This window comes from Kineosporia sp. NBRC 101731, assembly GCF_030269305.1.
Taxonomy (GTDB): domain Bacteria; phylum Actinomycetota; class Actinomycetes; order Actinomycetales; family Kineosporiaceae; genus Kineosporia.
In genome coordinates, this window is the sequence record NZ_BSTC01000003.1 from 113,760 (window position 1) to 171,430 (window position 57,671).

Below are 57,671 nucleotides of genomic sequence, written 5' to 3' on the forward strand. Positions count from 1 at the left end.
CTTGGCCTGACGCAGCATGGCCCGGGTGTGCTGCAGGTTGGGCCGGGCGTACGGGTCTTTGGTCAGCATCGCCGCGATGGCGGGGGCCAGGGGGCCGGCGTGAACGGCGGGCGGGGCGGTCTCGTTGACGATGGCCGTCAGGGTGAGCAGCTGGGTCTGGCGGCGGAACGGGGGCGCGCCCTCGGTGGCCGCGAACAGCGTGGCGCCGAGCGACCACAGGTCGCACTTCGGGCTGGGACGGTCGCCGCGGGCCCGCTCGGGGGACATGTAGCTCGGCGAGCCGACGGCGATACCAGTGGTGGAGAGCGTGGTCTCGTCGCTCATGCTGGCGATGCCGAAGTCGGTGAGCACGGCGCGGCCGCTGCGCGTCAGCATCACGTTCGCGGGCTTGACGTCGCGGTGCAGTACCCCGGCGCGGTGGGCCGCCCGGAGAGCATCGATGAGGTCGACGGCGATGCCGATGATCGTGGAGAGGGGCAGGGGCTCCTCGTCGGCGAGGACCTCGCTCAGGGACCGGCCGTCGAGCAGTTCCATGACGATCCACGGACGCCCGTCGGCCTGGAAGACGTCGAAGACGGTGACGGCCGAGGGGTGGTTGATACGCCCGGCGGCGCGGGCCTCCCGCAGCATCCACAGCGTCAGTTCCTCACGCTGGGCGTGGGTGACACCGGGAGCGGGCTGCAGCTCCTTGATCGCGACGTCGCGGTTGAGCATCTCGTCGCGACCCCGCCACACCGCACCCATACCGCCGCGGCCGATCAGGTAACCGAGACGGTACCTACCGGCGAGAAGATGGTCGGCGCCGGGAATCTGAGGTGGATAGCCAGACGTGGTCATGACGCGGTCGTCACCCCGCGCTCCTTCCGTCCGCAATAACGCAAAGTAGACTCAAGTCACCGCTCGTGCCAAGACATGCTGAGCCCTGGTGAATCGTACAAACCTGGCATGAACGTGCTCCGGAAGCCAATCGGAGGAGGACTTACCGGCCGGTCAGACCGAAGCTGGGAGTTGCCCACCCGGCCCGCCCGAATCGGGGAGAGTTCGATGACTCAGCTCGAAGCCAGTGAAGCCACATCCCGCAGTGCCGTTCTCCGCATCACGCCCGAGGTCAAAGCCCATGCCCCGCAGGTTTTCAGCGAACTGAGAGCGCTCGGCCCGGTACACCGCGTGCAGCTCGGCTCGGGCATCGACGTCTGGGGCGTGTTCTCCTACGAGGAGGCTCGCGAGGCCCTGACCCACCCGGCCCTGCTGCACGACGTCACCCCGGCCGAGGCCCTGCTGGCCGAGGCCGGGATCACCTCGCACAAGGTCGGGGTCGGGCTGGGCGGCTCGATGCTGCAGCTGGATCCGCCTGACCACACCCGGTTGCGCCGGCTGGTGGCGCCCGCTTTCAGCCCCCGCCGCACCCAGTTGCTGGCCCGGCGGGTTCAGGAGATCACCGACGGGCTGCTGGACGCCATGGCCGGCCGGCGCGAGGTGGACCTGGTGGAGTCGTTCACCGCGCCCCTGCCCATCACCGTGATCTGTGAGCTGCTGGGGGTGCCGGAGGGGGAGCGCGACGATTTCCGCCGGTGGACGAGCGACTTCCTCAGCCCGCCCTCGGAGCAGCAGCGGGCCGGCGGCCTGAGCCTCAACCGGTACGTGTCCGGCCTGGTGGACCGCAAGCGCGCCGCACCCGCCGACGACCTGCTCTCGGACCTGACCGCCCAGTCGAGTGCCCAGGACGGTCGCCTGTCGCAGGACGAGCTGGTCGCCACGGCCTCCCTTCTCGTGATCGCCGGGCACGACACCACGGTGAACCTGATGGGCAACGCCCTGGTGGCGCTCTTCCGGCACCCCGACCAGGCCCGGCTGCTGCGCGAGCGGCCGGAGCTGGTCGAGCCCGCGGTGGAGGAGTTCCTGCGGCTGGACTCGTCCGTGGAGGTCGCGACGATGCGGTACGCGGCGCAGGACCTGGAGCTGGGCGGGGCGCAGATCCGGCGCGGTGACGTGGTCGCCGTCTACCTGGCGCAGGCGAGCCGCGACGCTCCGCAGGGTGCGGGCGACCCGGCCGCGCTGGACGTCACCCGCCCCGGTGCCCGGCACCTCTCGTTCGGGCACGGCATCCACCACTGCCTCGGGGCGCCCCTGGCCCGGATGGAGGCCTCGACGGCGATCGGCGCCCTGCTGCACCGGTTCCCCGATCTGCGTCTGGCGGTCCCGGTGGACGAGGTGCGCTGGATCCCGGCCGGCATGATGCGAGGTCCTCTGAGCCTGCCGGTGCTGTTGATGCCCGAGTGAAGGAGCAAAAGGTTCATCTGGTGCACTAGCTGTCCCTTCTTGATCAAGGAGGGGCCGCTCGTGAACGGAGACCCCGCACCACATGAACAGGCTCGGCCATCAAGCCGCCGCACAAGCAACCTGGCTCAGCGTCTGCACTGCTGAACGATTCCTCGGCGAACAACCACTGAGCTGGCAACACGTCGTGGCCGGCGCCATCGTCGCCTCCAGCATGTGCGCGGACGACTGGTCCCCGGACTCGGACCAGGGCGGGGTGATGGCGAAGATCATCCCGGGCGGGCACCGTGGGCCCACCCACATGCCGGAACTCGTCGCGGGAGTGCTCTACCTGCTGACGATGGTCGCCGGTGACGACCTGGACTGGTTCGTCATCGCCGCCGCGTCGGCGTGGGGTTCCCACCTGGCGGTGGACTTCTTCTGGGGAGGCATTCCGTTCGGGATCCTCACCCTGATGGGCAACAAGAAACGCATCGGCTTCAGATTGAATACCGGGGGACCGGCCGAGGAGGTGGTCACCTGGATCATGACCTTCGCCAGCGTGCCCCTGGCCTACCTGGCCCTCGGTGGGCCGGTGCCCTGGCCACCAGCTAGCTGAACGACCTGAACAGGCTCCACCACCCGGCCGGTCCGGTACCCGACGGGTACCGGACCGGTGGTGTGATGCGTCCTCTGCTCTACATTTTCAGGTGACCGACCGGAGATCGCCGAGCCGGAGGAGACCACTGAGGACGAGGGTGATCGCCCCGAACACGGCGAACGACACGGCCGGGCCGCCGTGATCGAGCAGTGCCCCGGCCACGGGGGGAGCCGATGACGCTGCCGGCCAGGACGGCGTTGGCGTAGCTGCCCATGGCCACGCCCTTGCTGTTATCGGGGGTGATGCGGCTGATGGCGTCGGCGCTCGCCGACAGGGCGGGGGCGACGAGAAGGTTGGCAGGCAGCGCGAACAGGCACAGCCAGTACCAGGTGCCGGCCAGGCCGATCGGCACAGCAGGCCCAGCCCGGCCGTGACGGTGAACACCGACGGCGGGTTGCGCAAGCCGCCGTAGACGAATCTGCCGATCACCGAGGCACTTCCGGCCCCCACCAGCAGCAGCCAGCTCCAGCGCAGCTCGCCCTGCTGCGGCAGGGTCCCGATGGCCGCGACCTCGAAACTCATCACCGAGATCGCCGCCGCGACGGTCGTCCCTAGTGCGCACATCATGGAGGGTGTGAGCCATTGGCCGGTCGATGGTTTCGCGGCGTCCCCCGGCCGGGCGGGCCGCTCGCAACGGCGGGTCGATCAGCAGGTAGGCGGTCCCGGCCGTCAGTAAGAGCGCGCCCATCGACAGGAACGCCGCCCGGGGAGAGGTGGCCGAGGCGAGCAGGATGCCGAGTGCGGGGCCGGACATGTAGGCGATGTCGGTGGTGATCGCGTCGGCGGCGTAGGCCGTGTGCCGGTGCTCTTCGGTGACCCGGTTCGCCAGGGCCGGACGGATCACGATGAAGGCGGGCAGCGTGGTCAGGCCGCCGAGGAAGGCCACGGCCGGCAGTACCGGGAACGGCAGGAAAGAGGCCAGGCCCCAGAACATTGCCTGGGCCACCATGAGCAGGCCCATGACCGTGCGTAGGCCGTACCGGTCCAGGCCACGACCCTAGAAGGGGGCGCCGAGCCCGGCACCGGCCGTCCAGCCGGCCGCCACCAGACTTCCCGCGCCGAAGCCCCGGTCCAGGTTCGTCACGACGTGGAGCATCCGTACCGGAGTGATACCCACGCCGGGCATTTTCGCCAGGAGCCCGACCAGCATCAGGACGCGGATCCCCGGTTGCGCGAACAGCTGGCGATAGGTGGTGAGCATGTTCGGAGTCTTGCGCGCCGGTGGCCGGGCGTGCAGGGCATTTCCGACGGGGTACGGGCGCGCGGATATGTGCGGTGTGGCGTCCAGCGCCCGGACGGGCCCGGACGGGCCCCGCCGGTCCGTCCGGGATAGTCGATGACTAGTGGCTGCCGTCAGCCTTTCTCGGGAAAGTCGGGCTGCTCGGGGCCGAACGGGATCTCGATGCGCTCCTCGCCGGTGCGCAGGGCCCGAAGGACCACCCGGCCTGCGTATTCGGCCGAGTGCGGCACCACGCCGGCCGGAAACTCGCTCCCGTCGAAGAATTCGGTGTCCGTGACCGAAGGTAGCAGCAGGGTGACCTGAATGTTGTCTCCTTCCAGCTCCATCCGGGCCACCTGGCTCAGCCAGTTCACCGCGGTCTTGGAGGCGGGGTAGATCGCGTTGCCCGCCATCGGCCTCAGTGTGGAGCCTGAGCTGACGTTGACGATGCGCCCGCCGCCGGCTGCTCTCATGTGCGGCAGCACGGCCTGAATGGTGGTCACGACGCTCACCACGTTCAGGTTCAGCATGTCCAGGAAGGCCGCCGGCTCGATGCCGTCGATGGGGTGGGCGGCGCCGGCGCCGGCGTTGTTGACCAGGGCGTCCACGCGTCCGTACCGGTCGATCGTGGCCTGCACGAGCGCCTGGACCTGTTCCGGGACGGTCACGTCGGTGGCGACGGCCAGCGTTCCGTCCAGTTCCTTGCTCAGGGTCTCGAGCCGGTCGGCGCGGCGGGCGGCCAGGACGGGATGGGCCCCGGCCTCGTGCAGGAGCCGGGCCGTCGCCTCGCCGATGCCGGAGGAGGCTCCGGTGACGATGACGACCTTGCCGTTCAGGAATTCGCTCATGGGTGTAGTCAAGGGCGGTCGGGGCTGTGTCGGAAGGACCGTCTCGCTCTCGATTGATACCGTGCCGATATGAGTCACCTCGAGACCCGGCAGCTGCGGTACTTCGTGGCGGTGGCGCAGGAGCAGCACTTCGGGCGGGCCGCCGAGCGTCTGGGCATGGCCCAGCCGCCGTTGTCCCGGGCGATCCGCGACCTGGAGCGTCAGCTCGGCGTCCAGTTGCTGGTGCGTACCACCCGGCAGGTGTCCCTCACCCCGGCGGGACGGGCACTGCTGGAGGACGCGCGGGTCGCCCTGGACGCGGTCGCGGCGGCCGGGAACCGGGCCCGGCACGTGGGCACGGGCAGGCCCACCCTGCGGCTGGCGCTCAAGGCCGACTACGACGCCGGACTGCTGCCGGTGATGCTCGACGCCTACGATGCGCTGCCGGTCGAGCTGGTGCTGGGCGGGTACGGCGAGCAGATCGTGGCGCTGCGCGAGGGGCGGGCCGACGTGGCGCTGGTGGCGACGACGTTCGACGGACGCGGGCTGGACAGTGAGCCTCTGATCACCGGTCCGCGGGTGGTGGCCCTGGCTGCGTCCGACCCGCTGGCCGCGCGCAGCAGTCTGCGGCTGCCCGACCTGGCCGGTCGGCTTCTGCCGTACGGGATGCCGGCCGAGCAGGGGCTGTCGGGAACGGCGACCGGGCCGTTCCAGCCGCTGGACCTCGCCCAGATCTTCAACTTGATCGAGGTGGGCAGCGTGGTCTGGTTCCTGCCCGCCTGGCTGGCCGAGCGCACGCCCCGGCCGGGGATCGCCTACCGCCCGGTGGAGGGGATGGAACCGGTGACGCTGAGCGTGGTCTGGCCGGCGGCGTCGCGTTCGACCGCGGTGGCGGCCTTCGTGCGGACTGCTCAGGAGGCGGCCCGGAACGCAGGTTTTCCCGTTGCTGAGGGGATTTTGTCGTGATGGCGCCTTCGCCGGGGCTTGGTCGATCCGACGGCGGTGCGGACGCGGACCGGGCGTGCTAGCTGCCATGTCTGAGTAGGCCTCGGGACAGTTGTTAACTGGGTGTCGCATCCGGTGTGGTCCGGTACTCCTCGCCATCCCCGTGGATCGCAGATCCCGCGCATCGCCTCGGCGATGGCGCAGGTCGCTTGCAGAAGTTGGACGCCCTGGACCCGCCGGGCCCGACGACGACCCCCTGGCCGCTGTCAGCCGTCGGCACGCATAGCAGGGGCGTAGTGGGCGGCCTCGGACCCCACCGGCCGGCCGCGCCGGCGCCAGCTGAACTGGGCCCGGCGACTCGCCCGGGACCGATACGAGCGCATTGGTCACCCGCAGAGCCGGCAACCCGCGCGGAAGGCCTTCCGGAGTGCCTATCCGGCGGCAACCACGAGATCCAGGCACTGGCACCTGCCCGCCAGTAGCAGCCGAAACTGTCATCTCCACATCGGTTTCATTCGGAGCCCACTGACGGCGGACGTGACGGCTCCTTGTAGCCGGACAGGAGGGGCCTCTCCTCGCGGACAGTTTGGTCTCCCTGTCCTGGCTTCTTGATAGCGCCGGCCCCGGCGGTGTGTCGGTCGGCGGTGGGTGCCCCTCCGGTAGTGGGCTCGTGGTCTCTGGCCACACACGAGCTGGACTCCTCCGGAAGGATTGTGACGAAATCGGCCAGGGAGATCACGGAAATCTTCGACGCATTCGACAGGACCGGCAGCGCGCATTCTGCGGCGAAGTTGGCCGGCGTTGATCCCGGGACCGTGCGGAGGCTGATGGCCGCCCGAGATGTACTGGCGTTCAGCCGGAATTTACCCAACAGTTGTCGGCCGGGAATTCGGCCAGTATTCGCACCCCTGACCAGCACCTGCTGAACTGCGTAAACATAGGATGCGGGCAGTTATTCGTACCATGCTGGGATCGAACGCGGCCCGGTGCGGTGACTGTCGTGCCCGGGGCCACCAGTCGACTCGTGGCTTTCGGGCGTTGCTCGTGTGACAAAGAATTGACCGGTGTTCGAGCGGTATACGGTGCTTTACCCTTAATTGTGACGATTCACCATGTGAGTGGCGGCCGTAGGCCCAGCTCCGCCCTCCGCCCTCCGCCCTCCGGCGTGCAGTCTGCTGCCACGGGAGAAGATCCGCATACCTGGCGGTCCGTATTCTCCGGGCGGAACCACGAGGTCCAAGGAGCGGGGCGATGGTCGATGAACCCTCTGCCCGGCGAAATCGTGAATCCGAATCGACACGAAGCCTTCAGGTTTCTGGGCCTGGAGCCGGCGTGACCGGGCCCATTCAACCCATCCGCCCAGGCGCCGACGATCGCCCGGACGGCGGCGCTCATCTGCGCCTTCAGATCCTGGGCCCGTTGCGGGTGTGGCGCGATGGTGTCGAACTGGAGGCCGGTCCGCCGCAACAGGCGTATCTGCTCTCCCTGCTTCTCGCTCGGGTGGGCAGTCCGGTCAGCACGAGCGAGCTCATCGACCTGATCTGGGACGACAACGCCCCCGGTAGCGCGGTCAACGTCATCCACAAGTACGTCAGCGCGTTGAGGCGACTGCTCGAACCCACGACATCCGCCCGAATGCCCGGCTCATACTTGCACCGCCGCGGCGGCTCCTACCTGTTCACCGCCGATCCAGGAACTCTGGACCTGCTCGCCTTCCGAGAGGTCGTCAAGGCGGCCAAGGAAGCCCTGGCCCGGGAGCGTCTGGAGACGGCGCTCGATCGCTATCTCGAGGCGCTGGGCCTCTGGCAAGGACGCGCGGGTGAGGGGTTCACTCACCGGTCGACCGCGCTGCCGACCTTCGCAGCCCTCAACGACGAGTTCCACGCCGTATGCATCGGAGCGGCCGAACTGGCGGTGTCGCTGGGTCGACCGGGAGAGGTGTTGCCAGCAATGCAGTTTGCCGCATCGATGGCACCGTTCCACGAACCCTTGCAGGCGGGCCTCATCTCCAGCCTCGGGGCGGCGGGACGCCAGGCGGAGGCGCTGTCGGTATTTCGCGAGGTCCGTGCCCGGCTGGCCGACGAGCTCGGCATCGATCCCGGCCAAGAACTGCAAGCCGCATACCAGCGGGTCCTGTCGCAGACTGGGGCGTCGCCGGTCGTGGCACAAGCCGACGGCGGACGTGACGGCACGCCGGCGCAAACGGCAGCTGGGCTGGTCGGCCGGTCGGAGGAGCTCGCCCTGCTGCGGGACTGCGTCGAGATGGCATTCGACGGCCGACCAGCGATCCGGATCGTTGAAGGCGAGCCGGGCGTGGGCAAGACCCGCTTGGTGCAGGAGATTGCCACCGAAGCGAGCCGGCGTGGCGCACTGGTCGTCTGGGGTTCGTGTCTGGAAGGTGACGGGACACCCTCGATGTGGCCCTGGGAACAAGCCCTCGGCCCGATTCTCGACAGCCTGCCCGCACCGTCGCGGGAGAAGTGGCTCGCCAGCGACCTCGGTAGCCTTCTCAAATCGCGAGACGACCGCCCCGCCTCGCCGGTCATACCCGACGGCGGCTCCCATTTCCGTCAGTTCGAGCACGTCGTCACCGTCGTCGGACAGGCCTCGGCGCAACGGCCCATGCTGCTGATCGTCGACGACCTTCAGTGGGCCGATGCCGCCTCGCTCGAGCTGTTCGGCCACCTGGCGACTCGATTGCCCATGGGCACAGTTGTTATCGGCGCACTGCGAGATCGCGCGCCCACGCCAGGTTCCGATCTGTCCCGGGTCCTGGCCGCGGCCAGCCGGCTGCCCGGCCACCGCCGGATCCGGCTCGGCCCGCTCAGTCTGACGGACGTGACCGAGCTCATCCGACGCGAAACCGGCCACAGTCCCAGTTCCGACGTCGCCCACGGAATCCATGCCCGCACCGCCGGCAATCCGTTCTACGTCCAGGAGCTGTCCCGGCTGCTCAGCGACGGCGGCTCCCTCCAAGAAGGCGGCGCGTCATTACGGGCCGGGGTACCAGCTACTGTGCGAGACGTTGTCCGTGATCGAATCACCGGTCTCGACGACAGCGCTCACGACCTGCTGCACATGGCCGCAGTCATCGGCCGCGACGTGGAACTCGATCTGCTCGCTCGCGCGATCGGTGTCGATGTCGCGGACTGCCTCGAACGCCTCGAGCCGCTGCAGGCGCTGGGGCTCCTGGAGAGCAAGCCGGAGGATCCGTTCGGGTGGCGCTTCGCACACGACCTGGTGCGCGAGTCGGTCACCGAGACCATCGCGCGGCCGCAGGCCGTCCAGCTGCATCTACGCGTCGCTGACGCCATCGAACACATCCGTGCCGACGACGAGTCCGTCGCCGAACGTCTTGCCTACCACTTGTGGGCCGCCGGCCCCCTGGCCGACCCGGTTCGCACCGCGGAGGCCCTGGCACTCGCCGGTCGCCGCGCGGCGACCAAGCTCGCGTTCGCAGCCGCCTATCGAAATCTGGAATCAGCCATCCAGATCGCCCGGACGGCAGGGCTGCTGGAGTTGGAGCTGTCGGCCCTGTCGCTGCTCAACCTCCTCGCGGTGGAGCCCCCAGGAATGGGCGGATCGACGCTCGATCAGCTCGAACGGGGCGCATATCTTGCCCGCAAACTCGGCCGCGAGACGGCCGCGGCCGAGTTTCTCTTCTTTCGGATGACCGGGGCCTACGTCTCCACCGAGAAGGATCGTGAGATATGGGCTCGGCGGCTGCATGAACTAGGTCAGGCGTCCGCGGACCCGATCATCCAGGCGTACGGTCGGCAGGCCTGGGGCCTGCACCAATGGGACATCGGTGACATCGGCGCGGCGTACCAGTGTTTCAGCGGGCTCGGCCAAACCACAGCAGACGGCGTTGCCGCGCTGCTCGCGAATGCGGCCGACCCGAATCCGGGACCGGCTCAGGAGAGCCTCTATCACCTTGCGGGCCAGGTCGGAGGTGTCCCGGTGAGACGCCGCCATGACCTCGGGCGTTGGCGGATCCCGGACGAGTGGATCGGCTACCTGGCCGTGATCACCACGCTGCACGGCGATGTCGAGGCGGGGCGGTCCCTGCTCGGCACGGTCTACCAGGCCGAAGGTGACCCTTTTGAGATGTCGGGCTGGACCCGCTACCAAACCATGGCCGCCTCGATGGCCGGTGACGCGGCCTGGGCGATGCACGCCACCGAGCGTTGGGTCGCGGCAAGCGCCGACCTTCCCGGGGTCGCGCAGGAGGCCTATGTGCGGCTGGACTGGTACTGGGCCCGTGCACTGACCGGCGACGACCCTGCCGCCAACGCGGCCGAGGCCGAACATGTCCTGGCCGCGACCCTGCTCGACCCGCCACGATGGGGCCTCGCCTACTGGTATGGACTGATTGCCGAGATGTGGCTGGCCGCGGGAATGCCCGATAAGGCCTCGACCGCTCTCGAGCAGGCTGGCCAGGTCCTCAACGACCTCGGCCAACGCTACGCCGAAGGACTTCTCCTGTTGCTGCGCGCGCGCCTGCTGCACGCGCGCGGCGAACCCGTCGACGTCGTACGGGCCGCCGCCGAAGCGGCCCGTGTCCGATCCTGCGAACGTGGCGCGCACCTCTTCGCCTATCGCGCCGAGACGTTCCTGGCCAGCCTCGACCACCATCAGACAGTGGGCTGATCACGATAGATGCGTCGGTCGTCATCAAGTCGTTGTCCATCGGCGATCCAGTCCCGGGGTCGAGGATGAGACCCGACCATGACTCTGATCGGAGTGGATTTGAAGCTGAAACGTAAGGCCGCTTTTCTGTTCGCCGCCACCATGGCCGTTCTCGGGACGCTGTCCGTGGCCCAGCCGGCTCAGGCTGCGACCCCCGTAGGGGTGAACGTCTGCAACGCCAACTTCGGCGTGACCATCGACATCATCGTTCCGTCGCGAGGGACGACCTGGCACGTGGATCGATACTGCAGTCCACAGCAGTTCTATGCTGGTGACAAATTCGTGGTTCGGGTGCATCAGCTCCTGAACCCGCTCCAGTACAAGGATCTCAAGAGCTCCGCGTTCGTCTTCCGGTGGGACTGTGGGGACGATATTCATGGGCTGGGCGTGACTGGGTCCAACTACCTCGACCCCACGGTCTACTACAGCTGCTGACCTGGCTGCAGAAGGGCCCGGGACGGCGGCGGAAGCTAGGAGCCGTCCCGGACACCGCGTCGATCACGCCGCGAATTCACCGGGCGCGATGGCCGGGGTGTGCAGGCGGAACGGCCGCAACTGCTCGAGAGCCGTCGCCGCGTCCATCCGACGGCCGGGGTCAGGTTCCATGAGGGGAGAACCTTTTCTGGTTCCGTCCGTAGCCCGACCGGCTTAACGTGTGCCGGTCGGGCTACGATCACGTCGGTTCAGGCGATCTTGCGGGACAGGAAGTCGTGGATCAGCGGGAAGACCTCGTCGGCGCGGTCTTCCAGGAGGAAGTGCCCGCTGCTGAAGAGTTGGAACTCCAGGTCTTTCAGGTCTCGCTTGTAGGGGTGGGCGCCCTCGGCCGGGAAGATCGTGTCGTTGGCGCCCCAGACGATCAGAGTGGGCGGCTGCCGGGTGCGCAGCCAGTCCTGAACGGCTGGGTACAGGGCCGGGTTGGTGCCGTAGTCGAGGAAGTAGTCGAGCTGGATCTCGTCGTTGCCCGGGCGGTCCATCAGTGCCTGGTCGATGACCCAGTTGTCGGGCGAGATCCGTGACGGGTAGGCCATGCCGTCGGTGTACTGGAACTTCGTGGTCTCGAGTGTGACCAGGTAACGCAGGGCGTCGCGCCTCTCCTGGCTCGTGTCGGCCCAGTAGCGTTTGATCGGCGCCCAGAAGGCGTTGTCGAGTCCTTCGTCGTAGGCGTTGCCGTTCTGCACGACCAGGGCGGTGATCGCGTCGGGGTCGGCGAGAGCCAGGCGCCAGGCGGTCGGCGCGCCGTAGTCGAAGACATTGACGGCGTACCGGGTGACACCGAGCTTGTTCAGCAGCTTCTGGACGTACAGGGCCGCGTTGTCGAACGTGTACGAGAACTCCGACCGGTCGGGCGCCGCGCTCTGACCGTAGCCCGGAAGGTCGGGCGCGATGACGTGAAAACGGTCTGCCAGGTATGGAATCAGATGACGAAACATGTGGGACGACGTCGGGAAGCCGTGAAGAAGCACGATGACCGGGGCGTCGGCCGGGCCCGCCTCCCGGTAGAAGAGCTCGAACCCGTCGAGATTTTCGGTCTTGTGGTGGACGACGGGCACGGACGAACTGGTGGTCACGATTTCTCCAGATGCAGAGGGACGGAAGAGCGTGCGGCTGGTGACAGAAGCGGTGAACGGCCGGTCAGAGCGAGTGGACGGCCTCGAGGATGACGGCCGTGACCTCGTCGGCCCGGGACTGGGCGACGGCGTGCGATCCGCCCTCGAGCTCGACCACGGTGGCCCCGATCTTCTTGGCCGTCTCGCGCTGGAAATCGGGGTGGATCGCGTGGTCGGCGCTGCCGAACACCCACCAGGTGGGAACATTCCGCCAGGTCGGGGCCACAGCGAGCGGCTCACCGAGAGCCTGCGCGGCGACCGGTCGCTGGTTGAGGGCTCCGAGGGCAGCCTCGCCCTCGGGCAGGTCGGCGCCGAAAACGTCCGGGTACCGGTCAACCTGGATGGTGACCTCGGGGATGTCGCTTCCCGGGTAGGTCCACGGCTGCAGGGCGGACAGCAGCGCCGGGTCGGGGTATTCGGCGGTCGCGCTCTGTGCGCTCTCGCCCTGGTCGAGCCCGAACGCGCCGACGAGGACGAAAGCCTTGACGTTCGGGGCCGAACTGCCGGCGTAGGTCGCGACCGCCCCGCCGTAGCTGTGGCCGACGAGCACGACATCGCCGTCGGTCTGAGCGATGGCGCCGGCGACGTACTCGCCGTCGGAGGTGAGGCCGCGCAGCGGGTTCGCGATCGCACGGGCTGCGACACCTTCGCGGTGCAGCCGGTCGATCACCCGGTTCCAGGATGATCCGTCGGCGAATGCGCCGTGAACGAGCAGTACCGTTGCCGACATGAGGTGGCACCTCTCCACTATGGGAACTTCCGAGCGATCAGCTGTTTCGTGGCTTCACGCTAGGTGTCTCAAGTGGAGTATCAGTGAATCTGTTCTCGTTGAGGACGGTCAGCGGCGATTCACTCAGAATCTCACCGGTCGAGATCCGCGAGGAAGTGGTCGGTGCGGCGCACGAACAGATGGGCACCCTGCCCGAACGCGACGTCCCGGGCCTGCTCGGCGTGATGCCGAGCGGTTCGGTGGTCGCCCCGGGCCGCCATCACCTTGGCTCGGAGCAACCTGATCAGCCCTTCCGAGGACCTCTGGCCGTAGCGCTCCAGCGAGTCCTCGGCCCGGTCGACCGCCGCTGCGGCCTTGTCCAGGTCGCGTGCAGCCATGCGCATTTCGCCGAGGAGCGCGTACCAGGTCGAGACGCAGGTACGGGCGGGAGAGGACAGATTGGCGACGATGAGATGTTCGGCCTGGTCTGCGGCGGCTGCGGGATCCTGGCCGGTCATCGCCAGAGCCCAGTGCTGGGCCAGCCTCAGGTAGGTACCGAGCGAGAAGAACGAGAAGTCCGGATCGGCGGCGATGCCCCGACGGGCGGCCCTCAGGGCCCAGCCCGCGTCGCCCACCACCGCCGCGGCCCGGGCCTCGAAAGACGTCGCGACGGTGATCGCATAGGGGTCGTCGCCGGTGGCCGCGGCCAGATCGGCGAGCAACGACCGGGCGGTGTCCGTCTCTCCGTAGTAGGCCGCGATCTCGGCAAACATCCCGGCCGACATCAGCTGCACACCGTCACGGACGGGATCGTGCTCCGGGGCACCCGGGGCCGGCAGCGGTCCCGCCTCCGTCGTACTCAGTCGCCGGAACGACGCGCCGACGTTGCCGAGACACCATTCGTGGATACCCGCCGCCGCGTCGGCGTACGCGCGCACCACCGGGTCGGTGGAGGACCGTCCGAGATCGTCCAGACGACGGGCCAGCGGAGTGCTGCGATCCAGTTCGAGGGCTTGACCGTGAGCGGTCCAGCGGGAGAAGAGGAACCCGGCGGCCTCGCGCTCACGCCCCAGGCGCAGCGCGATCTGCTCCGCTCGTTCCATCAGGCTGACAGAGGCCATGCCGTACATCGATCGCTGCCCGACGACGGCGATCAACTGCGACAGCGCCTCCAGCTCGGGCCCGGGCAGAGAGGACCGGCGTGCCAGTTCGACGGCCGACCCGAAGTGACGCTCGGCCGCGCCCAGAGCGGTCTTGGCCAGGGCCCGGGTGCCGGCCCGGACAAGGGCCGTGACCGTCCGGGCAGGGTCTGCCATCGGGCCCGCGGCCCACAGATGGTGGGCGACCCTCTCGGCCACGGACTCGTCACTCAGACCGACCTGCTCCATGGCGTCCGCGATACGCCCGTGCAAGGCCGCGGCGCGACCGGGCGAGATCTCCTCCGACACGGCCTGACGCACCAGGTCGTGAGTGAAACGGTAGGAGAACGGGTCACCCGGGACCGGGCCGACGAGACCCAGCTCGCACAGCGGTTCCAAGCGGTTCAGGCAGGAAACCACATCCAGGGACGCCGATCGGGCCAGCAGAGCGAGTTCGACGTTGCGTCCCACCAGCGCCGCGGTCTCGAGGAGATCGAGCTCTTCGCGATCCAGGCCGGCCAGCCGGTCCCGGACGACGTCGCGGACGGTCACCGGAACGCCTCGTCCCAGCACCGTCTCCTGAGTGATCACACTGTCGGAAGCCAGCAGCCGACCCAGTTCCCGGACGAAGAACGGATTACCCGCGGTACGGGTGTGCACCAGGCCGGCCACGTCGGTCGCCGGGAGAACACCGGTCTCGAGACGGACGAGCTCGGCCACCTCGTCCGGGCTGAGGGGGCCGACGACAACGCGCCGGTGGCCAGGGATCCGGCTGATTGCTGCGAGCGTACGGACCAGTTCGAGACTGGCCGAGGTGCCGCGGTTGCGCAAGGCCCCGACCACGGCGGACCTGGCGGGAAGCCGGGTCACGACATGCTCCAGCAGTTGTAGCGAACTGGTGTCGGCCCACTGCAGATCGTCGAGCACCAGCACGACCGGTCGCTCACCCGCCCACTCGGCGATCAGGCCGAGAATCTGCTCGCGCAGGCGGAACCGTCCGTTGCCGTCCGAGACGGTCGCCGGCGCGGCGGTCTTGCCGGGGGAGCCCACGAGATGGCCCAGGTCACGAGACAGCCACTCCTCGCGGCGATCCGGCGGCAGGGCTTCGAGCAGACGGCTCACGGTCTCGACCCAGGGCCACATCGTCGGCGTACCCTCACCCGGCAGGCAATGACCCCAGACCACCAGGGCGCCCTGGTGCTCGGCGTGAGCGGCGACCTCCTGCAGGAGCCGGCTCTTGCCCGCTCCCGGCTCGCCCTCGAGGAGAACGACCGCGGTCCCGTTCGCCAGAGTCGGTGCGACCGCCCGGTGCAGCGCCGTGATTTCGGCCGTGCGGCCGACCAGATGCTCCGTCGGCCCGGGGGCGATCGAAGCTTCCAGGGACTGGGGGATGATCGGCCGGTCCGGGGACGTGGTGGCGAGCACCGGACCCGGGCGCGATGCTGGTGTCTGCGCGAGTACTCGCTGATGGGCCTCGCGCAGAGCGACTCCCGGGTCGATGCCGAGGTCTTCGGCCAGTCGGCGCCGCGCGCCGTCGAACACCGCCAGCGCCTCCGCCTGGTGGCCCGCCTCTCCCAGCGACAGCACCAGACCGGCCAGCACCGGCTCGTGCAGAGGGGCCATCGCGGCGGCCAGGTGCAGCGCCCGGAGAACCCGGTCGGGCCGTTTCAGGGACCGAGCGGTGGCGGCCGCCTCGACACAGGCCTGGAAGTACTCCTTGTTCAGACCGGCGAAAATCGGTTCGGCCGACGGGCCGTGGGCCCACCCGTCGCCGGCCGGACCGCTCCACAGATCGAGCGCATCGACGTAGTGGTCGAGCGCCTCCTCTTCATCCCCCTGAGCGAGGGTCGTACGGGCCTCGCCGGTCAGCCGCCGGAACGTCAGGAGGTCCAGCACATCCGGCTCACTGGTCCAGAGATAGCCCCCTCCCCGGCTCACCAGATAGGTCCCGCCCTCCCGCGGCGGCAGATCCGGTTCCAGCAGGCGTCGCAGGAACCCGACGTACTTGTGAATGACGTTCAGCGCGCTCGCCGGTGCCTCTTCGCCCCAGATCAGGTCGATGAGTTCAGCGGTGCCCGTCGGGCGACCGCCCCGGGCGAGCAGCAACGCGAGGAGATACGCCTGCTGACGCGGCGCGGTGTCGAGTTCGGTCCCGCCCCGCCACACCCGAAGCGGACCGAGGATGTTCAGCCGCAAGGTGTCTTGGCCCGTCAATGGTTTTCGCCCGCCGAAGCCCACAGAAACCTGCGTCACGGTCATTCCGACCCCTTTGAAGTGGCCCGACCCAGGTCATGCCCCGTTTGCCGGGCCTGGTCGGAATAGCCGAAGTGTTGCTTATGGGTACACTCTACTCACTGGAGCACCAGTCCAGCCATAGTCACTGGAGTCCGTCTCCAGTCAGTAGGAGCGGAGTAGAGCGTGCCGGAGCGAGCAGCACCAGCGAACCGTCGCGAGCGGTACGCCCAGATGACCCGCGAGGAAGTGGTCAGCGCCGCCCGCAAGCTGTTCGCCACGCACGGTTACGAACAGACCACGGTCGAGAAGATCGCCCGGGAGGCCGGGGTCTCCACCGCCACCGTCTACGCCCAGTGCGGAGGTAAGGAAGGCCTGCTCCGGACCCTGATGGACATCTGGACGACCAGTCCCACCGTGGGGCGGATCATCGGTGACGCCGTCGCCCGGCCCACCGGCGCGGAGAAGCTCGAGGTCCTCGCCGACGGCTACATCGAACACTTCCTCGAGGCCAACGACATCATGTCGGTCCTCTACCGTGCCGCCGCCAGCTCCAAGCCCGTCGAGGAGTTCATGGAGGTCGCCGAGCAGCGCCACCGGGAGGCGCTGGAGGCGATCACCCAGAGCATCGCGGACGTCGGTGCCCTGGCCGACGGCCTGTCGGTGGGTGACGCGGCCAAGATCATCTACTTCCACTTCCGTTACCAGCAGGTCGTCCTTGCGGTCGAGACGTTCGGCTGGGGAGTGGACCGGGCCAAGGAATGGTCCCTGGAGCGGGTCAAGGCCGCGATCCTCAAGGACTGACCCGACGCCATTCCACAACCTGTCAACAACGACTGTCTACGTTCTGATGACTGCGAGCACCTCGGCCGAAAGAAGCAACAGATCATGGTCACTACCCATCACCGGTACGCCCTGGTCGACGGTCGGCGGATCTTCTACCGCGAGGCAGGCCTCCCGGGCCGGCCCACCCTGGTCCTGCTGCACGGGTTCCCGACCAGCTCTCTGATGTTCCGGCAGCTGATCGCGTGCCTGGCCGATCGCTGGCACCTGATCGCCCCCGATCACCTCGGCTTCGGCCTCTCCGACACCCCGTCGGTCCGCGAGTTCGCCTACTCTTTCGACGCGCTCGCTGATCTCACGCAGTCCCTCGTCGCGCAGCTGCGGATCGAGCAGTACGGCCTGTTCGTGCAGGGGCACGGCGCGCAGATCGGGTGGAGGCTCGCGCTGCGGGCACCGGAAGCCGTGAAGGCCCTCATCAGCCAGAACGGCAATGCTTACGTCGAAGGCCTACAGCCGGAGTTCTTCACGACCGTGCGGGACTACTGGCGGGCGCAGACCCCCCAGACCGAGGCCGGGATGCGGGAGGCTCTGACGCTAGAGCTCACACGCTGGCAGTATCTCGCCGGGGTGGCCGACGAAACCCTGGTGGACCCCAACACCTGGCTCCACGACCACGGTCTACTGTCGCGCTCAGGTAACGACCTGATCCAGCTCGCCCTCTTCATGGACTACGCGTCGAACCCGCCCTTGTACCCGCGTGTGCATCGGTACTTTCGTGAGAGCCAGGTTCCGCTGCTCGCGGTTTGGGGGCGGGGCGACCCCATCTTCGGACCCGCCGGCGCCATCGCCTTCACCGCTGACCTGCCGGATGTCGAGGTCCACCTTCTCGACGGGGGGCACTTCCTCCTCGAGAGCGCGCTGGACGAGGTCGTACCGCTCGTGCGGGCCTTCCTGGACAAGCATCTGGAAGACGCGGTCCTTCGCTGAGCTCTTCGCCAGCGCGCTCTTCGAGGATCGTTCGTGACACCGAACGGCGTCAGTTCACCGTGTAGATCTCGTCGGCACCGATCGATTGCATCGCCTCGTAGAGGTCCACGACCAGGATCTCGGAACTGCACAGCCGCTTGGATCCGAAGGTGATGTTGTTGGCCGGGCACCTGTCGGTGTAGATGGCCCCGTAGGTCGAGGACAGGATGCCGACCGGTGCCGCGCGGTAGGTGTCGCCGTAGGCGACCTTGACGTAGACCGGGGCGCCGCTGTCCCCCGGTCCGGCCAGGGTGTTCGCGACGGTGGCCTCCTTGTAGGGCACCGAACGCACCCAGTAGAGGTCGTCCACCAGGTTCCCGGCGACCATGACGGTCATGGCGACCTGCGTGACCAGGCCCATGCAGCGTTCACCGCTGTACGCTCCGGAGACACAGACTGGCGAACCCTGGATCACCGACATTCCGTGCCGCACGTTGTAGGTCGTCTGCCACAGGGCATTGTGCGATCCGCCACCGACCACGGTGGGCGAGAACCGCATGGATGAACGGCTGTTGTCGAACATGGAGACGTCGTGGGCAGTGTTCGACGTCTCGACCACCCCGAAGGGCTGGTAGTTCGAATCCGACACCACAGATCCCTTGGCGCCGCAGTGTCGGGCGGTGAGCGCTCGGAGCTTGCCCGCCGCGTTGTAGACATTGAATGCCGACGTGCAGGTTCCCCCGTTGAGGTGAATCACGTGGCCGCCCTCAGTCGGCGCCTCGTCCCGGGAGACAGCCGGCTGGATGTCCGCGGCGGGGGAGATATCCACCGGGAAGGTCCTGGCCGAGTGGGTCAGGGTTCCCTCGGCGGAGGGCTCAGAACGTTCGGCGGTCGCCCTGCTCGCGGAAACCTTGTTCAGGGCCAGGGCGGCCACCCGCAGCGTGAGACCTGAACCGTCGGTGCGGGGCCCGGCGGCGACGATGTCCTGACGCGCCAGGGTGGCTCCGTTCACCTGGACCTCGGCCGGGCCCGCCTGCATGACCGCCTTGACCGCCGCCTTCAGCTCCTTCTGGTCGTAGACAGCCGGCAGCATCACGACATCGTCGGCGAGATGCTTCTGACGCAGGAGCCGCAGCAGTTCACCCGACGGTTTTCCCTTCCAGCGGACCTCGACCTTGCGGGAGGCATCGTCGATGCGGATCGAGCTGTAACCTTTCCGTTCGGCCGGTTTCAGCGACGTGATGACGTCCTGCGTGGAGTACGCGGACAGGGTGACTTCGTCCAGCGAGGGCCTGGCCGGGGTGGCGGCACTTCCGGTCGGGGCCAGGACTACCGACGTGATGATCAGCGCCCCGGTAACTGCGGCGACCCATTGACGGGATGACATGTTCGCTCCGTTCCACAACTGTCGGATGACCGGCCTCCATCCTGTGGAACCGCTGTTGATAATGACTTAACAACGGATGACCGCCGGACTCCGCTCCTCGCACCCGGTGGGTAGACGCAATGGGCGTCCCGGGCGGCGAAGCCGTCCGGGACGCCCATTGGATTTCGGAAGGATTGTTCTGCCGCTGTTATCGGCGCTTCACGCTGAAGAAGCTCATCGACTCCGAGTCGATGTCGGCCACGCGCAGCTTGCGCTTGTCGGCCTTGAGGTAACCCCACTTACCGGCGATCGCGAAGTTCTTGCCGTTGGCCTCGAAGCTGAACTGCTGGTTCGTCTTCTTGCTGTTGCAGACCACGATGTTCAGCTTGCCGTTCTGTTTCTGCTGGAGGCAGTACGCGCGAGCCTCCTCGCTGTCGTTCAGGCTCTTGATCGTGTAGCGGGTCGACGTGGTGCCGCCGACCTTCTTCAGCACGAAAGAGGTTCCGTCGGCGGAGAGACCGTTGGACTTCGTGGGCTTCGACCGGAACAGGTCGGCCGATCCGTTGCCGCGAACGGTGACGAGGCGATCCTTGCCCTTGTACTTAGATGTCTTGATCACCACCACCTTTCCGGCGATGGGCTTGGCCGCCGCGGCGGTCACGGCGACAGGTTCGGTCGCCGCGTGCGCGGGGACCGTGGCCACCCACAGTCCGGCGGCGACAGCGGGCACGGCGGCCATCGCGGTGACGGTTTTCGTCCGTCGGGAAAGTCGATCCGAGAACATGGTTTCTCCTGTGGTCGGTCCGTTACCGGGGGAGCGAGGCATTAATTGCTCTCACTCATCGAAGGATGCGTTGTCGTCGTTGACGTTTCGTTGATCGCGCCGGTTTCGCTGCACAGGTGGATTGAATCTCGAGTACCCCAGGAATTCCCACTGCAGCCGACTGGCCCGGTCGATCTGAACCACCGATTCGACGTCGAACTCCACGACTCGCAGCGCCCCCGGCCAGACCGCGGCCTGGTCCGGATCCCAGTCCACCCGTGCGGTCCCGCTCATCTGCAGGGTGTGGCCGCGATCCCAGTCGACGAAGAGCAGGCCGGCGGCGGGATTCAGATAGAGGTTGCCCAGGGTCATGTAGAACTGGTTGCCGGTGTAGTCGGGCCAGCGCAGCCGCCGGGCGGAGGCCGTGACGAATCCCGGTGTGCCGCCGCGGTGAGAAGCATCGGCTCCGTTGCCTTCCGAGTAGCTGGCGATGAAGAACGTGTCGGCGCGCTCGACCCAGAGTCGCTGTTTTTCACTGAGTTCGGTGCCATGGCGTGCTGATGTATCCGCAGGAAGCCGGGTTTCGACGATGCCACGAGTCTGGAGATACTTGGGGCAGTTTCCGAGGACCTGCTCGGTATGCAGGACGAGCTTCGACCCGTCTCTGCGAGCTCGACCGTTGATCCGGATCCGACGGCGGGTCTGAGGGTGCAACGCGAGCAGGCCCAGCTCCCGCTCGGTCTCGAACGCTTCTCGCAGGGGATCGCCGTCAACGGGCAAGGCATCGATGACGATCGTCTCCTGGTCCACCGCGCGGGCAAAGCCCGGCGGCCCGGACAGATGCGATGCCCAGACCCGGCCGTCGTCGAGCATCGCCCCGATGGTCAGCATCTGCTGGGCTTGGAGGAAGGCCGCGAACCCGGCCGGGATCTCCGGGCCGAACATCGGCGAACCCCAGCCGGGCCCGCCCTCACCGGCCGTCTCCTGCACGGCCTGTTCTCCTGCGTGCTCGGTAACGAGTCGTGAAGAGGACCGTTCACTCATGATATTGCCTCCTGCTGTTGCTCCCGACGGTTCACTCTTGCCTTCTGCTCTTGAGAATGAGTGGAGCGAGCTTCAGCCACGGTGACGGACCGTGGGACGTCGGGAGCCACCTGCAAACCCCGGCCCGGAAGGTATTCAGTACCTGTTCAGTGACGGCTGCCAGGGCCGGGTGTCTTCGATCGGTTCTGTCGAACGTCGTCTTTCGTCACGACGATGCCGCCCGGCTCCGGCTCCGGGATCTATCCCGGAAGGTGCCTCGTGCGGGCCATGCATCCGAAGGGCACGTTCTGCGTGATCAGGATCAGTCCCCGGGGTGCGACCCCGTCACGGCGGGGCCGTACCAGGTGACGTGTGCCAGTGGGCGCGGCCCGGAGGCCGCGCCCACCGAGAGGTCAGTGCCTCGTACCCATTCAGCCGGCGTGGCCGCCGAGGAAGTCGCCCGCGTAGTGCAGGCCCAGACCGTAGGCGCCACCGTGCTGCTTGACGATGTCGGTGGTGGCGACGTAGGTCTCGCCCCGGGCCCAGTCCCGCTGGAGCTCGAGCAGGACCTGCAGCCAGGTCACCGGCACCGCGCCGGCGTTGACCATGCGCTGGAGCGCGTGATCGTGGGCGGTCTTGCTGACGCCACCGGAGGCGTCGGCCACCACGTAGACCTCATACCCCTGGCCGAGCGCGGAAAGCGTCGGCAGGACCAGGCAGACCTCGGTCCACAGGCCGGACAGGACGATCTTGCGCCGTCCCGTCGCCTTGATCGCCTCGACGACCGCCGGGTCCTCCCAGGCGTTCATCGTGGTGCGGTCGATCGGCTTCAGATCCGGCAGCACGGCCTGCAGGTCCGGCAGGATGTGCCCGGAGAAGGACTCCGCGGCCACCGTGGTCAGGACGGCCGGGACGTTGAACGCCTTGGCCGTCCTGGCCAGTCCGAGAGTGGCGTTGACGATCGACTGCCGGTCGTCGCTGCCCACCCCGAAGAACATCTGTGGCTGGTGGTCGACGAACAGGAACACGGCGTTGTCGGGGGTCAGCAGGTCTTCGCTCGGAACAGCCTGAACGGTGGTGACGTCGAACTCGGTCATGATCTTCTCTCTCTCGTTGAGAACACTGCGACGGAAAGTCTGTTTTTCACTTGCTTCTCGCGGGGGCAGGGATCCGCTCACCGCGGGAGGACCGCCAGGCCGTCTGCGCCCGGCTGTCTGCGGCCTCACCCGAGCGCCGTCAGCGCGGCCTGGTTGAGCAGCGCCGACTGGTAGAGATGCAGCACGAACACCGGGGTGGACGGAGCCGCCTGGTTGATCTCCTTGATCGTGGGTAAACGCTTTTCGGCGAACTGCTCAGGTGACCGGCCTCCCACCATCCGGACCCAGTGGCCCTCCGGCGCCCGCTTCAGTGATCGGACACCGTCCCAGTGCAGTTCCAGGAAGTAGTTGTTGCCGCCCCGGATGACGTGGGTGTGGGAGTCGTTGAGGCCGGGAATCATTCGGCGACCCAGCGCGTCGACGACCCGGGTTCTCAGGCCGATGTGAGGCGCGACGGTGCCGTCGTCCCCGACCGCCACGAACGTGCCGTTCCTGATCGCCACGGCGGACGCGGCGGGTAGATGACTTTCTCCGGTATGGACTTTGGCGTTGCGGACCACGAGGTCCGCCGCTTCGCCCGGCGCCTGGCGGCTCGGGTCGAGCGGCCGTACGCCCGCGACCGGCATGGTCGTCGAGACCATGGGGCACCTCCCTTGGCATCAGCGGTTTTTCGCTGTTCCTGTTCGGTCAGGCTCCACAACCGGAGGTCCCCTCAGATCATTCCGATATGTCCCATATGCGATTCAGTGAGATACGATCACATGAACCGATGGGAGGGTGGCCGTGGAAATCCGACACCTGCGCTACTTCCTGGCCGTCGCTGATCTGCGCAACTTCACCCGCGCGGCCGAGGCCAGCTTCGTCGCCCAGTCCGCGCTGAGTCAGCAGATCGGCCGGCTCGAGCACGAGATCGGGGCGTCGCTCTTCGTCCGGGGCAACCGCCGCATCGAACTCACCCCGGCCGGCGAGCTTCTCCTGCCCCACGCCCGGCGGCTGGTCGGTGGGGAGGCCACCGCGCGCGCCGAAATGCGCTCCTACCTCGGCCTGGAGAAGGGGCGTCTTCGCCTCGGCCTGATCCAGACCGCCAATAGTGTGGTCGACACGCTCAGCCCCCTGGCCCGTTTTCACGAGGTGCATCCGGAGGTGGAGATCCACGTCAGCAATGCCACCTCCACCGATATGATCGAGGCGGTTCGCGAGGGCCGGCTCGACCTGGCCGTCGTGGGTCTCGGCCGCCACGAGCTGCCCGACGATCTGGAGCACCACCAGCTCGCCGTGGACCCGCTGGTCGGGGTGCTGCCCACGGCCTCCGCGGCCGGGCTGTCCGGTCCGATCGCGATCGTCGACCTGCTGGCCCACGGTCGCCTGATCCACTTCGTGCCCGGCACCGGCATCCGCCGCCACGTCGACGAAGCCCTCAACCGCGCCGGCGTGAATGCCGTTCCCTCCTTCGAGGTCGGCCAGGTCTGTGACATGGTGCGGTTCGCGGCGGTCGGGCTGGGCGTGGCCATCGTGCCCCGGACGCTCGCCGAGTCCACCGACTGCGGCATCGACGGTCTACGGTTCTCCGTCGTCGGCCTCAACGACCCGGACGCACTCCACCTGGTGTCGGTCATCCACGACAGTGCGCGGGTTTCGGCGGCGGGCAAGAAGTTCCTCGCCCTTCTCGCCCAGAATGCCCGCAAGAAGCCGAAGCGATCGGTCTGAGCGGTTCTCGCTGTTGGACAGATGCCGCTGCGCGCGAGAGTGCGGAGGTGCGAAACCACCTGCGGGACGCCGGGCGGACCGTCCGGCCCGCACCTGACGATCCCCACGGCCGCTGCCGGGCCTGCTGGTCGTGCTGACGGTCGTCACCGGCCTGATGGACGCGTTCGGTTACCTGATGCTCGGGCATGTGTTCGTGGCCAACATGACGGGCAACGTCGTGTTCCTGTCGTTCGACCTGGGGGTGCGACCGGGTTCATCTGGTGGGCATCGCTCCTGTTCCGCGCGGCCACCTGGCAGACGGCTCGGTTCGGGGTCCCCGCCGTCCTGGCGCTGGTCTTCGGGAAGCCCTATCCGAGCCATCCCTGAAAGAACGATTCAGTACCGGTGTGGACCGATGGAGAGCGGGTCGGTCGTGCGCCGCGTCGGCTGGGCTCTCATGCTGCACGGCGACACGAGCGGCCCGAAGGACTACGTGCGGCCGAGATCTTCTACGAGGGAGGAGATCGGGCTCTCGGGAGGTGGTGCCGGCGACGTGGCTGACCTAGCACCGCACCGACTCGGTGGGTCCCCTTCTGACGCTCTCGCCGTTCTACCGGCGCGACGCCTCGCAGGCACCGGGCTTCGCGATCCGACCGCTGATCGCTGAAGACCGTGGCCGTGGCGGTTTCGGCGAAGGACCCGTTCATCGACCGGACAAGGCGCTGGAGATCCCGACGCAGTTCGCCGAGGCCAACGACCTGAAAGTGCGTACGCACGGGTTCGGCGTCGGGGTCGGTCTGGGGCACAACATCGTCAATCCCGACGCACTCGGTGCCTGGGCCGACGAGGTGCTCGGTCTCTGCGTCGATCTGTACGAGAACGGCTGATCAGGGCCCTGTTCCGGAAGCCGTCGAGGCGTCGTCAACCGATTGTCAACGTCCGTGCCCGAATCTGCTGGCCATGCCTCGTCCCAGTGACTGGTCCGTGCTCGGTCTGCCCGGCGACCCGACGCCGGGTGATCCGGAGGCTGTTCAGCAGGTCGTCGACTACACAGAAGCGATCCTGCTTGCGGTCAACGACGCGACCACCGGTATCAACGCGATCATGACGGGCACCGGTGACGGTGCCTTCGTCGGTAAGACGGCGGACGCGTTGCGCACCGAGATCGACACCAAGGCGAGGACTTTCCTCGAAGCAGTGAGGACCGCATTCGCCGGCGTCGCCCCCGCGTTGCGTACGTACCTCCTCAAGCTGGTCGATGCCCAGGCCGTCGCCGACGGCGCGCTGAACCAGGCCCGCGGGCTGCCGGAGGACGACCCCCGGGTCCAGGCCCTGGCGCTGCAGGCCAACGGGGCCAAGGAGGATCTGACCGCGGCCGGTAACACGGCCGCGGCCGCGGTCGCCGCCGCCTCGCACGCGACCAACCCCTGGGGCAAGAGCTCCTGCGACAAGTTCTGGGACGTGCTCTTCTGGATCACCCTGGTGATCACCGTGGTCGCGATCGTCTTCGGCGGCCCGCTCGGGCTTGTCGCGTTCGCCGCCAACTCGGCGCTGCTGGTCAAGACCATCGTCGACGTGAGCAAGGGAAAGGGCGGGCTCGCGGAGATCCTGATGTCGCTGTTCGGCATCCTGTTCCCCAGCACCCGGGCGATCCGGTTCAAGGACATCGTGGGCCTGCTGCGCCGCGCGGGCACCGGCCTGCGGTCGGCGTGGCGGGGGATCACCGGGGCGGCCGGCGGGGCCTGGCAGGTGATCAGCTCGATCACCTTCAGCCAGATCATCCGCGGGGTGCTCGACATCGGCACGCTGATGGCCGGGGGCTATCGCGCGGGACGGATCTGGATCGTCAAGGGAGCAGCGGGCAACGGGGCGTTCGCCCACGGCCTGACCGGCCTGAAGGGCTTCAGCATCACCGCGGCCTCGACCCGGTTCATCAACGGCCTGACGGCTCTGCCGCGGCTCGCCCGCGGACAGATGAACCGGGCGCTGAACGCCTTCGGCAACAGCCGGTTCGCCGCCTTCACCGCGAAACACCTGGGCGGCTGGGCCTGGCTGCGGATCTTCACGCCGATGGCCGGCCACGAGATCCGCAAGCTCGGGCTCGCCGGGGCGTTCAAGGTCGGCATCCTCGGACGAGGCCTGATGATCCCGGCCTACCGCGACGGCGTGATCCTCGACCGGATGGGCAACACCCTCCAGATCACCAAGGGAGTGGTCAATTTCGGGGCGAGCGCGGGGCACGCCGGACTGCACCTGGCTCCCCGCCCGGAGATCGTCCTGCCCGGCTCGGCCGGCGGTCAGGCGCCGACCTGGATCACGGACCTGCCGCCGATGGGGCTGAGCGGCGTGATGCGCGGCTTCCCGGGCGGAGACCAGCAGTTCATCCGCACCCTGGTGAACACGCCGATGGTCGGTCAGGTCGGCCCCGTCGGCCCGCTCGCCGGGACGAACCGGCTCAGCGAGGGCACATGGTCCCTGCACAACGCCACCGCGGGATTCAGCAGCGCGCCCTCCGGGCTCATGGTCCCGGCGGCCCACGCCGCCGCTCCCGGCCTCGAGGTGCCCGGCGCCGTCCGGGTCATGACCGCCACCACCGACGTCCTGAGCAGTGCCCGGTTCAACGGGACGTCGCACGTGCTGGGCCAGCTCGACACCCTGACCCGGATGGGCAACCTGCACCAGCTCCAGGGAGCCGGCGCGGTCCACGACCTGCGGGCCGGTGCCACCCCGCTGGACCTGGCCACCGCCCGCGTCAGCGACGGCACCCGCTCGATCCCCCTGAACGCGGTGAAGGTGACCGACGGGACCCTCACCGTCCCGCTGCAGGACCTGCGGCTGAACGCGGGCGGCACCACGCTGCGCCCGCAGGGCCTGAGCGTCGTGGACAACACCGTCACGGTCACCAGCCAGGGCGTCCAGATTCCCGGCGGCACCCCGACCGGGGCCGGCCTGAAGTTCACCGACGGTCAGGCCGTCGTGGACGTCGCGCGGATCCGGCTGACCGGCGGTTCCGAAGCGGCCCTCAACCTGGCCGACCTGCGGATCGCCGACGGCCGCGGAACGGTCCTGGACATGAGCCGGCTGATCCTGACCGACCACACGGGAACGGTCGCGGGCCTGCTGCGGGCCGACCCGAACCTGCCCGGCATCAGCGGGCTCAGCGACCTGATGGCCGGTGGACGCTCCGCGAACGAGATGATCGGCCTGCCCGGGCCGAGCGTGCTGGACGAGGTCACGAGAACCCTCACCGGCCGGGATCTGCCCGGCCCGGCCCTGCAGCGACTGCGCAGCGCCGGGGACCCGCTCGAAGGGTTCGTGGTCCGGGAATTGCCCCAGATCCTGGACGGCGAGTTCTCGCTGCTGAAGATGTCGGACCACGAGATCAAGATCCAGCTGTCCGAGGACGCGGTGTCCCGCGTCGCGGGGAGAACGGCCGAGGGAGAACCGCTCTCACTGCCGGGAACCGAGCGCTCCGCCCTCGACCTGGTCACCGAGACCGACCTGCCCCGCCCGGCCGGCCGCGACTCGGCCAGCGCCCTCAGCACCCGGCTGGACGAGGCCGGCGTCGACCGCGGGTCCGCGACCGACCTGGCTGGTAGCCGGGCGTCCCGGGCCCAGGCGGTGCCGGGCCCGGAAGGGGCGGTTCCGGCGCCCCTCGACGCCGAGGTGCGGGCCCTGCTGCCCGACGCCGCCCCGGCGCCGCACATGCCCGGCGAGCCGGCGGCCCCGCCGCGCAGCGCCGGCGACGGTGCGGTGGGCAGCAGTGTCGGCGGTGAGCATCCCCTGCCGTCCAGCTTGATCGTCTTCACCCGTGAGGTCGCGCCCCGGATCTGGGGCGACAGCGCCGAGATGGTCAGCAACTTCGTCAAGGCCCAGGCCCTCGCGCACCAGGCCGAGACCGTCTTCCGGGACGCCCTGAAGGCGGGCCTGGACCTGCACACCCTCGACGGTGTCCGCCAGCTGAAGAACGTCCAGGTGGCCCGGGCGGTGCTCGCCCGGGCCGAGCACAACCTCCATCAGGTTCACCCCGGCCTCACGCTCACCGACATCGACGCCCAGGTCCGGGCGCTGCGGGTGCCGCAGGAGGAGAGGCTGCGCTTCACCACCTCCCAGATCGACGACGCCTACGCCCGGCGCATCGCCGAGGTGAGTGCGACGTCCGAGGGTCCGGGACTGGTTCAGGGACGCGACCTCTGGCACACCGGTGACGTGGACCCCCGGGCCGGGCTCGGCCTCGATGACGTGCAGTGGCGGGCGCTCGAGCGGGCCCAGGCCCAGGCCGCCCTGCTCCCGGACCTCGGGCACTCGCCGGCCGCGTCCGGCTCCGTGATGGCCCCGCCGGTGCGGGAGGTGCTGAGGTCCGTCGAGGTCTCACCCGACAAGCTCTTCGCCTTCGAGAAAATTCGCCGGCTCGGCCCGTCGCCGTCCCAGATGGCCGAACTCCGCCAGCGGCAGTTCGGTGCCCGGTACTCGGACGAACAGGTCCGGCTCCTGCTCACCCGCAGCACCGATGAGCTCAGCCTGCGCCAGGCGATCGGCAGCGACCCCGAGTACGGGAGGATCCGGGAGGCCTTCCACCAGGCCCTGAGCGACCACGTCCGGACCTTCACCCCGGTCCGCGAGGCTGCCGAGACCGTCGAACTGGCCACGCAACGGCTGACGTTCGCGCAGTGGTCGGTCGATCCGTTCCGTCCCGGGAAGATGCCCGCGGGCTGGGTCCCCGAGGACGTCCAGAACATCTGGACCGCTCGGGACGCCGCCGTGCGCCCGGACGGGTCCGGGGCCCAGGGGATGACCGGGCGCCTGTCCGCGAACGGGACCCTGACCGAGGCCCCGGGAGAGCTCTCCCTGCAGTCCCTCTCGCGGGTCTGGTCCGACTACGTCGAGGCCGTCGCCACCTGGATCGAGCACGCGCGGCTGACGTTCCGTTCCCAGCCCGGCGCGGTCCTCGACCCGGAGGTCCTGGCCGCCGAGCTGTCCTCCCGGCTGGGGGAGCGGTTCGTCCGGGAAGCTCTCTTCGAGAACGCCTCGCTGACTGCGTTCTCGCGGTTCGACCGGTCGGTCGCCGACTTTCACCCGGTCGAGGGGAACGCGTTCGGCACCGGTGCGGTGGAGCGCGTCCGGGCGGCGTTCGACGGCGACCTCAGAGCGTCCTTCGACCAGAAGCTGCGCGATCTGCGCCTGCCGCTGGACACCGACGCGGTCCGGGAACGGATCTACGCGGGGCCCGAGTTCGCGCACCCGGGGGAGCACGGCCCCGAAGGACTGGCCGGGTGGCAGCGGGAGGTCGGCCGGCTGCTCGAGAAACTTCCCGAGCGACTGGCGTTCGAGGCCCTGGCGGGCCGCAACCTCGACGCGGCCGGGGCGCAGTTCCGGGGCCTGGCGGAGGGCCGGGAACTGCATCCGAAGGTGCACGACGCGCTCGCCGCCGACTATCGCGAGGATGTCGCCCTGGCGCTGCACGAAACCTACGGGACGCGGGCCGGGCGCCGGTCCTGGCTCGATCACGAAGCGGCTCACGAGAACTCGTTCGGCGACGGCCTGGACCGGGACTACTCGTTCGGGGACGGCGGGGCCACGCGGCGCCAGCTGCTGGAGTTCATGCGGGGACTGCCCGAGCAGCCGGGCCCGCCGGTCAAGGTCACCGCGCCGGACCGGATCGCGGCACCGGACCAGCGCCTCCTGCGTCAGCCCAGCGATCTCCTGAACGATCCAGAACGAGTTCTGCAGCAGGACCTTCCGGTGTTCCGGGAGCTGCTGGAGAAGAACCAGGTCCCGTTGAAGGTCCAGGAGTCGGTGATCCGGCAGGTCCAGGAGTACGTCCCGACCCTGAAGGAACGGGTCGAGGCGTACAGCGCGCGCGAGGGCGCCCCGGCGCAGCCGGGTGACGCCTCGACCTCGGTGGCCGTCGATCTGGTGGCCCGGGAGTACCGCGAGCACGTGGTCGGTGCGGTCGAGCACCTGGCCTCCTCGTACGGGCGGGCGATGTCCGAGGCGACGCGCTGGGCCGACGCCGACACGTCGTCCCTGGGCTCGGGCCCGGGGCAGCGGGTCGTGACCGAGGCGGCGATCCTCGAGACGCGGGTGCGGGACGAGGTCTCGACCCTGCTGGGGGATCAGCTGCATCTGGCCGAGGAGGGCGCCTGGCGGCGCCGCCAGGCCCGTTTCGTGCGGGGCGAGCAGCACGCGCCGGTCCTCGGAGAGCGTCTGGACTCGGCCGTCCAGGAGCTCGTCTCCCGCGAGATCCGGGCGCCGTGGGTGGTGCCGGGGCCGGGCGTGGTGGAGTCGTTCGACGTGAGCGGGGCCGGCCCGGCGCCGGCCGAGCCGGCGACCGTGACGCTGAGGCCGCTGTCGCCCCGGACCGAGCCGCCCGTCCGCCACGTCCCGCTGGGCGAGCGGGTGCTGCGGCAGCCGGGCGACCTGCTGACCGCACCGGACCGGGTACTGGAGCAGGACATTCTGGTGTACCGGGAGGCGATGACCAGGAGCGGTGTCCCGCAGGCGGTTCAGGAGTCGGTCGTCCGGCAGGTCCAGGAGTTCGTCCCGGCCCTGAGGGAACGTGAGGCCGGGGCGGGGGCACCGGCGCAGGCCGAGGAGACCTCGGTGTCCCACCTGGCGCGGGAGTACCGGCGTCACGTGGTGAGCGCGGTCGGGCACCTGGTCGACGCGTACGGGCGGGCCCTGCCCCGGGCCGAGGGGTCCCTCGACACCCAGAGCCTTCTCGAGGCACAGCCCCTGGACCCGGTCGCGACCGAACGGGTCCGGGACCAGGCATTGGCGTTGCGCGAGCGGGTGCGGTCCGAGATGACGACGCTGCTGGGCGACCAGCTGCATCTGGGCCAGGAAAGCGCCCGGCAGCAACGGGCCGAGCGGTTCGCCCGGGCCGAGCGGCACGCCCCGGTCCTCGGGCAGCGCCTGGACGCGGCCGTGCGGGAGATGGTCACGAGCCCCCAGCAGTCGGTGATCGAGTCGTTCGACGTGGGTGGCGCCGGGCCGCTGGTGGCCGTCCCACCCCGCATCGAGCCGAAACCCCCGGCCTCGACGGTCGAGCCCGAACGTCCGTACGTCCCCGGCCTCCAGGAGTTCCTGCCCCGCCCCGATGACCTGCTGAACCGCCCGGCGCGGGCCTTGATGCACGACCTGCCCCGCTACCACCGGATGATGAACCGTGCCGGGGTCCCCGAGAGCGTCCAGGTGTCGGTGCTGAACCAGACCCGGACCCACGTGATGTCCGCGGCCGACCGGATCCGCCGGTACCAGGACGAGGAGGGCTTCTCCCGGGCCCGGGCCGTCTCCACGGTCGCCTGGGAGTACCAGACCCAGGTGGTGTCCGCGGTCCGCGATCTGTCCGCCGCCTCCGCGCAGGTGCGGGCCGCGACCCCGGCGATCCACAGCCACGTCACGGACCTCGTCATGACGAGTGACCTCGGCCCGGTGCACCGGCAGCGGGTCCTGGCCCGGGCGGAATCCCTGGTCGATCGGGGCGTGCACCGGATCGCCGAGGAGCTCGGGAACGGCCTCGACCTGAGCGACCCGGACCTGTCCGCGCGGATCGACCGCAACCTCGGGGCAGCCCACCGGCAACTGCGGGCCCTGCAGACCCGCCTGGGCGAGACCACCACGAAACTCGTGTCCCGGGAGCAGCGTCCGCGAGGGGCCACGGTCCCGCTCGCGGACTTCGGCCCGGACGACGTCCCCCGCACCACCCTCGACCGGATCGACGCGCTGGCCGACGACCTCACGCGGGAGAAGGCCGCGACGAACGACGATCTCTGGATCACGATCCAGGAACGCGGCGACCCTCTGTCCGCCGCGGGCCACGACGAAACGGGGCCGAGCGCCGGCCGGCTGCGGGCCCACCTCGAAGAGGTTCTGCGGCAGAGGGGACTGACGGACGCCTCCTACCGGATCCGGACGGTCCGGACGGTCGTCCCCGACGGCCCCGATCTGCTCGTGCGCACGGTGTTCTCACCGGTGCCCCGGATGCCGGAACTGGAAAAGCTCGACGAGGTCGAGCATTTCGTCGGGCTGTCCATCAACGCCGGGCGTACCTCCGTCGTCCGGGTCCTGCGCGAGCGCATCAGGCAGGCCCTGGCCGAGCCCGGGACCGACCCGGAGCGGGCCCAGACCCTGAGCGAGCTCGACCGTCGCATCGGGCAGGCACTCGCGCTCACGCCGACGATCGGGGCCACACCCCTGCCCCGGCAGATGCACGTCGTCGCCGACCGCGACGACCTGAACCCCGAGGCACTGGAGAACCTGGGGCGGTGGCGTCACGCGACGGGTGACAGCGCCGATCTGCACCTGTGGACGGTTCCGGGCGCGCCCCTGTCCGAGGGGCAGCGAGCGGCCCTGCGGGACGTCGTCGTCCACGAGAGCGACACCGTCGACCTGGTGGACGCGGCCGGTGGCCGCCCGCTGGTCCAGCGCCTGCACGAACTGCTCGCCGAGGGCTCCGGCGCCGCCGCCGCCGACCTCGTGCGCCTCAGCGCCCTGTCGGCGCTGGGCGGCGCCGTGGTGAGCCTGGACGTCGCGCCCGGCGCCTTCACCTGGGCGGACCTGCCGTCGCTGGTCCTGCGGGCCGACGACCTGCCTCTCGTCGTCTCCCCGGTCGTCTCCCGCGGCCCCGGGCCGGTGCAACCGGTGCTCGAGGCCGGCTGGCTGAGGAACGGTCTGGTGCTCGCCGTTCCGGGCAACCGGCTGGTGACGCGGTTGTTGAGCCAGGTGACGGGGCCGTCGCCGGAGGCGTCGGCGTTCCGGCTCTTCGCGGCGCACGACCTCGGTCTGCGGGGCAGCGACGGGTCGCCGACCGCGACCGCCTCCGACGCCCGCGTCCTGCTGTCTCCCGTGCTGGAACAGGTGCGGGACGCGGTGGTCGTGGCCGACGGGGCCCGGCACCCACGGGTGGGCCGGATGAACGGCACCCGCGACCACACACCCCGTCTTCAGGTGCGGGCCGGGTTCGACGCCCGGGCCTTCGAGCACGAGGGGACGCCGGTGGTGGACCTGACGGTCCGGGTCGGCTTCCGCGACGCCCAGGGAGCCGAACTGCCCGCAGTCGAGGCGGACACGATGCTCCGCAAGGCCCGGGAGGGCGTCCACCGGCACGTCAACACCGGCGACTACCGGGTGCCCGGGCTGGGGCGCCTGCACCTGAGTGTGGAAGCGGCGAGCGCGGACGCGCCCGCGCACCTCAGTGTCACGGTGACCGATCAGGTGGCGATGGACCAGGAGCACTGGCCGGCGGACGCGGGCCCGCTCCAGATCGCGCACGAGATCGGCCACCAGGTCGGGCTGCCCGACGAGTACCGGGACGAGATCTCCCCGCGGCGGCTCGATGTCGGTGGCAGCCTGATGGGACGCCTCGACCAGCCGGCCGAGGGCGGCCTGGTCCCGGGAGGCCTGCGCGACCGGCACCTGCAGCGGTTGCACGCCATCATCGGTGACCCCCCGGTCGCGGTCGCGCCCGCGGTCCCGGGCGAGGAGGTCCTGGCCTTCGAGGCGGCCCGGGCCCGATCGACGCCGTGGACGGTGAAACACGTGTGGGTGGACCCGGTGTCCACCCCGGCGCCGGGCCGGACCGTACCCCGGGTCAGCGGCCCGGGCGGTGGCCCCTCCGGTCTTTCGTCGAGCAGCGCCCCCTCGAGCGCGTCGCACTCCCGGTCCGCTTCGCGGCTGTCCCGGCGTTCGGGTCGCAGCGAGGCGCTGCCCCTGCCCAGCGTCGCCGATCTGGCGTCCCCCGGGTATCTCGGGGTGCCGCTCCCGCACCGGACACCGTCCGAGTCCGGGTCGCCGTTCCTGCCCGGGACGCCGTCGGGGCCCGGCAGTGCGCTCGAGGAGGTGGGGTCGCCGTCGGGGCACAGCCTGGTCAGTGACCCGGGCCCGGTGTCCGGTCCCGAGGACCAGCTCTACCGGGACCTGATGGACGAACTGGCCCGCATCCGTGGTGTTCTCGGCGTCTCCGGGACAGGGGAGACGGCGTCCGGGTCAGCGTCCGTGTCGGCGTCGGCCGAGGACCGCGCGATCATTGACGCGCTGATCCGGGAGGCCCTCGGCGGCTCCGAGGAGGCGGCCGCGAATCTGCGCGATCTCGACCGGGTCCGGATCGCGCTGGACGACGCGTCGCTGAGGAGCGACGTCTCGACCGTGCGCCAGGAGATCCGGATCGTCTGGGCCGACGCGGCCCGCGCGGTCCAGACGGCCGACGCTCAGCTCGGTGAACGACTGGCGGCGGACGAGGGGACCACCCGGAGAGGACTGCTCGAGGACCTGGTGGTGGCCGGGCTCACCGCGGAGCGGCTGGACGCCACGTTGCGGTCGCTGCCGGAGGAACCGGGCGCCTGGGGGCGTCTCGACGCGATCAGGAGGAGCCTGGACGCCGAAACCACCGCCGCACCCGGTGAAGTCGCCGACCCGACCCACCGGGAACGGGCGATCACGCTGGCGAACACCGCCTTCGGCCGGGACGACCTGGCCACGGCTCTGGCGGCCAGCCACTTCCACCAGCGGCTGGCCGAGCACCCGGTCACCGCGCTCCCGGCGGGAGTGCGCAGGGCCGTCCTGGAGGCGAGGCAGCGCTACGTCGACAGCCTGCCGCAGGCCAGTCTGCCCGCGGGATTCGCCCGGGCGGACGGCCACTTCGGCTTCGGCGAGCACGGGAGCGCCGACAGCTTCGACGAACATGGCTTCGACACCGAGGAGTTCGTTCGTGGTGTGGTCGATCGCGACGCGGTCCCGGCCGCTCACCGTCCGGCCCTCCGGGACGCGCTGAGCGCCCGGATCACCGAACTGGACCCCACGACCGCCGCCCAGTTCATGCTCGAGGGCGGTCTGCGGGTGACCGCCGGCCCCCAGGTGATGATCGTGCGGCTGCGGGAGGTGGACCGGGCCGGCGCGCGGCGGGTCCCCCTGTCCCTGACCGGCACCGCCCCGACCGCCGCGGGCCCGATGGACACCCTGCTCATGCGGTGTTCCGTGCTCAACCAGTCGCTGAGCCGCAGCGGGACGATGGACGCGTCCTCCTGGCCCTCGATCGCCCTGACCGGTGCGCCGAGCGTCATCCCGAACGCCGGTCTCACGGCGACGTCGACGACGAGCCGCAGCCAGGGCAGCGCCCTCTGGAGCGCCGTCAGCAGCGGGATCGGGACCTCCGGGGCCCGGGTCCTGATCGACTTCCCGGCCCGGATCAGCGTCCAGATGCAGGACGTCTCGACCGGTGTGCTGCACGCGGAGCAGATCGCCCCGAGACCGGGCCGCCTGCGTCTGGGGTTCTCGGAGAAGGCACTCACCGACGGAGAGCACACCGGGCCGGAGTACACGTCACCGGGCGACCTCCCCCTCACCGACGCCTTCCACACGGTCACGCCCGGCATCGGCTCGATCGGAGGGCTGGGCGGCCTCCGCCACCAGCTCGTCACCCGCTACACGGTGGGGCAGGAGGGCCGGCCGGCGCTGTTCCCGTTGTCCTCGGACGCGCTGTCGCCGATGGAGACCTGGTTCGCGGAAGGCTCGATCACGCTGCTGTTCCCGCGTCTTCTGGGGTCCCGCCTGCCCCTGCCGCCGCTGGCACTGAGCGGGGGGCGTTCGCTGACCCTTCACGTCGGTGCGGAGATCGTCTCCGTCCAGCGCCAGGGCAAGACCCTGCCGGTCCCGACCACGCTGGACAACAGCACCTGGGGCGGCCAGATCGTCTCCCGGGGAGGCGGCGGCGGGCTCGGCGCCACCTTCGGGTTCTGGGGACTGCCCCTGACCGTGGGGGACTGGTCGCCGTACGGGACCCTCGGTGCGGCACTGAGCATCTCGAGGTACGTGAGCGTGCAGAACGCCATGAACCTGGGGCAGAGCAACAAGGTCGGCCTCCGCGGTCCGAGCGTTCCGTACCTGCTCCAGACCCGGTTCACCGTCTCGGCGGAGATGCAGGGGCCGTTCATGGCCGTCGCCGACCGCGGCCGGGCCTCGGACCCGGTCGGCGAACCCGTGGGCGCGGACGTCGTGCACACAACGACAGTGATCGTCCACGTCACCCAGGACATGGTGGCCCGGTTCGAGGAGAACCTGAAGGGCCTGATCGCGCAGCAGGAGGCCGCCCTGGCGCCACCCTCCCCGACAGGAAGTGCCTTGCCCGGGCTCGTTCCGGAGGTGCCGACCGTCCGCCTCCTCTCCGGGACGGGCGCGGGCCTGGGACTCGAAGGCCTGCCGGACATCCCGCCCCCTCCGCGGTTGCTGATCTCGTCCGAGGCCGAGGCCGAGGACATGGGCGCGGGTGTCGCCGGGACGTCGACGGCGCTGCGGCCCCCGCCGGAGCTGCTACGACCGACCGGATCACCCGCTCTGACGGGGCATCTCGGGATCAGCCGGACCCGCAACCTGGTCCCGCGGTTCCTGCGACTGCTCGACGAGTCGGAAGACATCCTCTTCCTCCGGCCGGTGCCCGAAGAGACGCCCACCGCGGACCCGGCCCGTGGCGAGGACCCGCAGGGACGAACCGCCCGGGTCGGAGCCTGGACACCCACGCAGAGATCGCAACTGAGATTGTGGCTCCTCGAACGGTTCGACGAATCGTCGGTCCGGATCAGGCAGAGAGAGATCTTCGAGGAGTCGGGCCGCTCCGCGACCTTCACCCGCAAGCACGACAACGGCGACCTGGAACACATCACGTTCCGCCTCGCGGCCCGCCGCCACGCACCGGTCGAGGAGCCCGTGCGGGTGGACGACGCCAGCGTCACGGTCACGCCCAGCGGCTTCATGGAGAACAGCCACGCCCAAGGCAGATCCACGTCCATGTCGGTGTCCGGTGGCGGCCGCGTCTACGTGAGCCACCCGACCTCGGACGACGTCGGACTGAACGCCCGGCTCGTCGCCCAACTGCAGGCCACCCGGAACTCCTCCCACGAGGGATCGGTCTACCACTACGGCTACGTGTCCAAACCACTCGTCATCACCGGCCCGGCCCTGGCTTTCACCTACCCGGCCACCCTCGAGCTGTCGGTCGCCGTGGTCCGGGTCCCCTCGTCCGGGGTGACCCGCCGGCTCGTCCGGCGGCTCGGGCGCGCGGTGGACCACCTGCTGCGGCGGACGAACACACCGGAGTCCTTCGCCGAGCGACGCCAGGGCGGAAGCACCGCCCAGTACCCGGGCAGCGTCGCCGGCTGGCTCCTGCCGGAATCGCTGCTCAGTGACGCCGGCGACCCTCAGGCGGAAACCGCCCCCGCGGCCGAGATCCAGGTGGTTCCCGACCGGCAGCCCGGGGGCAAGACACTGAACGGCGAGTGGGTCTACGGACCCCGCCGGGGAACCGTCCCCGCCGGAGGGGTGACGATCAAACCCTACGACCGCGTCGTCGACATCACCGGTTCACCCCGGCTCGTCCAGGAACTGACCAACCTCTTCGAGGGCTTGGGCATCGACCCGGACTCCGCACGGAGCTGGATGGACGTGGCCGTCAACCGCGACCAGCTGCTCGGCCTCTTCGTGACCGAGGGCGGCGCTCACGGCGGATGGGGGACCCAGCCACGGATGCTGGGGGACGAGGACGCCCTGTTCTCCCTCATCCCGCACGTCCACGATGCCCAGCCGCACGGCCGCCCGATCGACCTGCAGACCGGATACCTGTCCGAGTACGCCGCTCTGGCCGGGTCCTCACAGTCCCGCGGATGGAGCGTCAGCGGCGACCTGACCGGCCGTGTCGGAGCCGGCCGGGTGAACGGCACCGACGAGTTCGGGAATCCCACCGGAGGAGCCGCGCACCAGCGCTTCGGGGTCTCGGCCAGCCACGGCCGCACCCGCGGGACCTCGGCCTCCATCACCCGGTTCCCCGGGCAGATGCTCGTCCTGAGGGTGTCGCACACCCGCATGGTCGCCCCCGTGCAGTGGCGGCTCGAGGTCGTCGCCGACCGCAACCTGACCGAGGCCCACTGGTTCGACAAACGACTCGGCCGCCGCGCCGGGGCCGACATCCTCGTCCCTGCGGGCATCACCTACTACCGGCCCGACCGACTGGGCTGGACCCTCACCGAACTGAACCGGCTGGCCCTCGCGGGCATCCACATGCTGCCCGCCCTGCGGGGCGACGTTCCCCGGGTACGCCGGGCCGCCCACCCGGCCCGCCGGGCCTTCCCCCTCCTGCAGTCCCGAACCGCGTCCGCCACCACCACCGACGTGCCCATGGCCCCGGTGACCCGCAGAACGCACGGCCCCCTGACCCCCGAGTTCCCGCTCCTACCGCTCACCGCGGTCACCGAGCATCTGCTCCCGGCCGCCGGCCAGGTGCCGCTGAGCGAGCGCAACCCGGTGCTCGAGTCGGTGCTCGGTCTGCTCGCGGCCCACCTGCCCCGGGCGCTGACCGGCCTGTGGGACCTTCAGGCCGGCACCACCGTGACCCGGGGCGCGCTCGAGGTCCTCCTGCTCCCACAGGTGCTCAACAGCCAGCTGCCCCTGATGCGCGGTGGGGGACTGATCCTGACCCGCGTCGACAACGAGGCCCTGGGGATGCAGGTCACGCAGCTCCAGCTGAGGGTCACCCGGGACCCGCGGGGCCGCGGCTACGTGGCGACGGAGGACGCTGACGGCAGCGTCTACTACTACAACCGTGGTGACCAGCGGCTGGCCCGCTTCTGGAGCTCCAGCGCCGGGGCCGCGGTGCACGGCGTGCCCACCGGCATCATCGACGGTGTCGACCGGCCCGTCGTCGCTCAGGCCCAGGCAGTGCTGGACGTCCAGTTCGGGATGAGCCGCGGGACGGGAGGACAGCAGGCCCACGCCACCTACCGGTACGACGGCTTCGAGTTCGACGGCTCGATAAGCATGCTCATCGGGGAGGCCGATCTCCGGATCGACCTGATCCAGACCTGGCGGCCCTCCCTGTTCCTGAACGCCGTCGGCCTGGGCACCCCGATGCTCGTGTCCCGCCAGACCCGTCCCCTCGAGCAGATGAAGCCCAGAGGACTGACGTACCGCCTGGCCCACGAGATCGTGAACCTCGGCGAGTCCGTCGCGGTCGCCAACGAGGACCTGCGACGGCCCCTGCCCACGGGTACCGGGCAGCCTATGATCCAGGTGCTCGCCGGCCACGAACCGGTCCCGACCGCCCAACGGGTGCAGCTGTCCCCGGCCGACCTCCAGGACAAGCGCGTGCTGGTGCGCATCGTCCCCGACCTGGTGCGCCACCTCGTCGACACCCTGCACACCCTGACGGCGCGGGACGGCGGCGGTCCGGCCGCGCTCCAGGCCTGGGGACAGGTCGGGCAGGAGGAGATGCGCTCGCTGACGGACGCCTCGATCCTGGAGTCGCACCTGATCACGTCCGGTACCGAGGCCACCGGTGCAGCGGCCCGGCTGCCCATCACCCTGCGGTCGGCCGACAACGTCTTCAGCGCGACCACCGGCAACCTGTCCGTCAGCTTCCGGCTGCTGAGGCCGTCGGCGACCGCCTTCCCGGCCGCGCGGATGACCGGGCGGGCCGACGTCATGACGATGAACTACCGGCCCAGCAGCTCGAACGCCAACTCCGGAATCTCGCGCTACGCGGCCCCGAACGCCTGGCTGACCACGAACCTTCCTCAGACGCCGCTGGCCGGGAACGACGGGAAACCGGCGGACGAGTCCGTCCAGCCGCTGACCATCGTGGCCCCCACCTACAGCAGCTCGTCGAGCGTGGGCTCCTCGAACTCCCTGCGCGCGGCCACCCACTGGGACTCCTGGTCGCTCGAGGGACCCTGGTTCGGGCCCGTGTACCTGGACGCCGACGTCACGTTCACCATCGACACGGTGAACCAGCGCGACCGGATCTCCTACGGCGGAGCCCGGTCGGTCCACACCGTGAGGGTCCGCAACTTCGTGGAAGCCTCCTGGTCGGCCGAAGGGCTCCTGCGCCAGACCGGTCTGCGGGCGCTCCTGGACGTCGCTCCGCCGCTCCCGGTGCCGTCGGGGTGGTACCTGCCGCCCGAGGAGGCGGCTCCTGCCCACCGGAACCACTTCCGGGCGCAGCTCGACCGTCTCGCCACCGCCCAGGTCTTCCCGCAACTGACCGAGGCCGATGCGACGGGCGTGCAGGTCCCGGTGCCGCACACCGCAGTGGTTCACGTCGATTTCGCCCCCGACAACGGCGACGTGCTGGCCTACGGCACCCGGCTCACGCCCGAGGACTTCGCCACCCGGTACCTGCTCCCGCTGGCCACCCACGACCCGGAACTGCTCGGCCTCGTGCTGGTCTCGGACTCCTTCCCGTCGGCGGTCGACGTCCTGCAGCGGATGGCCGCCGTCCCGGGGATGCCCGCGCGGGCCACCCTGATGGGTTCGAGCCGGGCTCCGGGACTGCTCGGCCAGGGCACCTGGGACGTGCTCACCCCCGGGGCCACCGAGCTGACCCGGATCGAGGCAGACCTGAACACGGCGTGGCAGAGGACCCGGATGCGTCCGGCGGACGTCACTTTCGAGGTGACGGTCACGGATGTGCCCGGACCTACGGTCACGGATCTGCCGGGGCTGACGGTCGAGGCCCTGCCGGTGCCCGGCACGACGGTCTCCGGGCCCGGAACGGTGGCCGAGGACCTGGCCGTGCCGATCGAGGAGGCCCTGGTCGGTCCGCCGGTCCTGAACTCCGCCGACCTCGACGCCCTGGCCGCGGACCTGGACTCCTCACCCGACCTCGCGGACGTACGAAAGGCCGCGTGGCGGGCTGAGATGGTGGCTCGCAGTCAGGCCCGCCTGGCGAACCTCCCCCAGGAGCGGCGAGCCCTCCTGACCCGGATGGCGACCAAGAGCATCCTGATCGCCAGTCATGACACCTCGCTCGACGGGCCGGCGAACGATCCGAGGTTCGCGGTGCTGCGGGACGAGATCAGGCCCGTGGCCGAAGCTCTGAACCTGGAGTTGTTCCGGCCGGTCGGCGGGCAGGTCCTCGACATGCCCACGGTGACGGAACTGATCGACCGGATGGTCGAAGTTCACGGACTGCGGCGTGGCAAGGCCCGGGCCACCGCGGCCAGGCCCCTGAGCATGCGTCTGGTCCGGGACACAGTGACCAGGTCGCAGGCCTTGCTGGACGAGCCGTCCGGAGCCCGTTCCGACGAGCAGCTCCAGAGGGCTCTGGACCTGTGGACGCAAGGCCCGGCCGTTTCGGCCCGCCGGACGATGGGTGACCTGCAGGTCACCGAAGGCCCGTCCATCGCGTTCCTGAACCGCCTCATCGACGATGCGACCCAGCTGACCGGTGAGATCAGTGGCTTCGGCGCGGACCTGGAACCCGGTCACGCAGACCCCCGGGTCGCTTTCCTGACCGATCATGTCGTCCCGGTGGCGGCGATGCTTCTGCACGAATCGCTCCACCTCCAACCCGGTGCAGATCTGCCCCGCCCCGAAGTGACCGGCGTGAGTATCCCCCGCGAAAGGATGGCCCAGGCAAGGGAGATCGTCGAGCAGGTCGTCGACCTGCTCGAGCTGCGCCAGGCTCCGGCGCACCTGCGCCGGGTCTGGGAACCTCTCGATCTGGGCGGAGACGGTCTCGAGCCGGCCGTGCCTCTCGAGGAGCCCGACGGTGAGTCCCCGTTGTTCGCGCACGGGGACCTGGTGTTCTCCGTCGACCACCTGCGGGTGGAGATCCACCGGCAGCTGGCCGACCTGAACGTCGCTCCGGGCGTGGACATCGAACTCCCGAGAGTTCACGAGATCCTGACGGCCGGCCGGTTCACCCCGGGGAGCTCGCTGTCGAGGCTGGCCGAGCAGATCGTCCGAGGCCTTCCGGAGAAGCCCCGGTTGCCGGGCTCGGCCCGCAGCGAGCAGGAGTTCGACGAGACGGACAGTGCTTCGGGCAGCGGCACCGGGGCGAGTCCCGATACCGAGGCCCTGCTCGGCCAGCTGGAACAAGCCGGGATGAAGCATCTCTGGCGGAAGAACGAGCTCTTCGTACCGAATGAGAACTGGGACCCCCCGATTCCGGCGACGGCATCGGCCGCCGGGCCTCCGTTGTCCATGCACGACCGACTGATGGCGGGACTGCCGGGAGCAGGCCGGGGGGTCGCGGTCTTCGCGGGCGGACGTCATGTGGGCGTGGCCTACCACGACGGCGGGCGGCGGCTGTGGCTGTCCACGGTCGACGACGGAATCCTTCGGTCGAATCGTGAAACAGCCCTGGGGCAGGCTCGTCTCCCGGCCACGGACAACTCCTACACCCTTCTCCTGGATGCCCGCACGGACGACGGGATCCCGTCGGCGGCCCAGCTCGTCCAGGCCATTCGACGGACGGTCTTCGAGGGCAGCGCGATCGAGCTGGCGGGCGGTGCGTTCGGGAAGAGGCCCCTGGCGCCGATCTTCACTCCGGCCCTGCCTCGGGTGGACGTGACACTGCTGAAGGACGGCCTCTTCGACAATCTCGTGGCGTCCGCCGACCGAACCACGGTTCTGGTGAGGAGGAGCGGCATCCTTCTCGGTCTGGCCCATCGCCTCGGCAACGACTACCTCTGGATGACCGAGGGAACGTCCGACCGTGCCGTGTCCCTGGAGCGACTCCGCGATGCCGGGCAACTGCACGCCCTGCCCGTCCACGGGGACATCACCGTCGCCGTCGTCGGTCCCGGCGGTGGCACTGGGCGCTGGGAGTCCCGTCAGGACGCCCTGGAGGCGGACCAGAAGGCGCTGAGCGTGGCCGACGCCCTAAAGGCCGAGACGGCCCAGGCCTTCCTGACGCAAGGTCTGGGTGACGTCGTTCGGCACGCGCTGGCAGAGCACTCGGTCACGGTTGCCCCCGCGCAGCCGAGCACCTTTCTCCTGCGGGACATCGCCGAGGCATTGCGCCGGGGGCCGGGCCATGGTGCCGTTCTGGTGTCGGAACGGAGTGCCTTCGCGGGGATCGCTCTCGACGACGGGACCGAACGGTGGTGGTTCTCGGCCGCCGCGATCCTGAGCGGAGGCGCCCTCACCTCCCTGTGGAGGGCTGATCTCTCCTTCACCGGGGAGATCCAGGTGCTGTCCGGTGCCGAGCACGTGGACATCCCCGCTCTTCTGACGCACGGACCCCAGGCCGATCTCATCCTTGACCTCGCCGGTGAACGGTTCGGCACTCCCGAACGGGTCATGGAGACGTTCTACGGTCAGGACATCCCGGTCCCGAAATGGTCTCCGGTGATGAATCTGTCGGCTGACCAACTGCTGGATGAGGTCCAGGCACACCTGGAACTCGGCGGGGTCGGCACAACGGTCCTGCTGCGCCGAGGGAACGCATTCGTGGGCACGGCACGTCATCACGAAGGGCTGTACCTGTGGCTACCGGCGGTCCCGGAGGCCGACGCCCACGCGGTCATGTCCCTGGACGAAGGGTGGCCCGATCTCAGCGCCGAACCGGACCAGGTCCGGGTCTCGGCGGTGGTCGTGGATCCGGGGGGTCGCGTGCAGGCCTGGCGCCCGGAGTCCGGGCCGATCCGTCTCAGAGACGGATGGCAGGCCCTGACGCCCGTCGGCCGCAGTGGCGTCGTGGTGCTCCGGAAGGGGACGGGACCGGTCAAGGTGCCCGTGCTTCCGGAGGAGCCGGGGCGGACGTCCCTCATCGTCACGGGGCAGATCGGGGCGGTGAGCGGTGCCGAGATCGGGGAGCAGGTCTTCGCCGTCCTGCGGGCCCGGGAGAAGACACGTTCCTGGCGGATCTGGGGAAAGGGCCAGGAGGCCGCGCTCATCCGGCGGGTGGTGAGTGAACTGGGCGTGGACGTCGTGTACTCGCCGCAGGAGACGAACGTCGAGACCCGGCAGAGTCCCGGAGGCTGGGCCCGGGTCCGTCCTCACACCTTCGAAACGGTCGCGAGCGGCTCCGGAGCCGGGACCGTCGTGGGACAGGGCTGGCTGGTCGATGATCTGGGGCAGCGCTTCAGCCCGGTCCTGCCCGGAAGCGGCGAGGCGGCGCCTGTCCGGCGGACGCACCTGCCCCTGGGCGACTTCGCCGGGAGGGTCTTCGGGACCCCCCCGGTGTGGGACATCCGTTCCGGTGACGGCTGGGAGGCCGTGGTTCCGCGGGGGACCGATGTCGCCACCCGGCCGGTACCGGCGACGGAGCCGGACCGGCTGACCGTGCTCGTCGATGGCGACGGCCGCGACGAGAACCTGCTCGAATCGGTGCTGAAGGCCCACCGGGGCACCCGGGTGCGACTGCTGGTGGGGAACGTGGACGTCGGCTTCGCCGTCCGGACGGCGGAAACCTACGGGCTCGATCTGATCTTCGCCGCCGACCAGGTGCGCAGAGTCGATGACAAGCGGCCCGGGGGCGGGCAGCTCTTCCAGGTCGAGCCCGTGCGAGACCTGGACGTCCGGTCCGGAAGCGTGCCGGCCGCTCGGATCAGTGACGACCTGACGGATGTCTACCGAGGCTGGCTCCGCGTCCGGGCCGGCGACGACGGGGTCCTCGAGGTCGTGCCGACGGGCGAGGTGGTCTTCCCCATGGTGCCCTGGGACCGCGAGACGCGCTGGCCGGACGTTCCTCCCGTCCACGTCACTCAGGCGCACCCGGTTCGGGCCTTTCACGAGAACTACCAGCTGGGGGCGACACCGTCGCCGGTGTCGATGTACAGGTTGCGGACACCGGCCGGATTCGTTCTGTCCGACGTGCAGGCCGTGGAGCAGGTGGCCAGAACCCTTCCGCCGCACCCCGGGCGCCCGCTGCTCTCGGTGGCTCAGCTCCACGACCCGAAGACCGCGCAGGAGGTCCTCGATCACTGGCGGGACCACCTGGGAGACCATCCGCAGGTGATCCTGCACGATCGGCGACCCCCGTACCCTGACCAACTCCGTCCCGGTCGGGACATGTCGTCCCGGCTGCCCCTTCCGCCGGTCGGGCAGGACTGGCACCGAACGTACGCGCAGGCGCTGGCCGACCCCGATGCCGGCCGGGTGGTGGATGTCGTTGCTGCCCCCCTGCCGGCTCACGCCTTCAACCTTCGGCAGGCCGACCCGCTGACGCTGGACGAGACCGAGCAGGCTCTGACCGAGGAGTTCTCGCTCCACGAGGTGTCGAGCCAGATCCAGGCGCCCTTGAAGATCTGGGAACACGTGCTGCACGGGCAGGGGCTGCTGCTGCCGGGCTGGGCGAAGGTGCCCGTCGCGAACAGCCATGCCGATCAGCACATCCACCGGCTCAGGGAGCAGGTGGGGGCCGAGCTGACGTTCCTTCAGGACGCGACGACTCCCGACCCGCTGAAGCAGCTGGTTGCCGAGCTGGCCGACAAGAAGAAGCGGAAACCCTACCCGCACGGTGCCGTCCTTCGGGAGTTCCTGACCACAGGGTCGGTGCCGGACGGCCCGCAGGGCCGGGGGGAGTTGATCCGGGACAACCTGGAACAGCTTTCGCGCCTGCTGGGCTCGTGGCCGGGGCTCCCGGAGCCGGTCACCGCTCACCCCGGGGTACGAGTGGTCGGCCAGGTCCTCGCGGGTCTGCAGAGACTGGAGGACTTCTCGAGGGCTGTGTCCGCTGCGGACCGGCATCATGGCTCGCAGGACGTTCTCGATGATGTGCTGCGGGTCGTCGCCGGCTCGTCGGGTGCCGTGCCGCCCAACGAGTGGACCGAGCCACTCCGGTACCGGGCGAGAGTGATTGACCTGCCCGACGCGCGACTGGTCGAGCTGAGGCTCCACGTGCACCTGGTGCCGGAGCCCGACGTCACGTGGGGCGACCTGCGCGGTGTGATGGCTCGAATGCGCTCCGGGCTGGCCCGCAGCTGGAACGCGACCCCCGGTCTGGTGGCGCACGGAACGAAGGTCTTCCTGCGGGTCCGGCCCACGATCACCACCGGCCCGTACGAGCCGCCGGGCGCCCAGATCATCCGGGTCAAGGCCGGTACCGGGCACGCGTCCGCGGATCTGGTATTCACCGAGTCCCCCCGTATCGACCTCACCCATGAGGCAAGCCATCTCTTCGGGTTGCCGGACCGGTATGCGAACTACTCGGGGACGTTTCCCTTCCTCCTGCGCCGCGAGCGCTTGATCAGGAGGAGCACCGACGACCATGACCTGAGCACAGCTCGCCCCCTCCCCGGGCAGCCGGAGCACTGGGCCCAGGTCGGGTTCGAGCCCACGTCGCTCGACCAGGGAACCCTGATGTCGACCATGACCACGGAAGCGCTCGGTGCGCGTGACGTACGGACCGTGTACGAGCTGGTCATGGCGTCCCGCCCCGCGACGACACCGATTTCTGACGTGGAGATGTCGCGGGGGAAGGGAAAGACGAAGGCGAATGCCCTTGCGGTACCGCCTCTGACACAAGGTTTCGTCGAGCACGTCCTGGCTCGACACGAGAACCGCCTGAACGGTGCGATCTCACCGCAGGACGCGAGCGCGGTCCGGCTCCAGGCCTTCCACGACTGGCAGGTAGGGCCGGCCGAGTCGGCGGTCCGCACGTTGCAGGACCTCGATGATCCGCAGCTGCGGACCTGGTTCCGCGAGGAAGCCGAGGAGATCGTCGGCCGGATCAGCGATTTTGGGGATCTGGACATGTCGCCGGATCCGACGGCCCGGTTCCTGGCGGAGAGCGTCGTGCCGGTGGCGGCGGGGCTCTTCCTGCTGGAGCGGCAGTCGGACGTGAACGCTTCGAGGGTGGGGACCTCTGACCCGGCCCGGTCCCGGGCGGCACGGATGCGAAGCCGGATCACCGATCCGGAACGCCGGCTCGTCACGCATCAGATTCAGCGGGTGGTAGAGCTTCTGGATCTGCGTCCCTCGTCCGCCGGTGATGCCCGGGTCGCGCAGGGGCCGGGCTTCGGCGCGGTGGACCTGAACGGTCAGGAGCCGACGTCCGTCGCCCGGGTTCTGCTGCCGGGAGTGCATCAGGAGATGCGGCTTCTGGGGGTGCCCGAGAAGTCGCTGGCGGACGAGTCGCGGGTGGCCGCCTCGCTGAGCCGGATCACCGGCTCGCTGGAGCGTCCGCTGCGGCTCGCCGCGGACGTGGCCCGCGAGATCACGGACGCGAGGATGAGGGGCGGCGCCGATCCGGTCGTAGCGGCGGCCGAGGCAGCCGTCGACCAGGCCGAGGAAACGCGGAGCCGGGTCCAGAACGCTCTGGTCACAGCGAACCTGGCGTATCTCTGGACCGGCCCGGGCGCGCTGTTCACGGCCGTCGAGGGGTGGGGCGAACAGGTCAACACCACGTCCTTCTTCAACCGCAGCCGGCAGTCCCGGATGCACCAGCAGATCGTCGGTGAACTGACGCAACCGGGGAGTGCGGTTGCGGTCTACCTCAACGGGCTCCCCGAGATCCTGGCCTTCCGGGAGGGCGACGAGATCGTCTGGTTCCCCCTCACCGGAAGTAGTGCCTTCGCCGAGCCCATGCGGTTGGAGGCGAAGCACCTGCCCGACTGCGACCGCTTCTCCAGTCTGGTCCTGCAGAGCGCTGTTCCGGCGCCCTCCAGCGCCGATCTGGGCCGCGTGATCCGGCAGATCGCGTTCTGGCCGCTGATGGCCGAGGCGTCTGCCCGTGCGCGCCTGTATCCCCAGGTATCGGGAGAGGCTCTCTTCGAGCCGGTTCCGAGCGGCCTGCCCGGGTCACTGGCGGAAGGACTGGTCGCGAATCTGCGGAACCAGGGCAGCTTTTCCAGCGTCCAGATACGTAGTGACGGGGTATTCGCCGGGACCGCCTTCAATTCCGGTGGCACGATGCTCTGGCTGGCCGGCAGCCCGGAGATCGAGGGCTCGGCGGTCAGGCAGCTCGACCTGGCCGCAGACCTGGGGCTGCTGCCCAGCACCGACCGGGTGGAGGTAGCGCTCGTCCGTGGCGACGGTTCCGGGGCGTCCTGGTGGGCGAGAGGTGACTCCCGGTGGTCCGTCAGCAGGCGTTCGGATGTCGTCCATCAGTTCTACACGTCCGTGCTGCAGGGCCATCTGCACGACCTTCTGCATGACCTCCTCCGGCATGAACTCGGGCTTCCGGAACGCAGTGAGATTCCCCTCGAGCAGGTGGAGACCGATCTCCTGGAGACTTTCGAGACACGACTGGAGAACGTCGGTGACACCATCATCGTCAGCTCCCGCGGGGCGCTGATGGGGGTGGCGCATCTGGCCGCGACCGGGCGACTGTGGTTCTCCGAGGCCGCCGGCGCCGGGTTCGGCGGCCCGGTGCCGCTGTGGGAAGCGGTATTGCCGGAGCCCGGGCTGCTGGACCCGATCGAGGTGGGACACCGACCGGACTTCGTGCCGGAGCTGCCGCGTCTCCACGCGAAGATCCGGCAGTACGTGTCGGGCCGCATCGGTACGGCGGGCGGGCTGGTCGAGCTGCTCTACGGAGCCCGGACGAACCACGAGTTCGCGCCGGTCCGACGTCCCGAGGGCGTCGTGGTGTCGGCAGAGCTGGTTACCACGGTGGAATCGGGCGGCCCGGGAACGACCGTCCTGGTCCGGCGGGGTGAGATGTTGCTGGGCGCGGGCCACAACCAGGCCGGGATCCTGCTCTGGTTGTCGGACCGGTCGCGGGACGGCGGGCCGCCGGTCGGGCTGTTGCCCAGGGGCGGACAGGAGTGGGAAGCACTTCTGTCCGGGGACGACATCACGGTGGCGGTCGTGGCCCCGGACGGCTTCGCGGGTATCTGGCGGACGACCGGCTCGTTGGTCCCACTCGGCACCGGATGGACTTTGGAAGAGCTGACCGGGTCCGGGGCCGTCCTGGTTCACGGGAACCGGCCGGCCGATCTGGTGATACCGCTGTCCGAGCAGGACCGGACCGCTCTTGTCGTCGCCGACGACCGGGGAAGGCAGGGACGAGCGGACGTCGAACGACAGGTCCGGGCCTTCTTCGGGACCGCGCCGGCCGAGGGGGCGAAGGCCTGGCGGCTCTACGGCGATCCGTTGACCTCGGCCTTCATCCGCGAACTGGTCAGCGATTTCGAGCTGGACATCGTGCACACGCTGGATCGGGTCGGCCAGGACTCGCTGCTCAGCGAGATCATCTGGTTGAGGACCCGGTCCTACCAGCAGTTCTCCGACTCCGGCGGCCAGGCCTGGCTCGTCGATGATCTCGGTCCTGGGTTCCGGGCGGTGCCGCCGGAGAGCGAGAACGTTGTCGAGACCACCGAAACCCTGGGCCGCGCGGACGAATGGATCTCGTACGGAGGCCTGGCCTGGGCGCTGTACGCCGGTCCGGGCTGGACCGTCGTCACCCCGAGGGCCCAGGATGTCTCCCGCTTCCCGGTTCCCCCGGCCGAGGAGGGGCGTCACGTACTCGTCGTCATCGGTGACGGCGGGGTGCTGGAAGTTCAGCAGCTGGTCCACATGCTCCTGGCGGAACGGGAGAGAAGTCGCGTGCGCCTCGTCCTGAGCCTGGTCAGTGAGGACTTCGCTCTCAGAATCGCCGACGGGTTCTCCATCGATCTCGTCTATTCACCGGGGCGTGTGAGCCTGCGGCACGAAACGGCCGGACCGAATGACGCGGTCCTTCCCTTCCGGGCCTGGACCCAGCCCTACGAGCAGACAGCCATGGACATCGGAGAACTCCCGTTCAACGGATGGAACCGGGCGTACCGCCAGGATGTCTGGGAGCCCGAACCGAATCCGGAAGAGACCGCTACGGACGCGGACCACCCGCTCCAGATCGCATCGATGGAGCACAGCTTCTACCCCCGGCTCGCCTGGGAGGAGGACCTGTCCACGCTCGGCGCCGTGCGCGAAGAGGCGAGGCATGTGGATGTGCCCAGGATGATCCCGAAACGCGTTCCCGGCAACGCCCGGCTCGAGGGGACAGAGGTGCCGTCATACGTACTCCGGACCCGATCCGGGGTCGTCCACTCGGATGTCCCCGTCGCCTCGGCCACGGTGGCGGCCTTGCCCGAGCACACGTCGCGCGCGGTGTTCTCGGTCGCTCAGCTGGCCGACACGAACCTGGCCTCCCGATACCTCGACGGCTGGCGCGCGCTGATGGGGACGAACCGCGGGGTCGTCCTGCACGACAACCGGAGGGTCGCTCTGAGCCGTGACCCGCAGGCGGTCATTGATGGTCAGGCCCGGATGGCCATGCCACCGGCGGGCCGGTCCTGGAAGGCGGAGTACGACCAGGCTCTGGCGGACCCGCGTCGAGGCCGGATCGTCAGCGTCACCTCCATCCCGGACGGCCCGGGCATCATCAACGACGTCAACCGGATCCCCCTGCCGACGAGGGAAGAGGTCGAGCGAGTCCTGAAGGAGGAGGGGGACCAAGGAATTGACCGCACCCCCTACCACTGGCTGGAATCGATTCTCGAGCAGGCGCTGCTTCGTTCCGGCCTGGTGCGTCCGGGCCCTTCGGCCGCGGGAACGGTGCGCGACGAGGTGCGGGCGGAACTGGATCACCTGAAGGCGGCGGGGGTCGACGACCCGCTGGGAACACTGCTCGACGCGGTCAGCACTGCCCGCGCTCGCGAGCTCCGTAGAGAACCTCACCCCCGGGTGGACAGTGAGGTGCTCCAGGCGTTCCTCGATCAGGATGTGGTGCCGGCCGGACCGGACCGGGCGAAGATCCTCCTCAAGAATCTCACCCAGGTCGCCTCCTGGCTGGGATCCCTTGCGGAGGTGACCGATCCGCCTCCCGTCAGTGACGGACCGGCCTGGAAGGCGGAGCTCGCCCGGTACGTCAAGGAGCATCTGCTGAAGCTCGACGCAGACGCGCTCGAGGCCGCGCAGAGGCGGCTCGGTGTTCTGGAACGGACTGCCTCCCGGCACGACGTGCTCAGCGAGATCCTGACCGGCCTGGCCCTGAAGCAGTGGCGCGACCGGGCAGTGTCACCGGACCGGGCGGCCCGGTTCCAGGTCCGGGTGATCGATGATCTCCCCGGAGTACGGCTGCTGGAGGTGCAGGTACGCGTCCATCTGGTTCCTGGGGAAGGAGTCAGCGCGGCCGAGGCGCAGAAGGTGGTGGCCCGGATGCGGGCAGGGGTGCACCGGAGCTGGAACGAAACCGCCGGTGTCCTCATTCACGGACGCACCATGCACGTCAAGGTTCGTGCCGAGATCAGTACCGGAAAGATGGGCGCCGGCAACGCCATGGTCATGCGGATCAAGAAGGGGCCGGGAAGGGCCAATTCAGAAACGGTTTTCCACGACTCGCCGCCGAAGGTGCTCGCTCATGAGCTGGCCCACCGGATCACCACGGTTGACCGGTACAACGTCGAGCCCGAGGAGGACGCGGTCCTGCTACGCCGCTCGGTGCTCTACAAACGGCGTCTGGCAGAAGACGCCCCGGCGACGCAAGGGACGTCGGAGCAGAACCCGCGGCGCGGCTATTTGGCGGGATTCCACCCGACCACCCTGGACGACCCGAACACTCTGATGTCGCGCGGGGAGGTCGTCAGCCGGCGGGATCTGCTGCGCCTGTACGAGATCGTCATGGCCGTGGACGCGGGTGAGTCGGTGACCACGAACGATGCCCGTCCACGGGTCGATCATCCGCTTTACCACCAGGAACGGGTCCTGACGACCGTACGGAGGGAGCTCCTCCGGCAAGGACTGGATGGCATGCTGCCACCCCGCGCCGCTGCCGGGAGTGGCGAGGCCGGCGGCCTGCCGAAGTGGCATCCCCTGGTCGTCGCGACGGATCCGCAGTCCGTGGAACCGGATTCACAGGCCACCCCGGTGACCAGGGAGGTCCGTCTCTGGAACGACGATCCCGGACCACACGGGGTGACGGTGCAGATCACCTTCACCCCGCGGCCGGGAAGAGACCTGACGCCGGTGGACGTGCGGGTGATGGAGAGTCTCCAGGTTCCTGGCCTGACGCACCGGGTCTCGGCGTCGTTCGGTAAGAACACCGATGGAATTCGCCGCGATTGGTGGACCTCCACGGTGAAGACGGCGGTCGATCAGCTGACGCCGCTCACGGAGGAGGAGTGCGGCGCGGCGTTCCTGCAGGCCCAGGCGATCGTGACGAGCCATCTCCCGGCGGAGGCGGAAACCCTGGCCTTCGGTGGTGCCGGAATGCCGGACATCGCCCGGCAGCTGCGTCAGGTCCTGGCCGCGGTGATCATGAACCTGCCTCAACAGCAGTCGGTCTCGGTGGGATCCGAGCGGCCGGTGCCGACAGGGGCACAGCAGCGCATGGTTACCGGGCTCGCGGTGAGGCTGATCACGAAGGTTCTGCGGCTCGAGGTCACACCACCCTCACCGGAGCCGGCTTCCAGGCGTTCAGCCGTCACCGATCCGGTGGTGATGCCCGCCGAGCGGCCGGCCGCCGGTTCCGAGACGGTTCAGGACGCACTGCGTCTTCTCCTGCCGCCTCCGCGCCTGCCCCAGTCGGCCGCCGGCGCCGCCTTGACGGATGTGTTCGAAGAGCCCGTGCTCCCGGGGGCAGACGGGGGTCTGGAGCGTCAGCAGTTCGAAGATGTCCTGGTAGGAATGCATTTCCCGGAACTCTGGGAAGCGGAGGGCTCGCCGTTCACTCTCGCGCGGGGTCGGCAGCGTCTGGAGACGGCGGCCGGCCCGCAGGGGGTGGCCGAGCAGGCCCGCCGGATCATCACGGGACTGCTGACACAGCCGGGCACGGCCGTTGCCGTCATGTCCGGTCCGAGATACGTGGGGATCGCCTATCAGGAAACCGGTCTCGGATATCTGCATCTGACGGGGGAGCAGGGGTTCGCTGAGTGGACGGTTCTGGCATCCGACTGGTTCGAGGGGCTTCAGGACATTCACACGCTGATCCTGAGGAGCACGGAGCGTCCGGCGCCACCGATGCCGGTTGTGCGGGCCCTCATCCAGCGGCTGGTCTTCTCCCGCCTGGAGACCGAGACATCGGTGCACACGTTGCTGCATTCGACTCCGCCGGTCGCGGGGCTGGTCGAGCCGGTGTTCGAGGCTCCGCAGCGGATGCTCCTGGCGGACGGCCTGCAGGCGAATCTCTCACGCCTGGGCCCCGACTCGAGCGCACGGGTGTACCGCGACGGAACGCTGGCCGGAGCGGCTGCCCACATCGGGAACACGATGCTCTGGCTCGCCGCGGACAGCCCTCAGGCGGGATCCTCGGTGAGACGGCTGAGCGAAGCCGCGGAACGTGGACTGATGCCGCAGGACGGGCGGGTGGACGTCGCCTTGGTCGGCCCGGACGGAGTTCCGGCGCCGTGGTGGACGAGCGCCGACCCCCGCTGGTGGGAAGGTGACGAACCCGGCGCCGTGAACCACTTCTACGACACGGTCGTGCGGGGACACGTTCATGACCACCTGGACGACTTCCTGAGGGAGAAACTGGAGCTGGGCAGCCGTGGTGGTGAGCCCGTCAAGGACCCCCAGGATCTGACCGCGGCTCTCGACCACGGTGTAGTGAACGATGGCGACACCGTGCTGGTCAGCACATCCACCGAACTGCTGGGGATTGTCCACCGGTCCGACGGCAAGCGTCGGTGGTACACGCCGGCCGCCCTCGCCGGCTACGGCGGGCCGGTGTCGTTCTGGGCCGCGCCGGTGCTGCCGGTCGGGGTCTATGAGCAGTTGACGCTCGTCGACGTCGACCTCGACAAGATTCTCGCGGGGGCACGTGAGCGCGTGCGCCGGCATGTCTCCGCCCAGTTCACCACCGGCCACCGACTCGCCGAGGTACTGCACGGGCAGCCGCCGAAGGACCACGTCGAACCGCTCCCTCTCGCAGGGGGTGAGTCGGTGTTCGACGCACTGTCCCGGATCCTGCGGGCATCCGGCCCCGCATCGACGATTCTCCTGCGCCGGGGAGACACGATGCTGGGAGCCGCTCATCATCACGAGGGGGAACTGCTCTGGCTGTCGGACCGCTCCGGCGACGGCGGGGCACCCATCGAACGTCTGGAGAACGCGGCCCGGGCGAAGGACCTGACGCTCACCGTTGATGACGTGTCCCTGACCGCTCTCACCCCGATGGACACCGACAGCGGCTGGCGCACGGCCGATCCGCTCACCTTGTTCGGCCCCGCGTGGACATTCGAGCAGGAGAGCGCCCCGGGGTTCCAGCCCAGGTACCGGCTCGCACGGCGCGGCCTCACCGGATCCGCGCCCTGGCCGCCGCCCGAGGTGGAGCGAGCCGCCCTCGTGATCGCGGACGGTGGACAGTCCGGTCGGGAGGAACTCGAGAAACAGGTTCGCACCTTCTTCTCCCTCGTCACCCCGACCCACGGGACGAGCTGGCGGATCTACTCGGACGACCCGTCGCCGCGCCTCGTCCGGGAGCTGGTCAGCACGTTCGGGCTGGACGTCATCCATGCGCGGGGACCCATCGATCACCGGACGGGGCGCAGCGACCAGGGATGGACCCGGACGCGCCCGTACCGGTACCCGGCCGAAAGGTTCGGCCAGGGCTGGACGGTCGACGACCTGGGCCCGGCGCTCAGGGAGCCGGGGCCGGACACCGGCCCGGCCCTCACCCACGGCGTCAGCGCTCAGGCCACGACGATCGGCCCTGCGAAGGACTTCCTGCCCTCGAAGCAGGAGCGGACGTGGGCGATCCACGCGGGTACCGGATGGCGGGTGGTCACACCGACGGGGATGGACGTCTCGCAGCACCCGGCACCTCCGACGGAGGCTGACCGCGATCTCCTGATCGTTCTGCGGGCCCAGGGCGATCAGCCCGGAACGCAGGCGCTCGTCCGCAGGCTCCTGGCCGGTCGGCAGGGACATCGCGTGCGCCTCGTCCTCGACCGCGTGCCTCAGGAGTTCGGCACCCAGATCGTGGACGAGTTCGGCGTCGATCTCGTGTTCACGACGGGGCCGGTGGGCTTCTCCCGTATCGTCGGCGCCGGGAGTGTGAACACGCCTCTGCAGATGTCGGTCGAGGCGCACCCGGGGACGGACATCTACGAAGGCTGGTTCCGCGCCCACCGATCCGGTCCTGGAGTCACCGATGCTCTTGGGGGGCCAAGCCTCTCGAACAATTCGAGGGTCATGGTCGGCCGCACCGGTCGGCGCTTCTTTCCTGCGCTGCCCTGGGACGAGTGGGCGGACCGGCTGGATCTGCCCCGAGAACTCCCGGCCAGGCTGGCCCCGCAGAGGTACTTGCTGCGGACCGGATCGGGTTTCGTGATGTCGGACGATCGTCTGCTGTCCGATGCGGCCAAGGCCCTCCCGGCCGACGCGTCGCGCGTCACCGTCTCCGTCGCCCAGGTCTACGACGACGGGGCGGCCGCCGATGTGCTCGACGACTGGCGGTTCCTGGCCCCATCGGGAGCGGGGGCGGTCCTTCACGACAGCCGGCAGGCCCCGACCAGTCAGGAGCCCCGTCCGAGTCACCACTACCTGGCGCTGCGGCCCGCACGGACCGCGGGAGCCGACTGGCTGGAGGCCTACGACCAGGCCCTCGCCGACCCGGCGCGGGGACGGATCATGACGGTGGGCACCGGTGCGCTGATCACGCACGCCCTGGTGGACCCGTACGTGCGCACGCAGGTGCCCAGGGAGGTGATCGAGAGCTACCTGAGCGCTCCTCGGGACCTGGACTCCGGCAGTCTTCTGGAGCAGTCGCTGGACCTGATCTACGAGAAGGCCCTGCACCGCTCCGGCCTGCTGCGACCTCGCCGGGTCGCCCGCAAGGAACTGGCCGCCCGGGTGCAGGCCGAGATCGTTCACCTGTCCCCGGGGGTCGCCGACCCGCTGGGCGCCCTGCTGCCTGGTCCGACCGGTCAGCACCTGACCCGGCTGAGCGGGCAGGTGCTTCTGAACTACATCGAGCGCGGCCTGATTCCGGAGGGTCCGCGTCGGGAGGAGATCGTGGTCGAGAACGTTCTCCAGGTCGCTGATCTCCTGGCGGCTCGGCCGGACGTTCAGGAACCTCGCCCGGTCGGTGAAGGACCGCTCTGGGAGAAGGCGCTCGTCACGTACGTCAGGAGGCACCTTCAGGAGATCAGGCAGGTCTCCCGCGACGATGCCAGGAGACACTTCGGTGACCTGGACGAGCACCTGGACCGGGATCCGGACGTGATCGGTGAACTCCTGACCCGGCTGGTCAAGACCCGCTGGGACAAGGCTCGGGTCGAAGGCGATCTCGGTGATCGGTTCCGGGCGCGGGTGATCGATGACTGGCCGGGAGTCAGACTGCTGGAACTGCGCCCTCACCTTCACCTGCGTCCCGAGCGCGGCGTCGGGCAGGCCGACCTTCAGAAGGTGGCTGCCCGCATGAAGACAGGGCTGCACCAGAGCTGGAACGAGTCCGACAGCTTCCGGGCCCACGGCCGCAAGGTGTTCGTCAGGGTCCAGGCCGAGATCACGACCGGGGAGATCATCCCGCCCGGCGCTTCCGTCCTCACGGTGAGAACCGGATCAGGACGGGCGAACTGGATCACCCTGTACGTCGGTTCGTCGGTGAGGGCGACCAGTCACGAGGGAAGTCATCGGGTCGGACTCCCGGACCGGTACCCGGTGAGCGACAGCGAACCCGTCGCCGTGCTCCGCCGGCGGACCTTGGTCAAGGGAGCGGACGGCACACGGATCCGACCGACTGCTCTGGACGACTTCGACACACTGATGCACGGTGGTATGAGGGTGACCCAGCGCGATCTGCGGAGGGTGTACGACGCAGTGATGGCCTTCGACTCCGGCCCCCTGACCGAGCCGGTGGGCATCCGAGCGAAGAACCCTCTCCTGCACCATCACGAGCGGATCCTGCGGACGGTGATGCGAGAGCTGAGCCGCCGCGGGCTGGACCACGTTCTGCCCGGCGCGAGCGGGGACGATCTGGAACCGGTCGGGGGACTGCCGAAGTACCACCCCCTGGTCATGGAGACCGACCCGGCCCGGGCGGCCGCTCATCGTCCTCTCGCAAGGAGGAGGATCCGGCTCCGGCCCGAGGGCCCCGATCAGGCAGTGGTGACCGTTCAGGTCGAGTTCGTACCCCGTCCGGGAACCGCCCTGACGCCGGTGGTGGTCTCGATCGAGGAGGAGTTCGAGACCGCGCTCCTGGAGCGGCGCCTGGTGTCGCTGTCCGGCCCGGAGAAGGCGGAAGCCCGCCGGATCTGGTGGGGCGACGTCGTCGCCCAGGCCGAGCGGGGTCTCGCGCCGCTCATCGAGCGGGACTGGGGCCAGGCGGTCCGCTGGGCCGGGGAGATCCTGGCCGAGCACCTTCCCCCGGGGACGAGGGACCAGGACTTCGGGGACGACGTCGGCCGGGTGACCGCGCGGCACCAGCTGAGCGTCGTCATGACCATGCTGATGGTCAAACTGCAGACGGAGCAGGGCACATCGGCGAACGAGGTGATCCCGCCCGACGTGCGGAAGGAGCTGGACTCGGCGAGCCGGCTGGCCGGGAACCTGGTCCGGCAGGTTCTCCGGGGCCAGGGGCCCCACTCGACCACCGGCCCGGGCGCCGCTGCGGTTCAGGCTCCCTCCGACCCGGACGTGCGGATGACCGACGACGTGGCCGGCCGTCACCCGAACGTCCCCCAGTCGGAATCCGGGCAGCCCGAGCTGAGGGCGGACTCGCTGGACGAGGCGTTGGTCGAGCTCGCGGAGAGGGCGATTCCGGTCGACGACGCCGTGCTTCTGCTCGGACGGGCAGCCAAGAGACTGGAACTGGGGACCTTCGATCTGCCCATGAGCAGCGCCCTGCTGACCGCTCTGTCCGGTGCCGAGGAGCGGGCCGCCGCACTGGTCGCGCAGGTGTGCCGCACCATGGACCCGACGACGAAACTGGGATGGCACGACCGCTTGTCCGACCTCGCCAACGACCATGAGGCCTGGCGGGAGAAGATCACCTACCTGCAGATCCACATGGTCAGCTGCTTCTGAGCGTCGCGAGAGCCTGACCGCCCGATCTGGGTGGTCAGGCTCT

Annotated in this window: 23 protein-coding genes and 1 pseudogene (2 of these 24 cut by a window edge); 11 read left to right on the forward strand and 13 right to left on the reverse strand. The window is 69.5% G+C overall.

Going from position 1 to position 57,671, the window contains the following annotated elements; translation table 11 throughout:
- Positions 1 to 837: the 5' end (the start) of a serine/threonine-protein kinase gene (locus QSK05_RS10820; protein ID WP_285596709.1), read on the reverse strand. Its footprint begins 2,859 nt before the window's first position; 837 of the gene's 3,696 nt are visible here — the first part of the coding sequence; it begins with the start codon at positions 835 to 837; the stop codon falls past the left edge of the window.
- 207 nt (positions 838 to 1,044) lie between these two features.
- On the opposite strand from QSK05_RS10820, the gene QSK05_RS10825 reads away from it, so the two are divergent.
- Together QSK05_RS10825 and QSK05_RS10830 are read left to right on the forward strand one after the other, a co-directional pair.
- Positions 1,045 to 2,280: a cytochrome P450 family protein gene (locus tag QSK05_RS10825; RefSeq protein ID WP_285596710.1), complete on the forward strand. Its 1,236-nt coding sequence runs from the start codon at positions 1,045 to 1,047 to the stop codon at positions 2,278 to 2,280.
- 82 nt (positions 2,281 to 2,362) lie between these two features.
- Positions 2,363 to 2,875, forward strand: coding sequence for a hypothetical protein (locus QSK05_RS10830; protein WP_285596711.1), 513 nt, complete (start codon positions 2,363 to 2,365; stop codon positions 2,873 to 2,875).
- Between the two features lie 79 nt (positions 2,876 to 2,954).
- On the opposite strand, the gene QSK05_RS10835 is transcribed toward QSK05_RS10830, so the two are convergent.
- The 3 genes from QSK05_RS10835 to QSK05_RS10845 all read right to left on the reverse strand — a co-directional run bounded on the left by QSK05_RS10835 (position 2,955) and on the right by QSK05_RS10845 (position 4,984).
- The gene (locus tag QSK05_RS10835) at positions 2,955 to 3,905 is read right to left on the reverse strand and encodes an MFS transporter (protein WP_285597368.1); all 951 of its coding nucleotides are present in this window, start codon (positions 3,903 to 3,905) and stop codon (positions 2,955 to 2,957) included.
- Between the two features lie 9 nt (positions 3,906 to 3,914).
- A complete protein-coding gene (locus tag QSK05_RS10840; RefSeq protein WP_285596712.1) occupies positions 3,915 to 4,118 on the reverse strand; it encodes a hypothetical protein in 204 nt (67 codons plus the stop codon).
- A gap of 152 nt (positions 4,119 to 4,270) precedes the next feature.
- Positions 4,271 to 4,984, reverse strand: coding sequence for an SDR family NAD(P)-dependent oxidoreductase (locus QSK05_RS10845; protein WP_285596713.1), 714 nt, complete (start codon positions 4,982 to 4,984; stop codon positions 4,271 to 4,273).
- Between the two features lie 69 nt (positions 4,985 to 5,053).
- On the opposite strand from QSK05_RS10845, the gene QSK05_RS10850 reads away from it, so the two are divergent.
- The 3 genes from QSK05_RS10850 (at position 5,054) to QSK05_RS10860 (ending at position 11,032) form a co-directional block, all read left to right on the forward strand.
- Positions 5,054 to 5,929 (forward strand): LysR family transcriptional regulator, encoded by an 876-nt coding sequence (locus tag QSK05_RS10850; protein ID WP_285596714.1) that lies wholly within the window; start codon positions 5,054 to 5,056, stop codon positions 5,927 to 5,929.
- 1,230 nt (positions 5,930 to 7,159) lie between these two features.
- Positions 7,160 to 10,558, forward strand: coding sequence for a BTAD domain-containing putative transcriptional regulator (locus QSK05_RS10855; RefSeq protein ID WP_285596715.1), 3,399 nt, complete (start codon positions 7,160 to 7,162; stop codon positions 10,556 to 10,558).
- 78 nt (positions 10,559 to 10,636) lie between these two features.
- A complete protein-coding gene (locus QSK05_RS10860; protein WP_285596716.1) occupies positions 10,637 to 11,032 on the forward strand; it encodes a hypothetical protein in 396 nt (131 codons plus the stop codon).
- A 248-nt stretch (positions 11,033 to 11,280) separates the two neighbouring features.
- Here the strand turns inward: QSK05_RS10860 and QSK05_RS10865 are convergent, their stop codons facing one another.
- The 3 genes from QSK05_RS10865 to QSK05_RS10875 all read right to left on the reverse strand — a co-directional run bounded on the left by QSK05_RS10865 (position 11,281) and on the right by QSK05_RS10875 (position 16,311).
- Positions 11,281 to 12,165 (reverse strand): alpha/beta fold hydrolase, encoded by an 885-nt coding sequence (locus QSK05_RS10865; RefSeq protein ID WP_285596717.1) that lies wholly within the window; start codon positions 12,163 to 12,165, stop codon positions 11,281 to 11,283.
- Between the two features lie 64 nt (positions 12,166 to 12,229).
- Positions 12,230 to 12,934, reverse strand: a complete 705-nt coding sequence (locus QSK05_RS10870) for an alpha/beta fold hydrolase (RefSeq protein WP_285596718.1) — start codon at positions 12,932 to 12,934, stop codon at positions 12,230 to 12,232.
- A gap of 131 nt (positions 12,935 to 13,065) precedes the next feature.
- The gene (locus QSK05_RS10875; RefSeq protein WP_502879750.1) at positions 13,066 to 16,311 is read right to left on the reverse strand and encodes an ATP-binding protein; all 3,246 of its coding nucleotides are present in this window, start codon (positions 16,309 to 16,311) and stop codon (positions 13,066 to 13,068) included.
- A gap of 159 nt (positions 16,312 to 16,470) precedes the next feature.
- Here QSK05_RS10875 and QSK05_RS10880 point away from each other — a divergent pair, with 159 nt between their 5' ends.
- Positions 16,471 to 17,088, forward strand: coding sequence for a TetR/AcrR family transcriptional regulator (locus QSK05_RS10880; protein WP_285596720.1), 618 nt, complete (start codon positions 16,471 to 16,473; stop codon positions 17,086 to 17,088).
- An 84-nt stretch (positions 17,089 to 17,172) separates the two neighbouring features.
- A complete protein-coding gene (locus tag QSK05_RS10885; RefSeq protein WP_285596721.1) occupies positions 17,173 to 18,054 on the forward strand; it encodes an alpha/beta fold hydrolase in 882 nt (293 codons plus the stop codon).
- Positions 18,055 to 18,103: 49 nt separating this feature from the next.
- Here QSK05_RS10885 and QSK05_RS10890 read toward each other — a convergent pair whose 3' ends face one another.
- The 5 genes and pseudogenes from QSK05_RS10890 to QSK05_RS10910 form a co-directional block, all read right to left on the reverse strand.
- Complete coding sequence (locus tag QSK05_RS10890; protein ID WP_285596722.1) at positions 18,104 to 19,420, reverse strand: S1 family peptidase; 1,317 nt, start codon at positions 19,418 to 19,420, stop codon at positions 18,104 to 18,106.
- Positions 19,421 to 19,607: 187 nt separating this feature from the next.
- Complete coding sequence (locus QSK05_RS10895) at positions 19,608 to 20,183, reverse strand: ricin-type beta-trefoil lectin domain protein (RefSeq protein WP_285596723.1); 576 nt, start codon at positions 20,181 to 20,183, stop codon at positions 19,608 to 19,610.
- A 51-nt stretch (positions 20,184 to 20,234) separates the two neighbouring features.
- Positions 20,235 to 21,206, reverse strand: coding sequence for a pyridoxamine 5'-phosphate oxidase family protein (locus QSK05_RS10900; protein ID WP_285596724.1), 972 nt, complete (start codon positions 21,204 to 21,206; stop codon positions 20,235 to 20,237).
- A gap of 410 nt (positions 21,207 to 21,616) precedes the next feature.
- Positions 21,617 to 22,282: a hydrolase gene (locus QSK05_RS10905; protein ID WP_285596725.1), complete on the reverse strand. Its 666-nt coding sequence runs from the start codon at positions 22,280 to 22,282 to the stop codon at positions 21,617 to 21,619.
- 128 nt (positions 22,283 to 22,410) lie between these two features.
- Positions 22,411 to 22,923: pseudogene (locus QSK05_RS10910) on the reverse strand (amidohydrolase family protein); the annotation flags it as partial.
- A 142-nt stretch (positions 22,924 to 23,065) separates the two neighbouring features.
- Here QSK05_RS10910 and QSK05_RS10915 point away from each other — a divergent pair.
- The 4 genes from QSK05_RS10915 to QSK05_RS10925 all read left to right on the forward strand — a co-directional run bounded on the left by QSK05_RS10915 (position 23,066) and on the right by QSK05_RS10925 (position 57,628).
- Complete coding sequence (locus QSK05_RS10915; protein WP_285596727.1) at positions 23,066 to 23,989, forward strand: LysR family transcriptional regulator; 924 nt, start codon at positions 23,066 to 23,068, stop codon at positions 23,987 to 23,989.
- 175 nt (positions 23,990 to 24,164) lie between these two features.
- Positions 24,165 to 24,635, forward strand: a complete 471-nt coding sequence (locus QSK05_RS36620; RefSeq protein ID WP_502879754.1) for a hypothetical protein — start codon at positions 24,165 to 24,167, stop codon at positions 24,633 to 24,635.
- Entirely contained in the window at positions 24,550 to 24,855 is a 306-nt protein-coding gene (locus tag QSK05_RS10920; protein WP_285596728.1) for a hypothetical protein, read from the forward strand. Before QSK05_RS36620 ends, QSK05_RS10920 begins: the two co-directional genes overlap by 86 nt.
- Before the next feature lie 73 nt (positions 24,856 to 24,928).
- Positions 24,929 to 57,628, forward strand: coding sequence for a hypothetical protein (locus QSK05_RS10925; RefSeq protein WP_285596729.1), 32,700 nt, complete (start codon positions 24,929 to 24,931; stop codon positions 57,626 to 57,628).
- 42 nt (positions 57,629 to 57,670) lie between these two features.
- On the opposite strand, the gene QSK05_RS10930 is transcribed toward QSK05_RS10925, so the two are convergent.
- Position 57,671, reverse strand: partial view of a YbaB/EbfC family nucleoid-associated protein gene (locus QSK05_RS10930; protein ID WP_285596730.1) — a 1-nt sliver only. Its footprint extends 401 nt past the window's final position; a 1-nt sliver of its 402-nt coding sequence is all that appears in the window; its start codon lies off the right edge, out of view; its stop codon straddles the right edge of the window (only 1 of its three bases is visible, at position 57,671).

Excerpts from the sequence above, each read along its gene's own strand:
- QSK05_RS10825 (WP_285596710.1), top strand. The coding sequence starts at position 1,045 with ATGACTCAGCTCGAAGCCAGTGAAGCCACATCCCGCAGTGCCGTTCTC.
- QSK05_RS10830 (WP_285596711.1), top strand. The coding sequence starts at position 2,363 with ATGAACAGGCTCGGCCATCAAGCCGCCGCACAAGCAACCTGGCTCAGC.
- QSK05_RS10840 (WP_285596712.1), bottom strand. The coding sequence starts at position 4,118 with ATGCTCACCACCTATCGCCAGCTGTTCGCGCAACCGGGGATCCGCGTC.
- QSK05_RS10845 (WP_285596713.1), bottom strand. The coding sequence starts at position 4,984 with ATGAGCGAATTCCTGAACGGCAAGGTCGTCATCGTCACCGGAGCCTCC.
- QSK05_RS10850 (WP_285596714.1), top strand. The coding sequence starts at position 5,054 with ATGAGTCACCTCGAGACCCGGCAGCTGCGGTACTTCGTGGCGGTGGCG.
- QSK05_RS10855 (WP_285596715.1), top strand. The coding sequence starts at position 7,160 with ATGGTCGATGAACCCTCTGCCCGGCGAAATCGTGAATCCGAATCGACA.
- QSK05_RS10860 (WP_285596716.1), top strand. The coding sequence starts at position 10,637 with ATGACTCTGATCGGAGTGGATTTGAAGCTGAAACGTAAGGCCGCTTTT.
- QSK05_RS10870 (WP_285596718.1), bottom strand. The coding sequence starts at position 12,934 with ATGTCGGCAACGGTACTGCTCGTTCACGGCGCATTCGCCGACGGATCA.
- QSK05_RS10875 (WP_502879750.1), bottom strand. The coding sequence starts at position 16,311 with ATGACCGTGACGCAGGTTTCTGTGGGCTTCGGCGGGCGAAAACCATTG.
- QSK05_RS10885 (WP_285596721.1), top strand. The coding sequence starts at position 17,173 with ATGGTCACTACCCATCACCGGTACGCCCTGGTCGACGGTCGGCGGATC.
- QSK05_RS10890 (WP_285596722.1), bottom strand. The coding sequence starts at position 19,420 with ATGTCATCCCGTCAATGGGTCGCCGCAGTTACCGGGGCGCTGATCATC.
- QSK05_RS10895 (WP_285596723.1), bottom strand. The coding sequence starts at position 20,183 with ATGTTCTCGGATCGACTTTCCCGACGGACGAAAACCGTCACCGCGATG.
- QSK05_RS10900 (WP_285596724.1), bottom strand. The coding sequence starts at position 21,206 with ATGAGTGAACGGTCCTCTTCACGACTCGTTACCGAGCACGCAGGAGAA.
- QSK05_RS10905 (WP_285596725.1), bottom strand. The coding sequence starts at position 22,282 with ATGACCGAGTTCGACGTCACCACCGTTCAGGCTGTTCCGAGCGAAGAC.
- QSK05_RS36620 (WP_502879754.1), top strand. The coding sequence starts at position 24,165 with ATGCTCGGGCATGTGTTCGTGGCCAACATGACGGGCAACGTCGTGTTC.
- QSK05_RS10925 (WP_285596729.1), top strand. The coding sequence starts at position 24,929 with ATGCCTCGTCCCAGTGACTGGTCCGTGCTCGGTCTGCCCGGCGACCCG.